Here is a 57,671-nt window from a genome sequence, read left to right as displayed (position 1 = left end):
ATTGCACGAAGCTCACCAGCCTGTTACCTTCGACCGACTGCTGGCACTAGCCACCCACGAGCGACAACAGAAGTTGCTCATCGACCTCGACGAGTCGGCAAACGAAAAGCAGGAAAGCGACCACGACGAACGACTCCGTGATTTGGTGGATCATTATCGCCATCAGAATGAACAAATAGTGCGACGAGCCGAAATCGCTCACCTTCGCGAAGGTAAGCTCGACGCAAACCAAGAGGAGGAGTTACTTAGCAAACTCTTCGAAAACTTGAAACGCCGGCAATCAGGGTCTCTCTCCACGGATGGATAGAGTGGTTCGCCGGCCCGGTGACCCTCGGCGGCGGCCCATGAGCTGCCAGGGACGCCAAACGTCACTTCCCCCCCAGTGTGTACAGGATGTACACAAGGAGTTCGACGATGACCCCGCATCTCGATCAAGATCTGCAAGCTCTGCTTGGTGTTGCCAAAGAGCAAGGCTTTCTCACTTACGAACAAGTCGGTACCTATCTGCCCGACGAAACCTACGGCACCGAGCCAGTCGATCAATTGCTGTCGGCTTTGGACTCGATGGGCATCGAAATCGTCGACGATCCCAACGTCCGCAAGTTCTCCGACGTCGTTGCCGCGGCCACCCAGAGCGAAGGCAAACAACTGCCCGACGCTGGCCCGCACTACTCGAGCGACCCGATTCGCATGTACCTTTCGCAAATGGCAGAGATCCCGCTGCTGACGCGTGAGGAAGAAATTGCGATGGCCAAGAAGATTGAGCTGACTCGCAAGCGTTTCCGTCGCAACCTGCTGCGTTCGTTCCACGCGTTGGAAGCTACCGTGAAAACGCTGGAACGCGTGCAATCGGGCGAGCTGCCTTTCGATCGTACGATTAAGGTGTCGCTCACCGAGCACCTGACCAAAGAGCAAGTGCAGGGTCGCATGCCCGGCAACCTGGCGACGCTCCGCTCGCTGATGGAAGCCCAGAAGGCCGACTTCGAGCAACTGACTCGCCGGACGCTGTCGAGCGAAGATCGTCGCGTAGTGCGTCGCCGCTTCCTGCGTCGTCGCGAGAAGATGCTGATCCTGGTCGAGGAGCTGAGCCTGCGTACTCGCCGGGTGCAGCCGTTGATCAAGGAACTCGAACAGTACAGCCAGCGGATCGACCTGGTACGCGACCAGCTTCGCGAACTGAAGGCCGACGATGCTCCCAGCGACAAGATTGATTCGGTCAAGGCGGAGCTGAAAGCCTTGCTAATGAACGTGTGCGAAAGCCCTGCTTCGCTGCGTCGCCGAGTCGCGCTGCTCAAAGAGCAGTACCGGGCTTTCGAAGGGGTGAAGCGCGACCTGTCGAGCGGTAACCTGCGTCTGGTGGTGTCGATCGCCAAGAAGTATCGCAATCGCGGTTTGTCGTTCCTCGATCTCATCCAGGAAGGCAACACCGGCCTGATGCGTGCGGTCGACAAGTACGAATATCGTCGCGGTTTCAAGTTCAGTACCTACGCGACTTGGTGGATTCGCCAGGCGATTACCCGAGCGATCGCCGACCAGGCCCGCACCATTCGCATTCCGGTGCACATGATCGACGTGCTGACCAAGCTGCGTAACACCTCGAAGATGCTGCAACAGAAACTCGGCCGCGAGCCTTCGATCGAAGAGATTGCGACCGCAGCGGAAGTACCGCTGGACGAAACCGAACGCGTGCTCGACATAGGTCGTCACCCCGTGAGCCTCGATCGCCCGATCGGCGACGGCGAAGACTGCAGCTTCGGCGAGTTCGTCGAAGATCAGCACACCGAGAGCCCTCACAAACTCGCAAACAACGGCTTGCTGCGGGATCAGATCGAAGAGCTGCTGAAGACCCTGACGTTCCGCGAACGAGAAATCATTCGCCTGCGTTACGGCCTACACGACGGCTACAGCTACACGCTCGAAGAAGTCGGACGCATCTTCAAGGTCACCCGCGAACGCGTGCGTCAGATCGAAGCCAAGGCGGTTGCCAAGCTGCAACACCCGGTCCGTAGCCAGATGCTAGCGAGCTTTGTGCCGCAACTGCCAGTGGCCGCCTAAGCCGCCATTCGAGAAATCGCAGAACCATCGACGGCCGCAGGAGTTTAACTCCTGCGGCCGTTTTTTTTATGGTTTGGTCGCACGACTGGTTGACGCTGGCTGGTCGCCATGGTGAGTTAAGGGAGGACTCGCATGAAGTAAGTAGCAACGAAGTTAGGAACCAGGCATGCGGACGCTAGCAGTTGGCGACATCCATGGATGTTACCAAGCGCTGACGACTCTCGAGTCGTTTGCGCAATTTGAAACGACCGATCGCATCGTGACGCTCGGCGACTACATCGATCGCGGACCCGACTCTCGGTTGGTGATCGACTGGCTGATCGAATACGATCAGCGCGGGCAGTTGGTGCCGCTGCGGGGCAATCACGAACTCATTCTGTTCGCAGCCCGCACTTCGCCGGTGCACTTCCGCGATTGGCTCGTGTGCGGCGGCGACACCGTGCTCACGTCGTATGGCATCGAGACCCTCGACGACCTGCCGGAGGAGCATTGGCAGTTCCTCAGCACCCGCTTGCGGGCGTACTACGAATTGCCTACTCACTTTTTTGTGCACGCGACCGCGTACCACGATCGCCCGCTCGCCGAGCAGCCCGATTACATGTTGTACTGGGAGCGGTTCGACGCGCCGGAGCCGCACCAGTCGGGGCGGACCATGGTGTGCGGGCACACCGCACAGCGTTCCGGCGTGCCGCTCGACGTGGGGCACGCGGTTTGTATCGACACCTGCGCGTACGGCGGCGGCTGGCTCACCTGCTTGGATATCGCCAGCGGTTGGTGTTGGCAGGCGAACGAGGCCGGCAAAACACGCAGTTTCTGGCTTGCCGACGGCCCCCATTAAGCCGGCACGCTGGCTGCGTACCGCGGTACACAGTCGCCTGGTAAGGCCTCAGGGGCTTGGCAATTCGCCGCGATCGCGGGATAAAGGTAGGATACGACTTATTTAATTCACTCACCGAAGTTGCTCAGGTTATGGCCGCTACTGCCGCTACGCTTCGCACCCTGCATCGTATTCACGTTCAACTTGCCGAACTTCGCGACCGCTTGGATCGCGGGCCACGGCAAATCGCGTTACGCCAGCAGAACGTCGCCGCTCGCGAGGCCGACCTGCAGGCCGCCCACGAAGCGGTAAAGCAAGTCAAGCTGCGAGTCGACGGGCAGCAACTCGACCTGAAGGCCTCGGAGCAGCGAATCGTCGACTGGAACGCGAAGCTCAACGCGTGCAGCAGCAATAAAGAGTTCCAGACCCTCAAGGAGCAGATCGCTGCGGCCGAAATGGCCACCAGCGTGCTCTCGGATGAGATTCTCGAAAACCTCGAGCGCATCGACAATCTCGGTGAGAAGGTCGTCAAAGCCGAGTCGGATCTGAAAGCCACCGAGGAAGAGCTGGCCAAGATCACGGAGAAGGTCGAAGCCTCGGCCGAAGTGATTCGCGGCGACATCGAGCGGCTCGAGGTCGATCTGGCCGAAGCCGAAAAAGGCATTCCCGCCGACTTCCGCACCGAGTACGACCGGGTGATCAACCACAAAGGGGCCGAAGGCATGAGCGAAGTCGAAGACGGCGTCTGCAACGGCTGTGGGCAGAAGATCACCCCCAACATGCACAACGCCCTGTTGATGTCGCGCCCCACGTTCTGCGGCTCCTGCGGACGGTTGCTGTACATTCCGGAGTAGCCGTCGACCCTCCCTCGCAGGCAGCTCGCATGTCGGACCGTTTGCCGAATCCCTACCAGTCGCCAGAAGCGGCAAGTAGCGACGCTGCTGAGTCTGACGAGTCGCGTCGGCCAGCAAGGCTATGGCTGATCTACCTCAACCCGCTCGGCTTAATACTGACCGCCGGATGGGGCTTTAGCGTCCTGTGGTTGCTTGGCCAGTACCAGACCATGAGCTGGATACCACTGCTCCCAACCATCGCTTGGTATGCGTTCGGGTGGGTGGCTGCCTGCTATCAGCTCATCTGGGCGGTGGCCCTTTTGTTTGATCGGCCGAAGGAGCCCTGGCCGCACCATCTGCTCTCGGTGCTCCTCGCCTGTGGATGCTACGTCGCGATGCTCGTGCTCGGCCTGGTTGCGCTCACGCCCGTGGGCTGAAACCCGCGGGCGCTGGTGGGGTGATTGCCGGGGAATCTTCGCGTTTCGTTCCCCCACCGAGACCTAAACGGGGTTTACATGCCATCGTCCCCCCGTAAAATAATGGAATCTTCACAAAAGACGGGTACCCGCCTGGGTGCCCGTCTTTATTTTGAATTTGGTGCGTCGGTGAGTAAGTGGGTAGGTAGTCGATACCTGCTCACTTACGCACTTACTCACCAAAGAAGCCAGAGCCAAGCCCGCCCCGCGTTGGCGGTACAAATCCATTTCGTATTGTGTCAGGAGTTGAACGATGAGTGCCCGTGTTCCGATGACCCGCAGTGGTTACGAAAAGATCAAAGCCGAGCTCGACCACATGGAAAACGAGTTGATGCCTGAGATCGAAAAGCGGATCGCAGAAGCCCGGGCCGAAGGCGACTTGAAGGAAAACGCCGAGTACCACGGCGCTCGCGAGTCGCAAGGCATGCTGCAGGCCAAGATCAACTTGCTGAAGAGCAAACTGCAGCGGGCCGACATCGTCGACACATCGAAGCTTCCCAAGGACGAAGTCGTATTCGGCTGCACAGTCAAGGTGAAGGACCTCGACTTCGGTGACTCCGAAGAGTTCACCCTGGTCGGCGAAGGGGACGAAGACTTCGACGAAGGCAAAATCAACGTCGCCAGCCCGCTGGGGCAGGGGCTCGTTGGCAAGAAGGTCGGCGAAGTGGCCGAAGTCGAAGTGCCGGCTGGCATCAATCGTTTCGAGATCCAGGAAATCCGCTTCGAGGAAGAGTAGCCCCCCATTGCGGTGGAGCCGACGCTCAGCGGATCGGGGTTCACGATCCGGTTCGTGAAAAATGACGACCCATCGTAAGAACGCCCGCTCCCCATTTCAAGCGAAAACACCCCGCTCGGTAGAAAGTAAATAAAAAATATAAAACTTGGTAACCGCCGGCATTCCGTAGGTATAAATGAGTACTGGCTGGTGCTTGGCGGAACCAGATTTATGTTTGCAACGTGCTTTCTTTAGAGGTGTGATCCAATGAGTTGGAGTTTCCGTCCTGTGCTGGCGCTTGTCGCTGGCCTGCTGGCCCTGGCGGCCGTTCCTGCGAGTGCTTTCGAGCTAACGCAGTCTTACACTATCTCCCCACAAACCCTGGCGGGCCCTTCCGACACCGCGCTGAATGGGGTGCCGTTCAGTCTGAGTGTTGATGTCGATCAGTTTGATCCCGCGCTTGGTGCGCTGACGAGCGTCGTGGTCGACTTCGACATGGACTACCTGCTCGAAGGCACTACCACCACCGGCGGGAGCCTCTCCGGCAGCGTCGGCGGCACCCTGTACTGGGACTCGCAAGCCTTCGGCGGCGGCGGCAATGGTATCGGCGGCGGCGGGGGACCTGGCCCACTCTTGCTACCCTTCGAAGTAGCCGGCGTTGCTGGCGGTCCTTCGTTCAACACCGCTTGGGCAATCGGCACTGGCACCTCGTTGCTCGAATACACCGGTACAGCTAATGTGACTCCTACCGGATTCGAAGGCAACACGCTCGGCCTGGCAGCCGGCACGTTCGAAGTCACCTACACCTACGTTCCCGAGCCAAGCACGGTGCTGCTGCTGGTCGGCGGATTGGGTGCGGTTGCCTTTGCCGCGCGTCGTCGCTAACGAGGGTCCCCGCGCACTCGTTGCTTAAAACCATCCACAAGCCCCGCTAGTCGCGACGACTAGCGGGGCTTTTTCTATGGGTTTGGTGAAGGAGCCTACACAACTCGGCGACTTGTCGCTCTCGGCCGCCGCGCGATTGTTGCCTGGGGTTTCGCAGCCGCGTAGACTGAGGAGACCCCAACGGAGGACTATCGTCGTGAAGAGTTGTTATCCCAAAGCGGTGACTAAAACCTTGGCATTCGCTTGCGTGTTGCTCGCCAGCTGCGCGGCTCGCGCGCAGCAGAATCCAAACGGGCAGTTGCCAGTTACGTCGTTTCCGCACCCTTATCTGTTTCTGATTCGCGATCCGCTGGTGCTCGACGAGTTGAAGCTCACCAGCAGTCAGCAACAAGCACTCGCCGAATTGAACGACGGGTTCGACGCCGGGTTGTGGTCGATGCGCAACAAGTCGGCTGAGCACATCGCCCAGACCATCGAGCAGTCGACCACCAAAGCCAAAGAGACGCTCGCAAAGCTGCTCTCCGCAGAGCAGTTGCAGCGGATCGCGGAAATCGAGCGGTGGACCCTCGGCACCCGAGCCTTCTTAGGCGACGATCTGCCAGCGGAGCTCGATCTGAACGACGGCCAGCTCAAGAGGATTCGCCAGGCGATGGAAGAGTCCGAGCAGAAACTAAGCGATTTGCGGGCGGAGTCGACCTCGCCCGAAGCCCAGACGAGCTTCGACAAGAAAGCCCGGGCGCTGAAGACCGACGAGCAAAAGAAGATTCTGGCGGTCATCTCCCCCGAGCAGCGAGCCAAGTGGGTGGAGTTGCTCGGCAAGCGAATCGACGTCGCGAAGCTCGGGCGGGTGAAGTTCAAAGCCCCTCCGCTTTACGGTGAAGGAGACTGGATCAATGCGTCGCCGATGGCCGCCGAGCAGCTCGAAGGCAAAGTGATCGCGCTGCACTTCTACGCGTTTCAATGTATCAACTGCAAACGCAACCAGCCGGCTTACCGGGAATGGCATCAGGCGTTCGCCGATCAGGGGCTAGTGGTGCTCGGGGTGCATACGCCGGAGCTGTCGTCGGAGCGCGAGGTGGACCGCGTTCGCCAAAACGCCCGCGACGCCGACCTGCAGTTCCCGATCGTTACCGATAACCAGAAGCAAAACTGGGACGCGTGGGGCAACTCGATGTGGCCGAGCGTCTATCTGATCGACAAGCAAGGCTACGTTCGCTATTGGTGGTACGGTGAGTTAAACTGGCAGGGGGCCGAAGGCGATAAGTTGATGCGGGCCCGCATTGCCGAACTGCTCGACGAGTAATCCCGATCGACGTTTCCCCCAGGGGCGATGGTAAACCCTGGTCGATCGACTTGGCTCGCGGTGGCCGACGATCGAAAGGAAGCCGACGATGTCGCGATACCACGATAACAACACGTTTGCGAGCGATCCGCTCGAACTGAAACTCGATCGCACGCGATTGCAGCGGATGCATCCCGAGGGTTTGCTGAGCCGCTTGCTGGGGCGACGCCGGCAGTTCATCGAGATCATCGACGAGCATCTTTCGTTTGGCGACTCGCGGGCGGCGGTCGTGCTGTCGCGGGTTCCCTTGCGGGTGAGTGCCTACAGCGACGAGCTCGATTGCTCGGTGGTGCTCGAGTTCGACAAGACCGCGGCCAAGGTGATTCTCGACCGTTTTCCAGAGCTCCGCGTGGGCGATCGCCTGATCACGGTCAACACCTACGCCCGCGGCGATCAGCCGGTCCGCGATCTGTGGAACGGTCCCGCCAGCTACCACCGCTACGGAAACTTCTTTCCGGTGATCGCGAATTTCTACGCGGTCGATCTGGCACCTGTCGCCAAGCGGACCGCCGCGATCGAAGACGCGGAGTTTCGCCGGTGCGAAAAGTGCGCGGAAGAGTACCTGCTGATCAACGACGACCGCGCGCGGAACGGCTCGCCGTTTCTTAGCAGTATTCCGCTGTAACACAATTCCATCAAAGCTGCTGGTGTGGCCAATCTGGCTGATCATGTAAACTGGGAACCCAAGAAGCAACCAAAAGGCCAGCACGCTAGCCTTATTCTCGCGGCGGTGGATGATGCTGCCGAAGGTGAAAGCCCCAACGAATATCAGTGGAAAGTGGCCGCGACATCATCTGTTCCCGAAGTACTTAGGAGGTGCGGTCGACCAAACGCTAAAGCAAATACCACGTAAGCTACACGAAAAGTGTCATTCTGCACTCGATAAGTGGAAAGGCGGTAAGTATGCCCGCTCAAAGGGTGCAGGCCACTTCAGAGATGTTGACAAGAAGAATCATGACAGACCCGCAGGACTTCTTTAATAATGACGAAGGCGGCAAGTTCAGTAAGTACCTATCTGATTTCGAGCAGGCCGTCCGTGAGTCTGGTTATTAATAGTAGAGGTGAAAACTATGCCTAAGAACAGACCAGCAAGCGTGGTGCTGCTTACTGCTAAGTCATCCCGTGGTAGTGTGGTCGAAGAACAGCAAATCAATTACGATATGTACTTCGGAGACGGAGTAAAGTTGATTGACTCGGCAGAGTACAGAGCGGCACGAGGTATCGCTAGAGTTCATGGTGAAATCTACGATTCTGCCGGATCGCTACAGCAAACCTTCGATAACGTTTACGACAACATGGGAAAGTACTCTGGCGGGAAAACAGTTCACGATGATGGAACAGTCATCGAGGACTAATGGTGTGTTTCCTCGCCGAACCGATGAGGCCGTGAGGTTGGTACCCACCAAAATCACAGCCTATTCTCTGCCGATGAGGGAGAACATCGTGTCGTTATCTAGATGCCAAGCTCGATAGCGATGCTGTCCCCCAAAAAAAGGTGTGCTGAATTCCATCGGGGTGTCCACTACCGGGCCTCGCCGCCGACTTCGCTTGCGGCGAATTCTTGCCCGATTCTCTGTCCATTTTTTGCTAGGAAATGGCCACCTGACTTGCTACAACAACTAGTGCGCATGTGTTCGCATGTATAGTTAGTGTTGTCGCAAGAAAGGACCCAACCATGGGACGAGTACGAGTGCTGGATGAGACCAAAAAACGGGAAATTTGCACGTTGCTGACCGCCGGGATGAGCTACCAGCGGATTGCCAGCTACGTGGGGTGTAGCCGCAAAACGATTGTGAACGAGCGCCGGGCCGACGAGGGGTTCGACCAGCGGTTGCGGCAAGCGCGGGTAGCACATGAGTTGAACCCGCTGCATGCGATGCGCAAGTTCGCTGCGACTCACTGGCGGGCGGCCGCCTGGATGCTGGAACGCGAGGAACGCCTGGAGCGGGCGCGGCGCGAGGAGCGGCGTCAGCAGCGGTTGCAGCCGAGCGATATCGAGCAACTTGCCCAACGAGCGCACGATCTGGTGAAGCATGCGGATATCATCCAACTCACCGGGCAGCCGATCGCCGAGCAGGTGGCCCAGTTGATCCGCGATGCGGCCGGCCAGCAGGAGTCGGCTTGCCGTGCGGATGTAGACGATTGGGAGCTAGATGACTGGGGAGATGGCGAATGGGACGCTAGCGAGTTGGACAACGAGGAGTTGGACGAGGGCGAAGTGGACTGCGACGAGCCCGATTCCGAAGAGCCCGCTTCGAACAATCTGGAGCCCGAGGAGACTGTGGAGCCCGAGGAGACTGAGCCTGAACGCGAACCGTTGGAGGTCGCCGACGAAGCTCCCGAAGAGCCAGCCGAAGCCTGCGATGCGTCGTCGCCGGCGGTGGAGGAGGCTGAGAATAGTTTCCCACGTGGGAATCTATCGACGGAGGATTCTCCCTCGTGTGCGACTGAAAACCGCGTAAATCCCGAGGAAAACGTCGCTTCGGAGCTGTGCGAAATAGATTCCCACTCGATCGAGTTGGCCGAAGTGGGAAACAATCGCCCGGATAGTCATTCGCCGGTCGGGGTGGTGAGCGGTTTAGCAGTCGTTCCAGACCAGCGACTTGCCTTGCCGCAGGGCGTTCAGGGCGAGTAGCCCGCACAACACGAGTCCTATCGCCAGTACGGTACCAGTGCCTTCCCACACGGTAAGTTGCATCCGCTGAAGGTCCGTCTTGTCCATGCCGTAGAGCACGCGCCAGACAATCGCAGTGAGCGGCAGCACAACGATCATGCATTGCATCCACGCGGGGAACTTATACGAGAAGTAGTACGCACACGGAATCACCAGCAGCGTGAGAATGGTCGCGAACATCAGCCCGAACACGATCGCTCCGGTCAATGGTTGCCAGAACTCTGCGCCGCCGGAGATGTTGAGCATCAGCGGCAACAACCCGCCGCACGTAGTGACGGTAGTCAGCAGCACCGGACGCAATCGATTGACACCTGCTTCGACCAGCGACTGGCGAACCGAAAGCCCGCGCTTGCGAGCCTGGTTGGCGAAGTCGACCAGCACGATGGCGTCGTTCACGACGATGCCGGTTAGGCTCACGAGCCCGATGAACGTGGCCAAACTAAACGGCGAGTCGGTAGCCCACATACCGAGGATCACCCCGATGAAGCTGAGCGGAACCGTGCACATGACGACCACTGCCTGGCGGAAGCTGTTGAACTGCATCACCAGAATCGCAGCGATCAGAATCACGGCAATGATCATGCTGTTCAGCAGGTATCCGAAGTTTTTGTCGCGTTCGTCGTTCTCGCCGGCGAACTCGGCTTGCACTCCTTCGGCATCGCTCGCGGCTTTGCCGATGAACTGCTTGGCGTACCCCTCCACGGTTTTCTCGGCTCCCTCGACCGGGCGAAAACCCATGGCCGGCAGCACTTCGGTGGCGAGCACGCCGAACACCTCGGCTGGTTGCTTTGAGTCGTCGACATCGCAGTTGGTGATCACCGCGCGATTGCGTTCGTATCGATTCACGCTAAACAGGTCGACATCGCGATTGAGTTTCGCAAGTGAACCGATCGACGCTTCGCGACCATCCGGGCCGGTGAGCAGCAAGCGTTTGAGATCTTCCGGGTGCTTCTGGTACTCGGGAGCGAGTTGCAAGCGGAGGTTGATATCTTCGTCGTCGAGGGTGATTTGCACCGCGGTGTCGCCGGCGATGGCGGTTTGCACCGCGCGGGCGATTTGCATTTCGGTAAGCCCTGCGAGTCCCACGACTTCGGGCTTGGGTTCGATGATCAGCACGGGAGCATCGTCGCGGTAGTCGGTTTTTACGTCGAGGGTGCCGGGGATTTGTTTCAAGCTGTCGCGCGTGGTCTTAGCAATATCGCCGAGTTGTGCGACGTCCTTGCCGGTGAAACGCACGGAGACTTTCGCCCCGCCGGGCGGGCCGTCCTGCACTTCGGCAATGGTCATTTTCATGCCGGGCAGCAGTTCGACGTTCCGGCGCAGGTAGTTCATCACTTCGCGGGAGTGCACCGTGCGATCCATCGGCGGAACGAGTTCCACTTGCACCTGGCCGAACTCGGGTCCGGTCGCGGGATCGTCGTCGACGCGCGTCGCCATGGCCGACGCAGAACCTACGGAAGTCACGTAATTTACGAGAATGCCAGTTTCTTTCCAATCATCCAGTCGATCGGTAATCACCTTGGAAGCAGCGAGGGTTTCTTCGATGCTGTACCCGAGCGGCAATTCGTACTTGACGATGAACTGTCCGCGATCGCTCGCAGGAAAGAAATTGAAACCGAGATGCGTCATGAGCTTACCAGCCCCGAACACACCGATCGCACACCAGATGATGATGAACAGCGGAGTAATGCCTTGCAGCGATTCACGCAGCACCCACGCGTACATGCGGGTGAAGAACCCGATGTTCGGGCGGACGCGGGCCGCTTCGTGCGATTCGTCGGCTTCGCTGGTTGCAGTGAGCTTCGCGAACGCGCCGGCTTCGTTGGCTTTCGGCTCGCGCCGGCTATACCAACGGGCAGCAAGCGTGGGAATGATGAAGTGGTCGACCAGGATCGAGCCGACCAGCGCGACGCTCACCACCTTAGGCATGACGCCCATGAAGTCGCCCATGATGCCGGGCACGAGTAGCATCGGCAAGTACGCAGCAATGGTGGTCATGTCGGCTGCGATGACCGGCAGCCCGACTTCTTCGATGCCGACCTTCGCGGCGTGCACTGGTTCTTCGCCACGTTCGATGTGCCGGTGGATGTTCTCGGCCACGATAATCGCGCCGTCGACGACCATGCCGAGCACGAGGATAAAGCTGAAGACCACCATGTTCGAGATGGGAATGCCGGTGGCGTACAGGAACACCAACCCTACAGCGGTACTGAACGGAATCGCGAGCAGCACGAGCAGCGAGATCCGCAGGCCCATCGTCCAACCGAGGATGATGAGCACCAGCATCGCTCCGAACACGGCGCTCGAGCCGAGCACGCGGAACATCACCCAAATTTCGTCCGACGCACTCCGGGAGGTATAGAATTTGAGATCAGGATATTGATCGCGGAGGTCTTCGACCTTTTGCTTCACCCCGTCGGCGGCGCCGAGCGTGTTGATGTCGGCTTCCTTGTTCACGACGATCGTCGCGGAACGCTGCCCGTTGAGCTGAGCCAGGTTGAGCACCTTGCGGTGGGTATCGACCACCTTGGCAACGTCGCGAACGCGAATCACGCGCCCTTCGGCGCTGGTGACAATCGCTTCGCGAATGTCGTCGACGCTGCGGAGTTTCGACTCGTTGCGAATCTGACGATCGAACTCGCCGGTGGTGAACGCCCCTGCGGGAACCTCGGCATGAAAATCCGACAAAGCCTGGCGAAGCTGACCGAGCGACACATCGTACTGCACCATGCGATCAGGATAGACGTCTACATGGATTTCACGCTCCTTGCCGCCGAACAGCTGCGTGTTTGCAACCCCTTCGACGGTTTCGAGCTGCTCCTGTACGTCTTCGGCGATCTCCTTGAGCGTGCGATCGTCGACTGCGTCGGGCGCGGTGATGCTCACCAACATCAGCGGCATGTTCTCGAAGTCGATATCGGTGATCACCGGTTGCACTTCGCGACCCGCGGGAAGCTCGTTGCGAATTCGATCGACCAGGTCCTTCACTTCGCGGCGGGCGTCGTCGGGATCGACATCGTCGAGAAAAATGATCTGCGTGACCGACGAGCCGCGCATGTTGGTCGAAGCCAGGTAGTCGACGCTCTGCAGTTCGCTGAGGGCGTCTTCGACTTTGCGGGCGATTTCGTTTTCGGCTTCGCTCGGCTGCGAGTCGGGGTAGGGGATCGCGACCAGGATCACCGCTTTGCTGATCGCGGGAGCACGCTGCACCGGAGTCAGCAGGCAAGCGAACACCGCCAGCAGCATGACAAGCAGTGTCAGCACGGTAACGATCCGTGGTCGGTCGATGGCGTAGTTGCTGATCTTCATCTGGGCGAGCTACCGCTGGGTTTGAGCCATCGAGTCGTCGGACGATTCATCGGTCGGCCCCGCGGTGCTGGTCGCCGACTCGGTGTCGGTGATTCGCACGTGCTGACCATCCGACAAACGTTGATGCCCGCGAACAACAACCTGCTGCAAGTCGACCGTGGTCGAAGGAACGAGCAACGTATCGCCTTGGTCGATCCACTGCTCGAGCAACACCTTGTGAGCGGTCGGCAGCAGCACCTGGTCGAAGGTCCAGAACATCACCTGCAGAGGTTCGTCCTGCTCCTCGAGAGCAAACACGTAGGTTTCGTCGCCACGGAACAGCACGGCCGATTCCGGAACCCGGTACGCGCTCAGGCGGTCGATCACCAGTTCGGCGGTCGCGACCATGCCAGGACGGAGCAGCCGGTCGGGATTGGGCACTTTGATTTCGACTTCGAACAACCCGGTTCGCGTATCTGCCAGCTCGGCGATGCGATACACCTGGGCGCTGATCATCGGCAGTCGGCCGCCGAAGCGGTCGCGAGATTCCAACTGCACGCGGGCGCGGAACAGGCGGGCTTCTTCGTCGTCGGTGTTGGTCGCCTGGGCTTCGCGCACTGCGAGGGCGCGTTGCTGAAGCTCGGTGATTTGCGACTCCGGCACATCGATCACCAGCAGCACGTCTTGGTTCTGGACCAGCTCGAACACGGTCTCGCGGCTGTTGACCGACTCGCCTGGCTCGGCCAACCGGCGGGCGATCGTCGCATCGACCGGCGAGTAGAGCACCGCGTCTTGCAGGTTTTTGTTTGCGACCTCCACCGCGGCTTTGGCCAGGGCTTCGTTGGTCAGGGCTTCCTGGAACTCCGACTCGGTGATGCCGCCGAACCCGCCGGCACGGACTTCCCGGGCGCGGGTCAGGTCGCTCGAGGCTTGCTCCAGGTTGGCCGCGGCTTCGGCCGCCTGGGCACGCAGCACGCGATCGTCGATTCTGGCGAGCATCTGCCCTGCAGTCACTCGGCTACCATCGTCGAGCGGCTGGCCGTTTTCGTCCTTGCCGAGCTCAACGATCTTGCCCGCTTGCTCGAAGCTCAGCGAGTAGGTCTCCCAAGGGCGGATCTTGCCGCTGAACTTGGTGGTCACTTCGCACAGGGTCGCCTCGACTGGGGCGACCGCCACCAGCGGTTTCTGCTGAGCGACCACCGGCAGCGGGGCGGTAAGTTGTTCGCGGGCGCGCTGAGCAGCGGAATCGTCGCGCATGCTGACCCAAACCATGATTCCCAGCGCAAAGACGGTAATCACCGTGAGCGTGACGTAGCGGACCAGGTAGTGCGTCCAGTTGGACATCGAAGGAGACTCGCAGAAAAATACGGCTTACAGGGCAAGCTCTTTATATTAGTCGCCAGTTTCGATACCGACAACGGCGCTACGCGTCGCCGAGTATCTGTTTCACGCGATCCTGGATGGCTTCGACCCCGACTCCCGAGACCAGGAACACTTTTTCCGACGAAGTGGCCCCTCGCACGAGATCCAGCTGCGACTTGCTGCAGCCGAGTAATTTGGCCAGCACTGCTGCAATCGCCTTGTTGGCTTTGCCTTTTTCGGCGACCTGGGTCACCGACACCAGCAGGGCCCCCTGGCGGACGCCGGTCGCTCCGTTCACACGCCCGCCGGCCCGGGCTTTCACCGGCAGCAGCACCGCGTCGCCTTGGATTTCGAGATCGAGCATGGCAAGCGTCGCCGCAGGCCTCAGGATTTGAGCAGCATCAACACCATGGTGCCGATCGAGATGCTGTTGATCAGCATGTGAGCGACAATGCACGGCACGATGCGGTGGGTGCGTTGGTACAAATAGCCCTGAAACAGAGCGAACACAAACAGCGGAATCGGACTCGGACCCGAGCCAAGGTGAGCCAGGCCGAAAAAGAACGACGAAGCCAGAATCGGCCCCCAGCCAATCCCCAGCCCGGGCAAGGCTCCCTGCCCGCTTGGTGGTTCGGGGGGGAGGACTGTCAGATCGGGTTCCAGTTCTTCCCACACTTCGCTCCCTCGCCCGATAGTCGGCGTCGGCGGCGGTTCGGCCGGGGCGGCGTCGGCCGCGGCAGTATCCACCGGAGATGGAGCCGGAATCGGTTCCTCGCTCAACTCCTCGGCGAGCGTGGGCTCCACCAATGCTGGCGGGGGATTCAGCGCGCGATGCTCAATGTGTTCGAGTCCCCCCTGCATCAGCAGGCGGAACATGATCTCTTCCAGAATAGGAGCCGCAATCACCGCGGAAAAGCCGGCCGCGATGAACACCCGCATGTCGGGGTTCTCCATCATGCGGTCGAGCAACGGATGTCCCGGGGGGATGCCGAGCACCATCACGCTGAGCACCTGGATCACGTAGACCGGCACCAAGCAGGTGAACCCCGACCACAGTCCGAGTCCTATATCCTCGAAGAACTGAGTCACCGAGCGAGGCATACCGAAGTCGCGACCTCTGGCGCCGCAGGTGATCACCAGCAGCACGATCACGCCGAGCAACAAGGCGAATTGGAACACGATGAACGACACCTGCGAGTCGAGAAAACTCGTGGCATCGAACTCGGCGACTTCCTCCACCGGCGGTTGCAGCCGCTTGGTGATGGTCGACAGCACCGCAGCACTGGTCAGCAACATCGCTGGCAGCGCGGCTCCCCAGCCCCACGGAACCGGGCGTCGTGGTTGATGGCCAAGTACGTAGCCTTTAGAAGTCCACCGCGCGATCCAGATCGCACAACTCGCGAGACTCGCCAGCAGCACGAACGACAACACCATCGCCGCGAAGGGCGAAACTTCCAGGTTGGCTTGGTCCATGGTGCGGCTGCAGGGTGGTTAGTCGCTGGGGCGGCAAACTCTTTTGCCGTTCAGCTAAGCGTTGGTCGAATTGGCCGAGTCGGTCGTATTGTCGGCAGGGCGGAGCATCACGATGGCGAGCTTCACGTACCCCCATCCACTATAGACCGTGGAGATGATGGCAACGAGCACCATCAGGATCAATATGTTGTCGAGCACCAGCGACGGGGGCTGCCAGGCGGCTGCCCGACCGAGCCGCCACAGGCTCAAGATGACCACCGCGCACTGGGCCACCATTTTCCATTTACCCGCCCATTTGGCCGAGAAATCCATGCTGCGACCCTCAATCAAGCTCCGCAGCGCGGTGACCAGCAGCTCGCGAGCGGTGATGAGCACCGCCACCCAGGCGGGCACCAACGAACCTTCGACCGCCCCTAGCAAAATGAACGTACCGCAGATGATGACCTTATCGGCAAACGGATCGAGAATGCGCCCGAGCTGCGTAATCTGGTTGTACTTGCGGGCCCAGTATCCATCGAGCCAGTCGGTCGCCGAGGCAATCACAAACAGCACCAGGCTCAGCAGGTACCATTCCAGGCAGATCGTCACGAAGCAGAGAATCGCCAGGACGATCCGTGCTGCCGAGAGTCGATTCGGGACATTCCAGACGATTCCATCGGCCGAAGCAGGCATTGCAAAGTTAGGAGCTGAAGTAGATTACAGGGGTAAACAGGCTAGGCGGCAGGCGGGCCAACTAAGTGAGGGCGACTCCTACCAAATCGTAATCGCTGCGGGCGACGATCTCGCAGGTCACCATCTGTCCGGCCGAAAGTTGCTCGCCGGTCACGTACACCACGCAGTCCACGTCGGGAGCGTCGGCAATCGTGCGGCCGATCCAGGCAGTTGGTTCATCCGGCACCGGCGAGTCGATCAGCACCGGCTGTTGGGTACCAACTTGCTCGTCGGCAAAATCGAAGGCCACCTGCTGCTGCAGGGCCATCAACGTGTCGCGGCGCCGGTTCTTGGTCTCTTCGTCCAAGTGATCCGGCAAGCGGGCCGCTGGCGTATCGGGTTCGAGCGAGTAGGTGAACACTCCCAGGCGTTCGAAACGCTCGGTCGCCAGGTATTCGGCCAGCTCGTTGAACTCTTCCTCGGTCTCCCCAGGAAAGCCGGTGATCATGGTGGTCCGCAGAATGAGATCGGGCACCCGCTCGCGAAGCTTGCTGACCAGTTCTTCGGTCTGCTCGCGAGTCACCCGGCGCTGCATTCGCTTGAGCATCCGGTTGTTGATGTGCTGCAGCGGCATATCCAGGTACGGCAATATCTTGTCCGACGCGGCTATCGTATCGATCAACTCGTCGTTGAAGTACATCGGGTACAAGTACATCAAGCGGATCCAGTCGATGCCTTCGACGGCCTCGAGTTGCCGCAGCAGTTCGGCCAGGCGCGGCTCGCCATACAGGTCGATGCCATAGTAGGTGGTGTCCTGGGCGACGATCACCAGTTCCTTCACGCCGTCGGCGGCCAACTCGCGGGCTTCGGCCAGTACGTCTTCCATCGGCTTGGTCGCGTGCTTGCCCCGCATCTTGGGAATCGCACAGAACGTGCACAGCCGGTCGCACCCTTCGGAGATCTTGAGATACGCGAAGTGCCTGGGGGTGACTCGCATCCGCTGCGTGTCGGCCAGCGCTCGTACGGGAGCCGGTTTGAAGACCAGCCGCTGCTCGTCGAGTCCGCCAATCAAGCGGTCGGCCACCTTGGTCACTTCTTCGCGGCCAAACACGCCAACCAAATGATCGATGTCGGGCCGGTCTTCCAGCAGTTGCTCTTGCTGGCGTTCGGCCAGGCAACCGCTCACAATGACCCCCCGCAGCAGCCCCTGACGCTTACGCTCGAGCATCTCGTCGATCGCAGCAAACGATTCGTCGCGGGCCGACTCGATGAAGCCGCACGTGTTGACGATCGCAAAGTCGGCGTCGTCGGGCGAGGGGACCAGTTCGTAGCCGTCGAGCTGCAGCAGACCGAGCATCCGCTCGCTGTCGACCAGGTTCTTGGGACAACCCAAACTGATAAAGGCATAACGCCCCTTATTGCCCGGGGTAGCGGGTTGGGGAGTCGCGGGACGGTTCGAGGCAATGGGGAGTTCTTGCATTCCACTAGATTAGGCGAAGCGGGCAATTCTGGCGAGGTCCCGCTACCGAATAATTGGCCAGTTTACCGGGGTTTTAGCCGCTGGCGGAGGAACTCGGCCAGATTCTCCGCCTCGTCGGTTCCGACCCGCAATTGCTGGTTGCCAAGCTGCAGTTCCACGCAGTCGAACCCCCACAGGTTGTACGTGGTCCCCCGCCCAGGCATCCAATGGATGCCCCACCCATCGATCCACGACGACCGGGCGACGCACACGTCGGTGATCTCGTGGTACTCCACGGTCTTGCGGAAGAGCGGCAGGGGGCCGAACTCGATCGCCAGCCGCGATCCCTCGTCGCGAACCGTTAGTCGCCCGAAGCTAAAACCAAGCACCCCGGTGATTAGCCCGCTGCCCAGCAGCACCGCGACCACCGCCGGCGATTCGGTCGCCCACGCGGCCGACAGCAGCATCGCCCCGGCCGGCACCAGGAGCAACCAATGAAGGGGACTATGTTGCGTATGTTCGTAATCCATCGAGGGGACCTCCTGCACGGCGATTCCACGAGCCCTGTCGAGCCAGTCGTTCCGCAACCAGTAATTCGGCAGCCGACTTGTCATCTTGGTGACTATCCGTGGCTTTACGGATCAGGCAAGCTGCGAAGTTTTTCCGGATTATTGCTTGTATCGCGAGGAGATGTTGGTATAGTGAACATGCGAACACAAATCCTCCTCCAGCCCGGTGTGTGCCATGTTTGCCGATATTCCCTACGAAGACTGGTCTGCTGCCCTCGATTCGACCGTGGACGAACTATTGTGGGAGTCTGGCGTCTGCGAGCCAGCGGTCGATGCGTTCCTGGTCGCCATTCGGCTTGGACTCGTCGTGACCGAAGACCTGCTGCAATCGTCGCGGGCGCGGCTGGTAAGGTTCTCCGCGCAGCACCAGCCGCCAGCTACCGACCACACAGCGACCACCATCGTGCTGGGCGAAGAGCAGCGATTCGAACGCCGGCAGTTTGCCGTGGCCCACGAACTGGGCGAGTTTGCCGCCGAGCGAGTGTTTGCCCGCTTAACGATCGACCCGCGAACGGCTCCCTTTGGTGGTCGCGAGCAGGTGGCCAATCTACTGGCCGCCAGGCTGTTGCTGCCCGCCCGCTGGTTTCGCAAGACCGCGCTCGCGTGCGACTGGGACCTGCTGGAAATTAAGCGAGTATTCTGGACCGCCAGCCATGAACTGATCGCCCGGCGGATGCTCGATATGTCGCCCCCGGTAGTGATCAGCGTGTTCGACCAAGGGCACCTGTCCTGGCGAAACAGCAACTCAGGAGTCCGCCCGCAAGCGTTGCTCGACACCGAGTACGATTGCTGGCAGCGGGCGCACCATCTCGGCGAGCCGGCTCGTGCCGAGCCGCATGACAGTGAGCTTACGTCGTGTACGTCGGTGCGGTGCTGGCCGATCCATGAACCCGACTGGCGGAGAGAGATCATGCGCAGCGAAGTCGAAGCCTGGCACTAACCATCGAGGTTCGTGCCAGGCACCGCAGCGTTGGCCGCTATTTGAACAGCCCGAAGAATCCACGTTTGCTGTACTTACCGTGCTCTTCGTCGTGTTCCTTGGTAATCGGGTACGTCGGTACCCGCTGACCCTTTTTGCGATAGATGTCGTTGCTGGTCATCCGGATGGTGGTTGCACGAAGACCTTGGGTCGTCGATCACCCACGGGGTGCTCCAGTTCTTTCCGTTGTCCCAGTTCGCCACGTTGAAGAAGAAGTTCTGCATGCACAAGCACTTATAGCTATACGGATAGCTCGAACCCAGGTAGTCTTCCTCCGTGAGGTCGTCGACGCCAGGACTGGCGTAGTAGTGGATTTGCCCGTCGGCCGAGAACTCATGCCCATGGTCCACCAGCCAGGCTCTTCGATGTTCAGGCTACGCATGTCCTGACCTTTGCTATTGGAGCGAATCGAGATCTGGGCATGGTCGTGATCGATGTTGCGCGAGGTTTCGCTGCGGAACAACAAGAACATACCAGGCCAGAACGCGTCGGTTTCGCCCTTCGGCGTGGTGCCACGGCAATCGGCCCGCATACCGAAGGAGGCTCCCGTACGATTTTCCCACTTATCGGCAACGCGTGCAGCTTGGTTGCCAGGTGACAGGAATCGAACGTCCCAGTTTGTGATCGAACTTCATCAGCAGGTCGTCCTGCATTTGCTCGTTGGTGACCCGACCCGGCATACCGGAGTCTTTGGTTTGGAACAGCAGCGCACCCTGGCTACCAGCGATCCCGCCCGGCGGCGTCGCCACCCGGCGAACGATGTCGGGCGTGCCGCGCTTCGCCCCTTCGTGCCACAGGCGGTTGTTCGAGATGCCGCCAGGCGCGCGTTGGTTGTCGTCTTGTTCGTAGCTGCTCTTCGGCAACCGCAACGAGTAGCTCCAACTGGTATCTTCGAAGTCGTCGCTGCAACCTTCGAGGAACACGCCGGTGCCGGGCACGAACGCGGATCGCGGAGCAGCAGGACGATTGGGATTGTGATTTTCGGTGCTTGGCTTGCTTGGTGAGCGACTCGGTTGCGTGCGAAACGACTGGCTCCTGCTGTACTTCTACCATCCTCTTCGTCGTAGTCGTCGATCTCCGGAGTGATGTCGGAGTCATTAAACGTCAGCGGATCAGGACCAATCGAAGGGAACGCCCGAATCTCATCGGCCGACACACCACGAGTAACAGAGAGCGAGAGACAGAGCGCACCGGCGATCACCAGAGAGCGACGCATGACAGCATTCCTTTGCCGTTTGGGCGTTGGGCGTAGATTGAAGAATTCAATCGATACAAATACTTCTTTCGTATCGGTCAGAAACCGCATGCAGTTAAGAAGCATCCGCCGAGTCACGCGTTTGCTAGCGAAGCTGGCACTGGGCTGCATCGTCGCAAAGATCGGCACGTTGGGCCAGTTTGCGTATGGTGGGCAAGGCAGGTCGTGATGCGCTCGGAAATCACGTCGCATATCAGCGAATGCAGTCCCAGCGGAGCAGTCACCAGGTGCGAAACGCCCGGGTGCTCGGCGGCCGCCGCCGCGGCGAGCCGAGGAATGTCCTGCGACCAGTGCCGACCGGGCGAAAGAAAATAAGGGAAAACCACAACGGTCTTTGCGCCTTGTTCCACACACGCAGCAAACGCCTGGGCGACAGTCGGATCGGCCAGCTCCATGTGGGCGTGCTCCACGATGTCGACACCGCTTTGTTGCTGGAACAACCGCCGGACCGGCGATCAGCAGCTCGTTGCTTTCGTCGCGTCGCGAACCATGGTCCACCAGCACCACTCCGACCGGTTGGGCCGAGTCGGCGGCCAGCGATTTCAGGTTGTCGGCCAGGTTGCTCATTTATCGGAAGGCAAAGTTTTGCGGTCGGTCTGCGGGAATCTGCATAGTTTGACTCCCCGATTTTTGCTACATCACCGGCCAAGTCATACCAGTCCCCGCTTTTCCATGCTAGGAGTCGACATGTTGCTCGCCCAATTCCTTTCGTTTGGCAGAACTTCGGCCGCGACAGCCCAAGAGTTCGGGTACAAGGTCAAACAGTTCGAACTCGAGCGACTCGGGAGTGTGGAATACGCCCAATGGCAGCACCCCCAGGAAACTCAAAAGTCGATTACCCAGCCGATTGTCGATGCGGTCAAACAGTTTGTCCGCGAAGGGGACCTGGTGATTGATATCGGTGCTCATACCGGGGACACCACTGTGCCGATGGCCCTGGCCGCGGGAGCCTCGGGGCTGTGCCTGGCGTTCGAGCCGAATCCGTTCGTGTTCAAGATCCTCAGCGCCAACGCGGGACTGAATCCCGAGAAAACCAACATCAGGCCACACAACTTTGCCGCGACCGAAAAGCCCGGCGAGTTTGTGTTCCACTACACCGACGGCAACTACTGCAACGGTGGATTCAAGTCGCAGCAGAAGTGGCCACTGTTCCGCCGCCGGCATCCGCTCACTGTGGCAGGGGCGCAATCTCTACGACCTGCTGAAGACCGAGTACCCAGAGTGGCTTAGCCGATTCAGCTACCTGAAAGTCGACGCCGAAGGGTATGACTTGAAGATTCTGCGAACCTTGCAGCCGGTGCTGGCCCAACGCCGGCCAGTGATCCGTTGCGAAGTGTTCCGCAAGCTGGTCGCCAGCGAGCGTTACGCCTTGCACGATTTCTTCGTGAAGCTCGGTTACGAGGTCGTGCGTTACATGGGCATCGAGCATGGCCCTGGCGGACCGGTAAGCCGCAAGGAAATGACCGAGACCAAGCACTTCGACGTGATGGCAGTGCCGCGGGCGATGAAGCTTCGCCGGGCGGCTTAACCGAGAGCAAACACACACACCACGCACAGAAGGCGGGCCTGCTCAAGGGAGGGGCGGGCTCGCCAGTGTTTACCTAATTACAACCGACTAAAGGGGCAATTCTCGCAGCGCAAGCCTTGCGCATACGATCAGCGGGTTTGCGCGTTGATCTATGACGCGTTCTAAAATGCTCGGGTATCATAGTGGAAAGCACATATCGGACGGCCAGAACCAGCCCAATCCGACCGACGCCACACCTATCCTGATGCACTGCACCCGAGCCCATGCGCGTTGTTGTTCCGATCAAGCGAGTCCCTGATACCGATCAGCGGATCGAGGTAAGCGCCGACGGCGCGAGCCTGCTCACGGACGATGTTCCGTGGATGATGAATCCGTTCGACGCCATTGCTTTGGAGCAGGCGATCACCCTGGCCGAAGAGCAAACGGACGTCGAAGTAGTCGCGGTGAGCATCGGACCCGCGGAGTGCGAGGAGCAGCTTCGCTCGGCACTGGCCATGGGGGCCGACCGCGCGGTCTGGATGGAGTGCAGCACTTCGCTCGACCCGTGGGGCGTCGCTAGTCTGCTCAAGCAGTTTGTCGCCAGCGAGCAGCCCGATCTGGTACTGATGGGCAAGCAGGCGGTCGACGACGACGCGAACCAAACTGGGCAGATGCTGGCCGCGATGCTCGATTGGCCGCAAGCCACGTTCGTGTCGAAGCTCGAAATCAACGCGGGCCACTTTCGCGCGTCGCGCGAGACCGACACTGGCCTGCAGGTGGTCGCGGGAACGCTTCCGGCGGTGGTCACTGCCGACCTGCGACTCAACGAGCCGCGGTACGCTTCGCTGGCCGGCATCATGAAGGCCAAGAAGAAACCGATTGAACATCGCCCGGGCGACGAGCTACTCGCCGGCTACCAGCCGCGCGTGCGGGTGGTGTCGCATCGCTCCGAGGCAAACGACCGCCAGTGCGCCATGTTGAACTCAGTGGAGGAGTTGGCGGACGTACTGCGTGCGGTCACAAAAGCATAGCACGACGTATCGGACATCGGAGAGGAGACTTCATGAAGGTGCTAGTGATTGCGGAATCGAACGAAGCGGGACTTCGTCCAGCAAGCTTGCGGGCGATGGCCTGCGGCAAGCTAATGGCCGCTGAGTCAGGTGGCGATGTACATTGGCTTGTCGCGGGGCATCAGCTCGATCGGCTTGCGGGCGAGGCTTCTCGCTATGCTCCAGTGCTGCTGGTCGACCGTCCGGAGTTGGCCGATCCGCTGGCCGCACCCTGGTCGGCTGCCATCGCGGCAACCGTCGCGCAGGAAGGCATCGACCTGGTGCTGGCTGCTTCGTCGTCGTTCGCGAAAGACGTGCTCCCCGCGGTGGCGGTAAAGGTCGACGGGGCGATGATCGCCGACGTAACCAGTTTGAAACGCTGCGACCAAGAGCTGGAAGCGGAGGTTCCACGCTTCGCGGGCAGTGTGGTCACCACGCTGCGACTAAGCTGCTGGCCAGCGGTGGTCACGGTGCGACCTTCCGTGTTCGCCGCGGCAGAACCACTTGCGTCGCCGGCCGAGATCCAACCGCTCGAGCTTCAGGGGGTGGCAAGCGATCCGCGAGTGACCATTGAGCAGCACGCCAGCCGCAACGCATCGCGCCCCGACGTGACCGAAGCCAGCGTCGTGATCTCGGGGGGGCGGGCCGTGGAGTCGTCGGAGGACTTCGAACGCCTGGTTGGCGGACTCGCCGACGCGCTCGGCGGGGCTACCGGCAGTTCGCGAGCGCTGGTCGATTCGGGCATTGCTCCTAACGACATGCAGGTCGGCCAAACCGGCAAGCAGGTCGCCCCGCACTGGTACATCGCGCTGGGCATTTCCGGAGCGGTGCAGCACCTGGCTGGCATGAAGAGTTCGCGAAAGATTATTGCCATCAACACCGACCGCAATGCACCCATCTTTGATGTGGCCGACTATGGATTGACGGCCGACGTCTACCAGGCGGTGCCAGAGCTTATTGAGTCTCTCAAGAAGAACAGCCATGCTGCCACTGCTCGCTACTGAAGGCCAAACGCTGCTCACACGCGAAGTGTTCGGTAACATTCCGTCGGCAGACCGTTTCGTGTTCTACGGACTGGCTGTGCTGGCGATGGCAACCTTCGCCGCTGGAGTCTATCGCCGAGTGCGAAGATGGCGACAAGGCCAGCCGACCGTTATCCCAAGCGGGCCGCAACTCGTCGGGCGGTTCTGTCGAAACGTGCTGGCGCTCGCCCGACTACGCGGGCGCCCCCTCGCCTCGCTCGCCCATCGAATGCTGTTTTATGGTTTTATCGTGCTGTTTGTGGGGACTTGCTTAATCGCGATCGAACATATCCTCGCCGACCTGTTGGGACGCGAACCGGGGAATCCCGTGTTTCATAAGGGATGGTATTACGCGGTGTACGAGGTGGTGCTCGACGCGGCCGGCGTGGTGTTCCTCACCGGAGTTGCGGTGTTCCTCTGGCGACGATCGGTGAGCGATGAGAGCTTCGCCCGCCGACCGGCGGATCGCCTGGTGCTGTTGCTCCTGCTCGCGATAGGAGTGACTGGCTATCTGGTCGAGGCGTTGCGATTGCTGGACAATCCCACTCGCCTGCCTGGTGTTTCGCCAGTAGGCTGGCTCGGCGCCCTGGGGCTGGAGTCGCTTGGCATGCCAGCAACCTCGGCCAAACTCGCGCATTACCTCTTGTGGTGGGGGCATGGCATCATGGCCCTCGGCTTCGTCGCGGCGATTCCCTACACCAGCTTGATGCATGCGGTCGCGGGCGCGTGGAACCTGATGCTCGCCGACGAGAAGCTTGGCGTGTTGCAGCCAGTGGACCTGGAGCAGGTGGAAGAGACCGGTACGCTCGGCGTCGGAGTGCTGAACGACTTCACTCAGCAGCAACTCTTGTCGCTCGATGCGTGTGTCGCCTGCGGGCGGTGCGAAGATGATTGCCCCGCGCACGAGGCCGGCAAACCACTGTCGCCGAAGCGATTGGTCCAAGACTTGGCTCGCAGTATGGCGACCGGTGAGTCCCAATCGTTGCATGGCGAGGTGGTATCGGCCGAGACGCTCTGGAGCTGCACGACATGTAACGCATGTACGTCGGCTTGCCCGCTTGGGGTGAGCCCCGCGGGGCTGATTACCGATCTGCGCAGGCATCTCATTGTCGAAGGCGACCTGCGCGGAGCACCTGCTACTAGCTTGCAGAAGACTCAACGATCGGGCAATCCGTGGGGCCTGCCTGCTGGGGAGCGGATGAAGTGGGCTGCGGGACTCGAGGTACCAACCGTCGATGAGTGTCCCGACTTCGAGATGCTTTACTGGGTAGGGTGCGCAGGGTCGTTCGATTGCCGATCGCAGCAAATCGCCCGCAGTGTCGTGCAGTTGCTTCACAAGGCAGGAGTACGTTTCGCGGTGCTCGGCAAGCAGGAACGCTGCACCGGCGAAGCCGCCCGGCGGATGGGCGACGAGCTGCTGTTCCAGGAGCTAGCCACGCAAAACATCGCGACGTTCTCTAAATATCAGGTGAAAAAAATCGTTACGCACTGCCCGCACTGCTTGAACAGTTTGCGAAACGACTATCCGCAGTTCGGCGGTGAGTACCAGGTGGTACACCACAGCGAGTTGCTCGCCGAGTTGCTGTCGGAGGGGCGGTTGTCGGTAGAGCAGGGGGGGCTCGAGTCGGTCACCTATCACGACCCCTGCTACCTGGCGCGGACACAAGGAGTCACCGAACCACCTCGCGAGATCTTGCGCGCGGCCATTGGGGGGACGCTACCAGTGGTCGAACCGAAACGTTGTGGAGAATCCACTGCTTGCTGCGGTGGTGGGGGAGGGCGGATGTGGTTCGACGACGCGCCCGACGCCCGCATTGGCAACTCGCGAGTCGACGAGCTCATCGAGACCGGCAGTCACACAATCGCGGCCGCCTGCCCGTTCTGCATCACCATGCTCTCCGACGGCATGGCGAATCGCAAAGCACCTGTCAACGTCAAAGACATTGCGGAAGTGCTGTGCGAAGCAACGCTTCCTCAGCCCAACGATGGTATTGAAACGAAGGAATAGAGAAATGGCACAGACAACTTGTGACGTGGTGGTAATCGGCGGTGGTGTTGCCGGTTTGAGTACAGCCATGCAACTAGCGAGGCGAAACGCCAAGGTGGTCGTTGTAGAACGTGGTCCACTGGGCAATGGATCGACTGGGCGTGCGGCCGGTTTGTTGGGGCAACTCCGCGGCAACGCCGAGCATACTCGCATGCTCATCGATGGAGTCGGCATCGTCAACGAGTTAGAAGCGCGCTCCGGTCTTGAGATCTTCGTGCGGACTGGAAGTTTACGCGTTGCGGAGACTCCCGAACGAGCCGCCGAGATTCGCGACTTGGTGCAAATGGGCAAATCGATCGACTTCGACATCGACCATCTGCCGATCGACGAGGTGCAACAGCGGCTTCCTTACATGCGTACCGACGACCTTGTGGACGCTTGCTACTGCCCCACTGACGGCCACCTGCAGCCAGCGGAGTTGGTAAGTGCGTACGTGAAAGTTGGTCGCGAGTTGGGCGTGACTTACAAAACGAACGAGCGAGTCTGCGAGATTCTCACCGCCGGCGATCGCGTGCAGGGCGTACGGACCTCGACCGGCGACGAGTACCACGCCCCGGTGGTAGTGAACGCGGGTGGCCCCTGGAGCTACCTGAATGCTGAACTGATCGATACGGTACTGCCGACTGCTGCGATTGGCCACTACTATCTGACCACCCGGCCGATTCCTGAAGTGCTGGTGCCGAAGGATAGCCCTGCGATTCGCGATCGGCATCTGCGTATCTACTCGCGTCCCGAAGCGGGAGGGCTGATCGTCGGGTGCTACGAAGCCGAGCCCGACCTGCACGAGATGGCGAAGTTGCCGAGAGATTTCGACATGTCGACCATGAAGCCAGCCCGAGATTCGCTGCATGTTGCGATTTTGCTCGACGCGGCCAGCCAGCGTTTCCCCTGGATCTCGCCGAAGACCCCCATGACACTCACGGTCGGCATCATGACCTTCACTCCCGATGGGCGGCCGTTCTGTGGTGAACTGCCCAATCTACGGGGAATGTACCACTGCGCGGGGTTCTCGGGGCATGGCATCGTCCAAAGCCCGGCGATTGGTGTCATTATGGCCGAGTTAATTCTTGAAGGAAAAACGCGTTACGATATCGAATCGATCGAAGCGGATCGCTATTATGAGATGGACGGATACCAGCAACGCGACGAGATTGAGCAGCGTTGTCTCACCATGGCGGGCAACTACTACGGAAAAGTGGAGCGTCCCGCGGGAACCAGTGCCAGTTGAACCTTCAGGCAAAGCAGGTTAGCAACAAGCCCCGATGGCGAATGAGATCGAACAGCCTGCGACGAAAGAGCGCTCCGCCGGCGAAGCGGAGTTGCGAGTGAAGCATGCCGAGGCGGAAAAGCCACTTCGGCACGTTACTTTGCTCGTGGAGTCGTCGACCACCTGGGGCAGCGACATCGTTCAAGGCATTGCCGACTACGCGAACGATCATGCCAACTGGGTGATTTACTACGAGCCGCGTGGCAAATATGAAGTGCTGCACCTGCCCGACGACTGGCGCGGCGATGGCGTAATCGCCCGGGTGACGACCGAGTCGCTTGGCGATCAGATCGTCGCGGCCAAGGTGCCTGCGGTTAACGTTTCGTGGCATGCCTACCACGGCGGTTTGATTCCTCGCTGCACGACCAGCGAGCGGCTGTCGGCCGAGATGATCGCCCAGCATTTTCTTGATCGCGGTTTTCGCCGATTTGCCTACTTCGGCGATTGCCGGCGGGCGAAGCACGCCGATTTGTTTGGCAGTGCGTTTATCGAGATCATTGAGCAATCAGGATTCGTGTGCCACAAGCATCCTTGCGTCACGCGTAACGTGAAAGAGGGAGCACCGACCCGGCAGGAGCAACTGGAGTTGATGGAGTGGGTACAGCAATTGCCCAAGCCGATCGCTCTGTTGGCGTTCAACGATGTCCGCGGCCGGCAGGTGGTTGAGGCGTGTCGCCAGTCGGGGATCGCTGTGCCCGACGACATCGCTGTGATGGGTGGCGAGCATGACAAACTCGCGTCGCAGATGTCGCGGCCTCGTTTGTCGAGCATCGACCTGTCGTCGCACCGCGTGGGATTCGAAGCAGCCAAATTGCTCGACCGCATGATGGCCGGCAAGCAGCCGCCGACCGATCCGATACTGATCCCCCCCGCCCGCATTCTGGTACATGCGTCGACCGACACGCTGGCGGTGGAAGACGAACTGGTGAGCCAGGCGTTGCATTTCATCGCTGCGCAACTGCATCGGCCGATCAACGTTAAGCATATTCTGGAGCACGTGCCGACATCGCGGAGAGTGCTCGAACAACGGTTTCGCGATCTGTTGGGCAGGGCGCCTGCCGAAGAAATCCGCCGCGCGCGGATCGAGCGGACCAAGCGGCTGTTGGCCGAGACCGATAAATCGCTGCGGCAAATCGCCCGCGATTGCGGCTTCTTGCATGCCGAAGTGCTGTCGAGAGTTTTTCGCCGGACCGAGGGAATTACTCCCTCCGAGTATCGCAAGCGGGTACGCACCGCCGATTGATCGCCGAGAGCAATTGATCGATCAGTTGCTCTGTTGAGTAGCTTTTAGGATGGCTCGACGGTGAGAGCCATAGCTTACTAGTTTAGTCGTGATAAAACGAAGCGAACTGGCTCGCCGGTGATGTGGAGGTCTCCCTACTTCCGCCGGAATTCGGTAAACTCGCTAAGTCGCCACGCGTTTACTCTGTTTTGGAGCGCGAGTGCGCATGGCGTGAGAGAGAATCACGAGTCACCGCCGATTGTAACAAGTCGGTTAGGAATAGCAGGAAATATGTCCAAAGAACCCATGGAAACTTCGTCGTCGGATGCCGGTGAGAACGGCACTTCTGCCCCACGTCATGAACAGGTGGGAATGAACCTGGTGGAGCTTGCCCAGCGAATCAAACAGCTTCGGATGGAGAAGCGTTTGACCATCGAACAATTGGCAACTCGTACGGGGCTCACGCGAAGCTGGCTTTCGAAGGTCGAGAACTTCCGCGTGACTCCGTCGCTGCCTGCGCTGTTCAAGATTGCCGCGGATCTCGAAGTTCGCCTGTCGGAGTTGGTCGAAGGGTTGGACCAATGCCCAGAGTTGTGCCTGGTGCGCCGCGACGAGGGGAAGGTCATCGACCGCGATCCCTCGCCGGAGAACAACACCAAATACGAGTCGATGGCCCATCCACGCCAAACACGAGCGATGGATCCATTTCTATTGACCATTCCCGCTCATGGCGGGCGGCAGCAATCGCTTACACACGAAGGGGAAGAGTACCTGATGGTGCTCGAGGGAAAGGCTCGCTTCTACTACGGCGACGAAACCTACGAACTCGATTCGGGCGATAGTCTCTATTTCGACGGATCGACCCCCCATCGGGTGGAGAATCCTTTCGACGAAACCGCCAAGGTGCTCTGCGTGTTCTGCGTCTCGGGCCGGTAGCCGCTGCGAGCCGACACCGAATCTCCAAGTCTCCCACCCGCTGCGCGTCTTTCGCTCCCAGTTACACGGTTCGCCCAAGTAATTGGTTAGGTGTGGGCGAGAGGAAGTAGGCACGGAATAGCCATTTTTCTGCGGTTTGGAGTCTTTTCAGAAAAACTCAAAATCTTGGCGGGTCTCTCCGCTTGTTGTTGATCTCCCTGTTGTCGCTGGTACTCACCTACCAGCAAACAACAACCATTGCGGGCGAATGCTCATAAAAAAGGGAGATAGAACATGCGTAAGGTAGTGAGTTGTGGTGTGGTTTTGGTGGCAGCCTGCTGCTCTTCGTCGCAAGCGGCCGACCCTTACAATCCGGTTCCTGTGTTTGGACCTCCGCTGACAGGCCCTGGCGTGATACCGGCCATTGAGGTCTATGGCAAAGAGTTCTCTCACGACCTCGATTACTCCGCCATGGGGGGAGCAGATCCCCAGCAGGTGATCAACTGGGATGGGCACGGTGGCACCATGGATGGCATCGACTACTCGAATACCCGACCCAATTGGGAACTCGACCAGCAAGTCGACGCAATTGCGAATCAACGCGACGCACTATTCCGTCAGCTGATTCGCGACGACGCTCATCTGGTTTACTCGCACGACGACGAAGTCACCGTGTACCCGGGAGGACCGATGACCCCCTACAAGCCGATTGTGCTGGCTCCTACCGACCCAGTGGTGTTGGCCAGCGGGCAGAAGATCGGAGGCCCCGCTGAACTGAGCGTCGAACTATCAGGTGTCCATACGGGAGCCAACATCCATGACTATTGGGTGCCCGCTCCAGGCATCGATCGGTCGGTGGAGCTGCGGGATGTGGATGGAGTGGAGCTTTGGGGGCCGGAACCCACCAAGGAAGGGCAAGAAGAAGGCGTGTTCGTTGGTGATGCCGACAAGTATTCGCTCGAACTCGACTTTGAAAGTGGGGCTTCGATCTGGAATGCCTCAGGCACTCCCTATCTGTCGCACTCCATGATTGTATCGGCTGTCGAATCGCTGCTGGGACCGATTCCCGGACATGCTCTTTTGCCACATCAGAATCAAGAGAGTCGGAACGCGATCGATATCGACGCTCTGATGGTATACGACACCGCAGGTGATGTGAACATCTTCAACGACGAGCCGGTTCCCCCTTCCAGTGACGAAGCAAGAGACCAGATCGGTCGGTTCATTGGCGACCAAGAACCTCGCGACACCGTGATCTTCAGCATTCGCCAGATCGTCGACGAGCTGAGCCCCGATGGGTACTACGCCACCGGTAGCGAGCTGTTCGTACTCGATAGCCTGTCCGGCGTGCACTTCCTGGAACACGGTGGGCATGTGTGGGACAAAGGTTACTCGATGTCGGAACTCCGCATGATGTCCGATGATCAAGAAGAGGGATTTGGGGTAATCGACCTCAATGCTCTCGAAGCGATCGGCGAAGCCCAAGAGATTCCCGTCGGACCATGTCCTGGCGACTTCAACGGCGATGGTCTGGTCGACCTCGGCGACTACACCATCTGGCGTGACAATCTGGGTAGCACCGACGAGTCGAAGATCTCCTCGAATGGTTATTTGAACGGGGTGATCGACTCAGCCGACTACGACCTCTGGAAGAATAACTTCGGCCACGTGTGCATGTCGCCGCTGATGGCCAGCAGCCCAACGTCGGTGCCTGAGCCTTCCACGCTGTGGATGGTCGCGGCGGCCGCAGGGCTGGGACTCCTATATCATCGAAACGCTTAGGGGAGGAAGCTGTTCGCCACTTGATAGTGGTGGTGCTTTCGGGTCGCCTCGCCCCTGCCATGGGGGCGGGGCGGCCTTTGTTTCTAGACGGACCAAGGCAACATCGGCCATAATGCGGGGAATCCAAGCCATGCTTCTCTTTCAACCGCCCGCGATGAACGATCCGAACGATATCTCAGTCACTCAGTGGATTGCCGATTTACGAGTCGGTGAGGAAACCAAAGCCCAGCAAGAGCTGTGGGGGCGGTACTTTAACCGCTTGCTCGCCTTGGCAAAACACAAGCTGGGAGACACGCCTCGAGCGGTGGAAGACGAAGAGGACGTCGCAGTAAGCGCGTTGGGCAGCTTTTTTGTCCGAGTCCGTGAGGGGCAGTTTCCCGACTTAACCGACCGCAATGGCTTATGGCCGCTGCTGGCCAAAATTACCGCGAATAAAGCGGTAAACTTGCACAAGCGGCAGGTCGCTGCAAAGCGTGGAGGAGGGCGACAGCCGGAGTCGGCCGATCGTGCAAGCGACGACAGTCAATGCGCACCGCTTGAGTTAGTAGACGATCAAGTAACGCCGGCCGAGTTGGCCGAACTGAGCGAGCAATGTCAGTTGCTAATGAACGAACTGCCTGACAAAGCGATGCGTGAGATCGCCGAACTGAAACTGGCGGGATTTACCACGCAAGAAATCTCGCAGCAGCTCGATCTCTCTCCACGCACGATCGAGCGTAAAACGGGGCTTATTCGCAGTTACTGGAATGCCTGGCTCGAGAAGAACTGCTAAGGTTCCAGGCGAGTGTCGTAAAGCCAGCCAGCATCGCGAACGTGCTGGGCTCAGGCACTTGCGACACATTGAGCGAAGCGAGCGCGCCGGTACTCGTCGCATCGAGATTGTCGCGCCAGATCGTGTAGTCGGCTAGACTGACGATGCCATCCCCGTTGCCGTCGGCATCGTAGCTGTTGGTGCCGAAGTCTTTCTTCCAAACCGCGTAGTCGAGCTCATCCACTGCACCATCGGCGTTGTAGTCGCCAGGACCGGCGAGCAGCAGCGTGACGTCGCTATCGTCGTTAGCGAGGGTGAGCTTGCGATCGTACTCGGCATCGTAATCGAAAGGGGCAAATCCTTCGGTATCGATCCCAAACTGAACCTCGATGGTCCCTGAGCCGAGGAGCGCATCGCTGGCATCGACTCCGTTGATGCCGTTGCGACCGATTTGCATCCAGAATTCGACACTTCCCGTATCGCTCGTGGGAGTCACCGCAAACGAAGCGAATAGCCAGGCGGGGCTGCCAGAGTCGGTGGTGCCGCAATAAGAATCCGAGGCATCACAAGTCACACCGAAGCCTTGAGCGTAGTTGGCCGGCATCGAAAAGCCTTGCAGGTCGAGCAGTCCTTTGCTGAATCCGATGGGTAAGTCGTCGTAACTGCCGAGCGCCGAGCCATCCGATTCGGTCAGTCCGGTACTCGAGTCTCCCACGTTGCTGAAACGATCCTCGCCGGAAGCATACGTCGGGTTGTAAACGACAATCGAATCAGGATCGATGTCAAATGTGGACTCCGGCGAGACGATGTCGAGCGAGACGTTTTGGAATTTTAGGAAGGGATTGGTACTCGCGTTCCAGTCGCCCGAGGTCAAAGTGTTTGGTTGAGCCCAGATGTGTAACGTGCGGGGAATCCCGACCGCGGAGGTGAACTCTGGCACTCCCGGCGTGCCTGGCAAAGTTGCATCGGTCGAGAACCAAAACGCCGCGGGAGCTGCAGTGCACGAGCGGAGCCAGACGTGGTTCAGCGCAGTCGCCGATAGCAGCAAAAGGGCCCAGTAAAGTGGTCGATTATGCATAACGTTCAAATGTGCCAACTAGCCAAGGCGGCAACCAACCAAGTTGCGATTTTCCCCGAGTTTACGCGTAGATTTTAAGAAAGTACAGGAAAAATGGCGGGATGCCTACCGATTTCTTGATAACCTCTTCGAGGCCGTTACCATCAGGGTAGTTGGCTTGATGGGTGGGCAGAAGTTTATGCTGCCATATTGGTTTATCTGACTTTCTCGAAGATGTATCGATCCATGAACTCGCAGGCACCATTCGCTTACACTTGGAATCCGCGAAGCCTGGCATGCGCGTTAGGAATCGGGATGCTTGCGTTCGCAGCCGCCAATTCCGCTTTCGGGCAGCGAGTGTTCAACTACGACTCGCTCGATCTCACGCCCGAGAGCACCTTTCAGGTTCGCATCGGGGGGACAATCCCAGGCACTCTGCACGATGTGCATATCGTGCAGGATGGGGCAACGCTCGAAGGTCGGTTAAACCTTCCCTTTATCAATGGCTATCAACCCATCCCAGGCGATGTGATTGAGTTCTTGCAGGCGGGGGCGATCGAGCAGCAGTTTCGCTCGCACTTCTTTCCTACAGGTTTGCCGAATGATGTAGCAGTGCGTTTTGAGCAGTCGTCGCAAATCGCGAGAGCCGTGTTTGTTGCCCCGCAAGTTGGCAATCAGTTTGTCGCCGACGAGTCGTTTAGCTTCTGGAATAATCCCCAAAGCTGGAGCCAAGGCGAGGTGCCCGACTCCACGGCCAGCCTGCAGCTCGCCTCGATCACGCCTGATGCCCAGCAGCGGGTCGTGGTGCAAGCCGGGCCGGTGCAGGGGGCACCCCCCGCGGCCGTGCACGACCTTGCGGTGCTCGGCAACAACGGACCGATGGTGCTTGAGGTCTCAAACGGGGCCCACTTCAGCGCATCGTCGCAGACTGTGATTGAAGCGAATGGTCGCATCGAATTGCTAAACGGCAGCTTGGCCACCAATAAGCTCGTGGTCACCCCGGATGGACAGCTAGCGATGAATCAGGGGACGGTGGAAACAGGGCAGGGACAAATGGAAGTTGCTGGGCAGCTTTATGGCAATGGCGAGATCATCGGCGGCCTGCAAATTGTTGGCAACGGTCGGCTGGAAGTCGACGCCGGATCGTCGCAGCCTGGCGGGCAGCTATTGATCTCAGGTAACTTTGCGCAATCCCCGACCGGTAGAATCGTCGTGGATGTCGATTCCGCCAACGCGGGGGAGTTTGAGCGCGTAGTGGTTTCGGGCGAAGCGGTACTCGATGGGATGCTGCAAGTTGACCTGTCGAACTTCGATAGCTTCGACGTGGGAACCTCCATCGAGGTGGTTACGGCCGAACGATTGCTGGCGGGTACGCATTTCCGGACGATCGTTGGTCAAGGCATCCCACTCGGCAAAGGTGTCTACGCTGGCGTGCAATACACCAGTTACAGTGCTGCAATCGTTGGGCACTCGGTGGGAGACATGGATGGCGACTTTGACTACGACGAGGACGATGTCGATTTGTTCGCACTCGCCCTCCGAGATCGCGAAGCGTATGAGTTGACCGAGCTTTCAGGAGGCGGCATCATCGGTGTATCGGCCGACATCACTGGCGACACCGACTACGATAGCGATCTCGATTTCGATGACATCGACGACATGATCAGTTTGCTTTCCCCTCCGGTGGCCGCCTACGCGCAGCAAGTGCTGCTCGGCATCACTGTGCCTGAACCAGCGGCGATATGGCTATTGGTACTTGGTGGGCTAGGGCTAGCCTGGAAATGGAAGCGATGAATTCCCCACGTCGCGGATTCACTTTGGTCGAACTACTGGTGGTCATTACGATCATTTCAATCTTGATCGGCCTGTTGCTACCTGCGGTGCAAGCCGCCCGTGAGGCTGCCAGGCGTTCTAGTTGCCAAAACAATCTCAAGCAAATCGGATTGGCTCTGCAGTCCTATCACTCGGAACAAGGCACTTTTCCACCGGGTGCGATGCTCCACGCGCAGCAGGTTCGACCCAGTGCTTCGTGGCGGGCGTTGCTGCTGCCGCTGATGGAACAGCAAGCATTGTTCGATGAGATTGGTGTGGTTCAGGATAAGAGCGACCGCAACTACGGCGGTGTCGAGAATCGCAAGCCCGGCACCTACGAGATGCCAATGTACCTGTGTCCCAGTGCAGCACGCCCTGAAGGTCAGTTCAAGGAGTCGCATTATGCCGGCGTGGCCGGCGGCGAAGGTGCTGTGGACTCATGGGACCTGGAGGATACCATTTGTGGCGACTTGCGGCGAAACGGAGTGCTTTTCCCGGGAAGTCGGGTACGAATGGCTCGCATCGTCGATGGCACGTCGCATACGTTGATGGTGGGAGAACGGAACTACGTGTTCCGTGACTGGCTCGTGGGGGCCGACTGGCGCGGGGCCACGGGGGCGTACACCAAGGTCTGTTCGGGAGCGGCAAAGAGCATCATCTACCCACTGAATGCCGATCACGACGAGTTCGGCTATTCCGTGGAAGATACCACCGCGCCCGAAGGTGCCATGCGATCGATGCTACTTAACGATCTGGAGTTCGCCAGCGACCACCCGGGAGGAGTTCAGTTCGCGTTTGCGGATGGTTCGGTGCAATGGATCGACGAAGAAATCACCCTGCCTGCGTTGTACGCTTTAGCGTCGCGCGACGGGGGAGAGGTCGCCGAGTACTAAAGGCTTGCTCAACGAAGCGGTTGCCTGGGGAGGAGCGAATCGCGGAGTTCGATTAGCGTACCTGCTTCTTCTGGCCAGTCGTGTTGCAATGCAGTTCCGACTTCGCCAGCCTGTAGAAATTGGGCTGCTTTCTTCGTCGTGTCGTTCTCAAGCTGGTATTGCAATTGGAGTAACTCTAGCTGAGCAATTGACTGCGGGGAGTTTAGTAGGTTTGATACTTCGGCAAGCGTGGCCTCGGCTTCGTCGCGATTTTGGGTGGCTTGCTGCATGGCAGCGAGCTTGATGCCAGCTTCCAAATGGGCAATGCTCCCCTTGGTCGATTCTGCCATCGCATACCTATCGAAAGCCTCGCGGTAGTGGTGCGCGGCTTGCTGCTTGCGATCGACACTTGCCAGCAGATCGGCCAGGGCGTGATGTTCACTGGCTGTATTGCTGGGGGTGGTTGATTCTTCGAGTTGGCTGGCAAACTCCGTGTATCGCTGATCAAGAAGCGAATTGATAAGGTCCTTTCGCCAGTCTGGGACGATTGTTTCAGGAATCGCTGCGCCGGTGATGCTCTCCAGTCGCTCCTTGAGCGAAGCGACCTCTTGTTGAAGCTCGATACGCTCCGAGTTGCGCTGGTTGACCAGCTCGGTCCGTTCGTCGAGTCGGAGCGCAATCGCCTGGCGTTGTGCATGGAATACCACCGCGGCGATTGGCCCGGCAATTGCCAGGATGGTACCCAGTACGATCGCCGCCGAGCGGGCCGGGTGGCGTTTCATCCATCGCCAGGCACGCGCAATCGCCGGTATCGGCCGCGCCAGCACCGGTTTGCCTTCGAGATACCGCCGCAGTTCGTCCCCGACTTCGGTCGCTTTCTGGTAACGCCGATTGGGATCGAGCTCCATGCACTTCAGGCAAATGGTCTCCAGGTCGCGGGGCACACTTGGATCGAGCGAGCGCAGTTTTGGCGGATCGGTCGTCAAACGCGCCTGAATCTGCTTTGCCGGCGATCCGCGGAAGGGGAGTTCGTTGGTCAGCAAGTGAAACAGCATGACACCCAGCGAATAGATATCGGTTCGCTGATCGGTCCAATGTCCTTCGCCGCGTGCTTGTTCGGGCGACATGTACGCAGGCGTGCCGACCACAAAGCCTTCGAGAGTCATGGTGACTTCGCCGATGTCGCGCTTCGCGAGCCCGAAGTCCATCAGGCGAGGTTTGCGGGATAAGTCGAGCATGATGTTCGACGGTTTCAAGTCACGGTGAACGATGCCAGCTGCGTGAGCTTCGGCCAGGGCATCGGTCACGCTAGCGCAGATGCTGGCGATCTCTGTCGCCGGCTGCCGACGGGCTTTCATCCAGTCGGCCATCGAAATGCCCTGCACAAATTCGCTGACGATAAAAACCGTATTATCCTCGCGGCCGACCTCGAACACTGGGACGATATTCGGATGCCGCAGTTGGGCCGCGGCACGTGCTTCGCGCAGGAATTGTTCGACCTCGAAGGCATTGAGATTACCTTTGCGAGGGATCTTGACCGCCACCACGCGGTCGAGTTCGGTGTCGTGGGCCTTCCATACGGTACCGAATCCGCCGACGCCTAATCTCGAAAGAAGCTCGAAACGTCCCAGCGTTTTTAACGATTGTCGCGTAGGGTCCTTGCCTGCCGAGTCGTCCACCAAGCTGAAATGGCTGCCGCAGCTATGGCAGGCCACGTCGTCGACGGCCGCGTTGGAAAGCAGCTCAACAGGATTGCTGCAGTGGGGGCAACGAATATGCAGCCCGCCCTCTTCGACGGCAGAGATCGTTCTATTGCTTGATTTATCAAAGTCCGCTTCAGGGCGGATCATCGTGGAGGGATCGAGCATCATCGGCGCCAGGGAAGGATGACGCTCGGCCAGTGCGGCGGCCGCTTTCGCACCGCTGTGCAATTCCGGATCGTAATGACACTCGATCGCCCACAACTCACCCGCCAGACGTGGATGCAGCGATTCGCTCGCTTCGGTAAGAAACGCTTCCAGCGCGGGGCGTTCTCCCTGTTTCCAGGCGTGCTCAAATCGGTCGCAGATGTCGTCGATCGTCTGGTCGCGGCGAATCGTCGATTTGGAAGTCGGATCGTTCATCGTGCAGAAGATAAGAAGTCATCAGGTGATCGGTAGGCAAGGCAGCTCAATACACAGCACACGCGTGCGACCTTTTTACCATGAATAGGAGCGGACGTTCCAAAAAGTCAGCTTTGGTGAAGCTCTGGCAATTGTCAGCATCGCCGCATCTCGCTCGTAGGACGGAAGAAAATACCTGAAAAATATCAGCTTCCCCTGTGCTGTAAAGTGTTGCTGTGAAAGAGGATACGAGCTGTTGACTGCAAAATATTAAAATAGTTGCGTTCGGCCCGATACCAATTTACTGCCAGTGTTTACGTTAGTAGGTGAGCAAGAAGCAGGCGCTACTTCCTTCAATCGATTCCCTTCATGCACCGTCTTACGAGTTTGGCAAACGAATCACCGCGCCCTGCTCCCGATCGCCCGGCTGGACAAATTGCAGCGTTTAATCGTCTGCTTGCTGGCTGCGAATCGGATCTGATGACGTTGGTCTATGCGCTGCTTCCCCATTGGCCGGATGCGGAAGACGTAGTCCAGCGTACTCGCGTTGTACTTTGGCAGAAGTTCGATTCGTTTGAACCGGGATCCAATTTTCGCTCATGGGCCATGCAGGTTGCGCGGTTTGAAGTAAAGAACTTTCGGCGTCGGCAGCAAAGTGATCGGTTGATGTTTAGCGATGACTTGGTCGATACGCTTGCGGAAGTGAATTCCACCTTGACCGAAGACCTCGAATGGCGTCGCGAGCGGCTGCAGGAATGCATAAAGCAGCTACGGGAATCGGATCGACGAATATTGCAGCATTGCTACGGACCTACAGCTACCACCATTCGAAATGCCGCGGAGTTGTTATCGCGGCCAGTCAATACATTGTACAAAGCACTCAATCGAATTCGGCGGACTCTTCAAGAGTGTGTTTCTTCCAACGGACTTGCAGGTTAGGAGGGTATCGTGAAACCATTAACTCACGAGGAGCACCAGCGCCTGCTACAACTGTTGGACGAGTTGTGCGACGCTGGTCTAAGTAGCGAAGAGCAGCGAGAGCTTGAGACCGTGCTCACGGAGAATCAAGCCGCTCAACAGGTTTATGTTCGTTATATGGATCTGCAGGCAGGCATTCGAGGCTTCGCCCTGGCGACGGATGGTCAGCAGGAAGGGCTGCTCGAGTCGAGTGACGCATCGGAGGACTCGGATGTCCCTCCTGGAGAACATCAGATCGCTCAGCGAAACCAATCTAAAGTCTCTGGTCGTCGCATTCGCAGTGCGATCTTTGCTGCGATGGCTAGCGTTGCTGCGGTGATTGCAGTCGCTGTATGGGGAGGGGCGCACTCTTGGTGGCCCCCGTCGGATTCTTCGGGGGGTACCTTTGCTAGTTCTGGTGAAGCACAAACGCTTAATCCTTTGATTGAGGCGAAGCTTTACGGAGCGGTCGGTGCCAGGTGGGGCGGGAGTAGTCCCGTCATTATTGAGAATAGTTACTTCCTCCGCGGCACCCAGCTGGAACTTCAAGAGGGATTGGCTGAGATCATGTTCGCATGCGGAGCGCGAATTGTTGTGCAAGGCCCCGCCGCCATCGGAATCGTCGATGGCCAGACCGTGAGTCTCTCGCAAGGACGCTTGGCCGCTTATGTTCCCAATGACTACGGTCCTTTCTTTGTAGATACGAAGCAAGCCAAACTTACTGCCAGCAGTGGTGAGTTTGGAGCCGACATCGATGCCGATGGTTCTGTCGAAATGCGTGTGTACTACGGCGACGTCTCGATCAAGGCTCCGGGGGAATTCGGTCGACAAAACCAACTTCGCCTTACTGGCAGCGAGGGAGCTCGCTTCGATGCGAAGAACAGCCAGCTCTTTAGCATGCTTCGCCCGAATCACCTGCACTTTGTCCGTTACCTTTCTCAGGCGGAAACCACGGTAAATCTGGCGGATTTGGTAGGGGGAATCCCCATGCCCAACGAAGTCGTGCACAGCGGTATCAGTTTGCACGACGGTAGCCGCGTGCAGACTTACGTGGATACCGTGGAAGGCTCCAAAGGTTTCACGGCGACTCCCACCATTCGTGGTGTAGATGGCGTGTTCATTCCCGATGGAACGAACGGAGGAACCCAAGTCGATTCGATTGGCCGAAGCTTTGCTCATTTTCCTCCTACGACCGGAAAGACCTGGAGCGGAGCCATCATGGCCCGTCGCCCCTCGTTGGAACAAGGCTTGTCGCCGATGCGGTTGGAGTTTCAGGATGGAATCTATGGCTACATCAACTGGCTGCACGTGGCCACCAAGCCCGAAGAGCTGTGCCCTGAAAATCGAGGCCTCATCGGCATCCATGCGAACGGAGGAATTACCTTCGACCTGCATGCGATTCGACGGCAATATCCCAATCACGAGATGCTCTGTTTCCGAGCATTGGTTGGCAACCTGGAAGCCAAGCCCGAACGTTTCGAAGCGGAAGCGTGGGTACTGGTAGATGGTGAGCAACGGTACCACCGCAGCGGCTTTAGTCGCGAGGATGGTCCGGATGTTATCGAGATTCCCCTGCACTCCAAAGATCGGTTCCTGGTTCTGGCAGCAACCGACAGTGATGGGGATACCGCGTTCGACTGGGTCACGTTCGGCGATGCTGTCGTCGAGATGCAGTTGGACGATCGTCAACAGATGTTTTAGTTCCAGTCGCTGCACTTCAATAGTGTAGTTGTCTAGCAATATGCGCGGGCGGCGCAACCAAACAGGCAAGTGGGGCCCAGGCTGCGCCTTCATCCCGGTGGGAAGTGCGCGTTGGGTTTTCGCTGACGAGTGTTGCGGATTGAGTGTCATTCATTATCACCTTGTTTGTTACTTCCTTGTAGGTCTCTTTGAAAAGGTATTGTCTCATGAGAATCCTGAGTATTACATCCATTGCACTCCTTGCGTTGGCAGTAGCTAACGTTGAGTGCCAAGCGGGCACGATCGACTTTAGCGGAGCCACCTGGACCACCGAGGATACAGGGGCCAGTTACACGACTCCCACAACCGAATCCGGCGTCATCACTGGCAATCCAGGCATGGATGCTGGTATGTCGACAGAACTGGCTCTGGAGGTCGGCGATGTCGTAAGCTTCGAGGTTGGCATTGATAGCGGCACGTTGGGTGGTTCTTGGGATATCTCGATGTACTTCAAGTCCGACGACAACATCGGTACTTGCTGCGGTGGCACCGCCGCGACGGATCGCGTGCTCTATCGGGATCCCTCGGCCGGGCTCTACTTTCAGTCGTACGCGAACAATGGTGAGTACGACAGCACCACTGCCAGTACGCCCTACGATGGCGTGCTCTTCAGCTACGAGTTCACTTCGGCGACCAGCGCTGAGTTGACCGTAAGCAATCGAACTTCGCCTGGCGTGTTTACCGAAGCCTACTCGACCACTATCGGAGTCTATGACATCGCTGCGATCGATTCGTTACGGGTTGGTTCGTGGGATAACTCCCAGGCAGTGACCATTTCGAATTTCAGTGTGACTTCCGTTCCTGAGCCTTCCTCGATGTTGATCGTCGGAGCTTTGGTAGCGATTGCGGGTGGCATTCGTGGCAGCCGAATGCTGCGTGCGTAAGGAGCAACTCCTGCGTTCGTATCCCGTGTATGGGCTTTTCTGTGGGGATCAGGCGTGAGCGAGATGCTCATCCCCACCGAAAAGCTCCCGTGTTGAGTAGCAAACCGAGTGATTTGATGAACCATCGTGTGTGTGCAATCCGAAAGTATGTGTCGCTGTTAGTGGAAGCGTTGCCAGTTGCCTGTTTGGCCATCGGGTACTGCTTGTGCTTGTCGGTTTCACATGCCGCTGAAGTGACCAACTACGTGAAAGTCAACTTCAATGGCAACGTGAGCGGCTCGCAATACACGCTGGCTGCAGGAGAGCGTGATCTAACGAACTCTTTTCGCGTGTCGGGTACTCCTTCGGTGACAAGTGGTATCGCAACCGTGAATGGTTCGGCCAACGATAGTAGTGGGTTCTACTTCAATGCCGACTCGTTTGGCTCGCTGCCCAATGTCGATTGGCTTGCCGAGGTGGTGTATCAACCAACGGTTCCGGCATCGCAACAGCCGGGCACGTTTAATCATCTGGTGGACGTCGAAGGCGATTTGTTCTTGCGTTACAGCGCGTACAACCAATCGAACAAGCTTTTTGAATATGGCTTCTACGATGGAGCCGAACATCAGCAGCAGCTGTCCGCTCCCTCGCTCGATTCCTTTGAGCACTGGGCGCTGGCCTGGGATTCCTCGGCCGATCGACTGAGTGTGTATCGCGATGGTTCCCTCCTTGGATCGCAATCCGGTAGCAACTTCGCGACTCCAAGTCCCAACGTGGGATTCGGTTTCTTCGCCCGGACTGGCTTCTTCGATCGCTCGGTCGAGGGCCTGCTCGACGCGGTGTCGTTCTCCACTTACAGCGGTGATCTTGTTCCATGGGAAGACTTTCAGTTGTTAGGCGATCCGTCCGAGTCTTCAGCGATCGAACTAGTCGCCGACACGACCACTGGCCAACTGCGAATGGTGAACGTGTCGGAGGAAGTGGTGCAGTTAAATGGGTATGAAGTCACCAGCGAGAGCGGTGCTCTGATGCCTTCGCGATGGACGACCCTCGAGTCGCAAGCGATCGGAGTCGACAACAATAGCTCCGCAGGTTGGCAGGCGGGTGGGTACGCGGACGAAAACACGTTGCTCGAAGGTGTGTTGCTCGGCAATACCAGCTTGCAACCTGGCGATTCGCTGTGGTTGGGGTATGCACTCAACACCGAAGGGCTGGCCGACCTGGAACTTCGCTATCGCATCGCTGGTGTGAGCGGTTTGCAAGCCGGAAAGGTGACCTACGATAGCACGCTGACGTTTGTTGCCGGCGACTACAACAACGACGGGCTGGTCGATCTGGCCGACTACACCGTGTGGCGCGATCAGCTTGGTTCGGCCTACTCGATTCCTAACGATAACACGCCCGATTCTGTCTCTTTCGACGACTACCAGACGTGGAAAGCAAACTTCAGCAGCCAGGCAAGTGCGAGTGCGTTGGACTCCGTGTCGGTACCGGAACCACATTCGACATGGCTGTGGACGCTCAGCCTGATTGGATTGGCGACCGTATCTACCCAGCGGACCTGGCGCGGGTTGCTCCTCTTTGGTGTCGCGCTGCTGGCATTTGGTTCGGCGAATGCCCAGGACCCTCCCACCCCCTACGGGGCAACTCCCACTGCGCGTCAACTCGCCTGGCACGAGCAGGAGTATTACGCCTTCCTCCATTTCGGTCCCAACACCTTTACCGATGAGGAGTGGGGCTGGAGTCAAAGCACGCCCGACGTGTTCAATCCCACGTCGCTCGATACCGATCAGTGGGCGCGTTCGCTCAAGCAGGCGGGCATGACCGCGATGATACTCACTGCCAAGCATCACGATGGCATGGCACTTTGGGATACCACCACCACCGAGTACCGCATCGGCAATAGCACCTGGGCGACCACCCGAACAAACGCGGGCTTGGAGACTGACGTCGTGCGGATGGCTGCCGAGTCGGCAAAGGCTTATGGACTGAAGTTCGGTGTTTATCTCTCGCCTTGGGACATGCATCGCGACCCATCGGTTTCGAAGGCCAACCTTGTGGGAACCCCCTACGACGAACCACAGAATTTCGGCGATGCGAATGGAAGCGACTACAACGATTACTACGCAGCTCAGTTGACGGAACTGGTTACTATGACCTTGAGCGACGGTTCGCCAATCGAGTTGTCGGAAGTCTGGTTGGATGGAGCGAGCGGCAGCACTACGGTTCAGACGTTCGACTGGTCGCGCTACCGAGATATCATCCGCCAGCATCAGCCAAACGCGGTAATGTGGGGCCATCAAGGCGTCGACGCCCGCTGGGTTGGCAACGAGGAGGGCTACTCTCCGACGACCAACTGGCACACGATCGATCGCACGCAGGATGGTGCCCGCTACAGCGGTTCCCAGTTGGAGACCGGCATCCGCAATGGTGATTACTGGACACCAGCCGAGGCCGACGCCCGTTTGCGGGATGGGTGGTTTTACCACGAGGACGAGTCTCCTAAGTCGACCGCCGCGTTGATGGAGATGTATCTGAACACGGTCGGCAGATCGGTGAACTTGTTGCTGGATGTTCCGCCGGGGCCAGACGGAAAACTGGCCGATAGTGACATCAGCCGACTGCTGGAGTTCCAAGAAACGCGAGAAGCATTGCTCGATCGAAACTTGATCGACAACAACACCTCGGTAACTGCGAGCCATGTACGAGGAGAGTCTGCTGCCAGCTTTGGCGGAGAACTCGCCATCGATGGCGATACCAGTACCTACTGGGCGATGGATGATGGGCAAACCACCGGCTCGCTCGAAATCGATCTCGGCAGCCCGCGCCTGGTCGACGGCTTTGTCGCCAAGGAGTTCATCGCGTTGGGGCAACGGATCGGCGGCTACACGATCGAAGCCCAGGTGAATGGTACCTACCAAACCGTGGTTGCTGGAACTTCGCTCGGCTATCAGCGGATTCATATGCTGGATCAACCTCTGGAGACCTCGCGGATTCGGCTGATGATCACGCAGGCCGACGCGACTCCGCTGCTCTCGGAGTTTGAGATTCTCGGAGAATCGCTCGTCGGATTCACCGGCGACGTGAACTACGACGGAGTGCTCAACTACGACGACTGGCTGATTTACATCCAATGGGCGGGGGCCGATCTCACCGAGTACACGGCCGCCGAGGCGTTTGCTCGCGGTGACTTCAACGGTGATTTTCATAACGATCTCGCTGATTTCGATTTGTTTGTCACTGCCTACGACCAATGGCATGGTACAGGTGCCTTTGAAGCCATGTTGTCGCTGGCGGTGCCTGAATCCTCTTCTATCTACCCACTAATTGCCGGCGTTCTATTAGGGATGGCGGTATCACCTGGTATTCGCTTCGGAGGAAGTAACCATGACTGATCCCCATTTTACGAAGAGTGCGTGTGTACGCGTCATCCAGAAGCGTCGTCCAGGATTCACACTGGTCGAGTTGTTGGTGGTGATTGCCATCATCGGTATTCTGGTCGCCCTGTTGCTTCCCGCGGTGCAATCCGCTCGCGAGGCAGCGCGTCGTACCCAGTGCGTCAACCAGTTGAAGCAAGTTGGCATTGCTTTCCACAATCATCACGATACGCACGGCTTCTTCCCATCGGGTGGTTGGGGATGGTTCTGGGTCGGCTTCCCGGAGCAAGGGTATGGCAAGAGTCAGTCGGGTGGATGGCTCTATAGTTTGCTGCCGTACATTGAGCAGAGTACCCTGCACGACCTCGGCAGCGGTGCACCCGCTACCGATATTCGTTCGTACGCCAAGCAGCGGGTCCAGTTGCCGTTTGATGGAATGGTCTGCCCGTCGCGACGGACGACCAACGTCTACGACTTCCAGTCGTCGAGTGCTTCGTATCGGTTCTGCAGTCGGCCGATCGAACGCGCCAGCAAGACCGACTACGCCTGCAATGGTGGAAACATTCGCACTACCGAACTCTCGGATGCAATTGGCGGCGGACCTAACGAAAACGGTGGCGGCCTGCTGGCTACCGAAGCAAAAGATACCCCCAGCTATCGCATTACCTCCGAAGGAGATCGCAAGGAAAACTGGAATGGCATCTGCTTCTATCGCTCCGAAGTCAAAATGCGGCAGATTACCGACGGCACCTCCAATACCTACATGGTGGGTGAAAAGTGGATGTACGTTGAGAACTACGAGAACGGACTTGACGATGGCGATAACGAACCTGCCTTTGTTGGAAACAACAACGATACGATTCGCATGACCTACTACGACGCGAACGATCCGGTTCGGTACCGATTGCAGTCTGATACCGAGGATCCCAAAGCAAGCAATGGGCAGTCGCACGGGCGGCGGAAGTTCGGTGGTCCCCATTCGGGAGGATTCAACATGACCATGTGCGACGGATCGGTCACCTTCATTCAACTCGACGTCGACCCTCAGATCCACGCGGGAAGCGGATCCCGTAACGGCGGCGAAGTGAACTAGCTTCCGGCAGATAACAGAACATTCCATCAGGCTCTTCATTTCAACTCACTTCAATCATTGGCGATTCGCAATTCGAAGAAGGGTAAAACGGTCATCGATATGAGTAATTTTCATCAGCGTAATGTTCTAAGTGGTACGTTCCTAACCATGGTGATGGTGGTGTCGTGTTCCATCGCCAACGCACAAACGTTCGACAGCATGGGTTACACCTGGACCTCCACAGCAGGGGCTGGGTTCTATGAATGGGACGATAGCTCGTTCACCTTGTACGGTGCGGAAGCGGCCGACCAGGTAGTAACGGTTCCCGTTGCAGTCACCCCCGGTGATACCCTCAGTTACGACTACTTTCTGAGCGGTGTCGGTCCCGACGAAGCGGGCCTGGGGATGGACGCTTCGGTGAACTTTCGCGAAGGACTCAGCGACGCCCCTTGGCCCGATAGTCTGGCCGCTCCGCGTCTGATTTTTGACGGCAAGGTCGACACGATGGATTTGCAGGATACGTCGAACAACGACTACCATGGGGTTCCATCGCTTACTCCGAATACTACAGGTATACATGTCGAACTCTACTTCGATGGAGAGCTAACTTCTCAGTTGCGTATCTGGAACGAAATGGGAACTCCTACTGGCGATCCCATTTTCGACTCGGTTGCTTCACTCATTCCATTTGATCTTGACAATCCAATCGCCAGTATGCGGGTGGGGCTGTGGAACTCGCCTGGGCAGTACCTTACGTTTTCGAACTTTACCCATACCGAAGGGGAACTCCCCGAAGGTCTAGCGGGCGACTTCAACGGCGACGGCACCGTCAATCTGGCTGACTACACGGTGTGGCGCGACAACCTTGGCTCCACCGAAGACGGCACCATTCTCGGCGGCAACGGCGACGGACTTGGGGTGGTCGATGCCGACGACTACACGCTGTGGAAGACTAACTTCGGTTCCTCGACCGGCGTTCCGGGCAGCTTCGAAAGTGTCGCTGTGCCTGAACCGGCGACGCTTTGTTTGCTGGCTTCGACCATCGTTCTCTGGGGGATCCGCTCCACGAGAAACCGTTGCTGCTAGCAGCCATGGCTGAGCGATAAGGCAATGCCAACGAATAGTGAATCAGGGCGAGACAGCGTCAGGCTGTCTCGCCTTTTTCGTTTACACACAGCTTTGCGAATAGATTCCCAATTTTCCCACTCATGGGAAAATTGAATCGGCGCCCACTCTACAAAACCAGTGGTTTTCGACCTCGAATAGATTCCCATTTCCGAAAACGCATCGAGTGGGAATCTATTTTCGCGGCGGGAATCTATCGCAAGGTGTTGGTATTTCATGAGTTACAGCAAGACCTTTGCGATAGTTGCCCAAAATAGATTCCCATAGGTGGGAAACTATTCTGGGGAGGATTTAGGAGTGAGGGTTCAGGGAACAGGGGAAGATGGAGAGTCTCGCCTGCAGCTTAAAGCTTTGAGCCTACAGCTTTACCATCCGCGCAGCAGCGAACAGCCACGCAAGCAACCATTCGCCTGCGCGTCGCTGCAGTCATTCAATGGAGCTCTCAATCGGCTACCCTTTTCCACCCTCCATCAACGGACAACTGACGATGGCCTTGTTGAACAATTAGTCACAAACCTCCGTAAAAACTAACGTGGAATGGAACCACGTACCTTTTTTACGGAGATCGAACATGGCTACGAAAGAAAAACGAACCTACAAAGTCACGAACTGGAAGGAGTATAACAAGTCGCTCATCGAGCGTGGAAACATCACTATTTGGTTTAGCGACGAGGCGTTGGAGAACTGGGAACATCCTAACGACCAGACAAAAGTCGGTCGCCCTTTTGTCTTCAGCGATACGGCGATCGAGTGCTTGCTGACGATTCGCGAACTGCTGAAACTTCCCTATCGGCAGACTGAGGGATTCGGCCGCTCGCTGGTGGCGATGTTGGGCGTCGAGGCAGCGATTCCCAATTATTCTTCGCTCGCCAAGCGAGCCAGCAAGCTGAATGTTTCGCTCGATATCGCTAACAAGAGGGGCGACATCGATATCGTGGTGGATAGCACCGGCATGAAAGTGTTTGGCGAGGGCGAATGGAAGATGCGGACGCATGGCAAGTCGAAGCGGCGGACATGGCGGAAGCTGCATTTGTCGGTGAATCCTGACACCCGCGAGATTGTGGCGGAGATTTTGACCGAGAACAGTTGCCACGATGCCGATGCGGTTCCCGAAATGCTGGAGCAGGTGGAGCAGCCCGTAAAAAAGTTTCACGGCGACGGTAGTTACGACAAGTGGAAGGTTTATGAAGGGCTGGAATCCGAAGGCATTGAGCCGGTGATTCCGCCGCAGCACAACGCCAAGATCAAACAACATGGCAACTCTGCGGAGGAGCCTTTGCCCCGGGACGAGGCAATTCGTCAGATTCGACGCAAGGGGCGTAGGAGTTGGAAAGAGGAAGTGGGCTATCATCGTAGAAGCTTGGCGGAAACGACCATGTACCGAGTGAAACAAAGCTTTGGGAGCCATCTCAAAAACCGAGTATTCGAAAACCAACAAACGGAAGCCCGCTTGCGCTGTAAAATCATCAATCAATTCACCCAACTCGGGCTTCCACAGTTCGAGTGGAGTTAGTCAACAAGGCCACTGACGATTAACAACGGACGATACATACTGTGTTCATTAGAACACTATTGGTGGCCATTTGCCAGTAAAAAAGTTCGAAGTTTCAATCCTCACGCTAGCGTGGCGGGAAGCGATCGACGCCTGGCTCACTGGCCATGGCCGAAGCTTGGCAGCCAAATAGGGCAGCCCTTGGGGGTGATAATTCTTGCCGATTGTCTGGATTGCTCCTGGAGCGTGTCGGTAACCGCTGCAGTTAATCCCTGTTTTTGCGAGTGACCGCAGGACCGGCTCAACCGATCCTTTTAGCAGCATCCGCTTAACACGCGCAGGGAGGCGCACATGGCTGTATGGAATAATCGTTACTCGCAGGCACGCAACAGCGAACCGACTCGAATGGTCCGTTTCGCCCATTGGATGGTGCTGATCGGCGTGCTGGTCACGACGTCGGGCTGCATGACTGGGGTCCGCGAGTACTTTCGCAACGGCTTTAAGGTCGGCCCGAATTACTGCAAGCCAGCCGCGCCGACGAGCCCCGACTGGATCGATAGCAGCGACGAGCGGCTTTCGAGCGAGCCTGCCGATCTTCAGGCGTGGTGGACCGTGTTCGACGATCCCTGCCTGAACGAATGCGTACGGCTTGCCTATTCCGAAAATCTTACCGTCCGCGAAGCCGGGTTCCGAGTGATGGAAGCCAGGGCGTTGCGACGCGTCGCTGCTGGCGATATGTTCCCGCAATCGCAACTTGGCACTGGCAGCTTTACTCGTACGCAACTGAGCGACGAGTCGGGATTCGGTGGTCTCGGCGGCGGCGGTGGTCAGATCAATGTCTGGCAAATGGGTGGTCAACTCGCCTGGGAACTCGACTTCTGGGGTCGGTTCCGCCGGGCGATCGAGGCTGCCGATGCCAATCTCGATGCGACGGTCGAGTCGTACGACGACGTGTTGGTGATTTTGATTGCCGACGTTGCTTCGACTTACGTAGAGATTCGCACGCTGCAGAAACGCATTGAGTACGCACAGCACAATGTTGAGTCGCTGTCGGGGTCGTTGCGAATCGCGACCGACCTGTTCGAAGGAGGCTCTACGAGCAAGCTCGACGTTGCGCAAGCACAAACCAATTTGTCGCAAACCGAAGCATTGGTGCCGCAGTTGCAAACGCAGCTTCGTCAGGCCGAAAACCGGTTGTGCGTGCTGATGGGACGCCCACCCGCGGATCTCAGCACACTGCTTAGTATGTCGGCAGCCGAGATTCCGAGTTCTTCACCGGAAGTGGTGGTCGGTATCCCCGCAGAGTTGATTCGCCGACGCCCCGACATTCGTCAGGCGGAACGATTGGTGGCGCAGCAAAGTGCCCTGATCGGCGTCGCCGAGTCGGATCTGTATCCAGCGTTCTCCATCACGGGCAACCTTGGCTACCAGGCACCCACTTTCTCGCGACTGTTTAAGACGTCGGCCTTTACCGATTCGGTGGCTCCAGGCTTCAACTGGAATCTCTTGAACTACGGCCGCATTCGCAACAACGTGATTGCCGAGCAGGCGTTGTTCCAGCAACGCGTTGCCCAGTACCAAAACACGGTACTCGAAGCGCAGCGAGAGGCGGAAGATGCCATCGTGGCCTTCTTGAGGTCACAAGAACAAGCGATTGCCTTGCGACAGAGCGTCGACTCGGCAGTCGAGTCGCGGGATCTTGTGCAGGAGCAATACCGTGCGGGGCGTACCGATTTCGGCCGCGTGTTTGTTGCGGAGTCGTCGTTGGTTACACAGCAGGACTCGCTCGCAGTCGCCGAAGGGCAGATTGCCAGCAACCTGGTCGAGATCTATCGCGCACTCGGCGGTGGCTGGGAGATTCGTTTGAATCCCACGATGAACATGGCTACCGCTCCGATCGTGGTGCCTGGCCCCGTGGAGAATGTTCCGGTCGAGATCGAGATAGAGAACGAACCGACTCCGGCAATGCCTCCTGAGGCAAGCGACGAATCGTTGCTTAAGTTCCCGACGCTCGCCATCCAATAAACACGCCAACCGTTAGAGACGAATCATGCAAAGTCTGATAGCGAAGTGTCGAACGGTCGTGGCAGTCGTGGCCCTGGCCTCGTGGGGAGCGACCGCCGCCCTGGCATCGGACTCGAACCTCTGGAGCAAGTGGTTTGGTGCCGAGTGTGATTGCCCCACCAAGCAATGCTGCGACGACTACTGCCGAAAACCGCTGCCTTGTGCTCCATGTACGACCTGCCCGCGAGGGTGCGACGACTATTGCCGCAAGCCGATGCCATGCACGCCGTGTTGTGTGCGCGGAACGCTGTGCGACGATTACTGCAGTAAGCCGATGCCATGCATCCGCTGCCGGTCGACGGTGTACGACGTATGCGTGCCGTACCGTGTGAGTTACTGCCTGAGTTACTGCCAGCACTTCCACGGGAAAGTGATGGACTCTCCGTTGATGCCATCACGGTAACTCCGATCTGGCAGACGAATCGCTAACGATGTTATCGTCGGCTGCTTAGTTTGCGCTGCGGAAGCGTGAAACTTGCCACCTTGGCCAGCGAGTCCACCTCTCCAGTATTCGAAAGCTTGTTGTCGCCCGACTCGTGCGCCCCGAGTCGCTTTGATAGGGTCGAGAACGCATCGTCGACCGCGTGAAGCGTCGCAGGCTGGGGACGATAGAGGAGGTCGAAGTTCCGCGAAGCCTGCAGGGCAGGGGAGGTGGAGCTACCAGCGACCAAGCGGTGCACCTGGTCGGTCTCGGTTGGTTTGCTTCGCTTGCTGTAGAGTGAAACATCCCAAGCGGGAGTCGACTTGCTTGGTAGGCTCTCGGCGAGGGGAGTTGCCTGCTCGTCCGCAAACGCCTGGTCATACGCGGCAGCCACGTTCTTGGCGGTTGGATCGGCGGCTTGATCGGTTTCGGCAGTCGTTGTCACCGAAGCTTCAGGCATTGCACTTGCGACGATCGCCTGAGGAGTCGCAGGCGTTGCCTCTTCCGCGTCTTCGCTGGCAGCCTCCGTCGAACTGGCCAACGCACCAGGCTGGGTGATTGCCCCGAGGTTGTCGCGCCAGATGGTGTAATCGGCGAGGCTCACTTGGCCATCGTTGTTGCCGTCGGCACGCAGGTCGTCGGTCGACCCGATCGTTGATTTCCAGATCAGGTAATCGGCGTGAGTTACCATCGAATCGCCGTTGTAATCGCCAGCGAGATCGGAGCCCTCGCCCATGCCGGGCGTGCCACCGTCGATGGAGGAGGCCATCCAGTTGGAACCAAGGTTGTAATCGCCATGGGCATCGACGACTACCAGCGAAGGACCACCACCATCAGGCGAGGAAGGCCATAGTTCTTCGCCTGGCTCGTTGCCGTCGTAATACTCAAAATCGAGAATGGTCGAGTTGTTCGCATCGTCGAGCTTAATGGTCTCTCCACCATTGGAAAGATTGCCGCTGTACTGGCCGGCGACTCGGACGTTGGTGCCATACCGATACTCGAACGCTTGCGGGTCGTTCACCACCACGAGGCGCTCGCCGGGCGCCAGATAGATTGGCGCGTAGGCTTGTGTGGCGACCGTGAGATTATCGAACCAGAACTCCGCGTCTTCGTCCGACAGTGTCGACTTGTTGTTGTAGCCGCCGAGGGAAATCTGGTGCGTGCCGGGGGTGAGAAGCAACTCGAACACGCCAGTTTGCCAGCCACTGTCGACGGGATCGGTCACTGGATTCTGACCATCTCCCGCTACGTGCAGCAGCGACCCGCTAACGTCGCTGCCAAGACGCTCGCCATCAACTTCGACGAGCAATTCACCGAACTCATCGGCTTCGAAGCCATGGCCCAAGACCATGCGATAATCAAGGGTGATTACCACGGTCGTGGCTTCGGTTAACGTGAACTCGGAAGTCCAACCGCCGGAAGCAGCACCTCGATCGGCCGCTGTGGTGGGCGAGTTCAGGTACACCCGCAATGCCCCGTCGCCCTGGGCACCGCCGGTGGCTTCGTAGGTGCCAACGGCGTAGTCAGGGTTATTGGTGTCGTAGAACAGGTCATCCTGATAGCCAAAACCATCGACGCCCGAGTTGAAGTCGGCCGCCAGGACGTTGGTGGTCGACTCTTCTCCGAACGTGAACTCAATGCCGTCGGTAAAGGAGAGTCCCGCCAGGTCGATCGTTTCGGTGGGGCTCGTGTTGGCGATCTCGACAAACTCGAACTGGGTATGGCTGGTGAATCCGGCCTGTTGTTCAGCGGTTGTCGGATCGCTGGGGTGATAATGGAGTTCCGTGATGCGAATGTATTCCTGCGCCTCGGAGGGATCGCCTTCGTACGTCAGTTCGTCGACCACGGTGGTATCGGTTGCCACCAACTGAATGGTTTCGCCCAGGCTCGATAGATGCCCGGAGTTCCACTCTTGGACAAAGAGACTTTGGCCGCCTGTGGGGCCAGTCTCTCGTAGGCGGAAGTCGGCAACGCTCGCAGTCACATACAGGGTGCTGCCGGGGGCAATCACCGTGCCCGCCTGGAAGGTGTGAGAGATTCCACCGGTAAGGGTCCAGCCCGAGATGTCGACCGCGGTGCTATTGTTGTTGATCAGGGCGATGTACTCCTGATCTTGGTTTCCACCGATCGGATTGAAGTCGATCTCTCCAAACTCGATGGTGGGAGTGCCGGTTTGTTCGCCTGGGATGACGACGGAGTAGCCTGGGATGTTCGCCGTGTAGACGTTGTACAATTCGTCGCGACGGTCCTCGATGGAAGCGAGTAAGCTGTTCTTACCGCTAGTGGCTGACGATCCGAGGTGAGGATCGATATCGGGGAATAACGTGTTGACGTACTCCGCAAACCAGGTAACACCACCGGTGGCCCCGCCGTAGAATTGATCCATCAGGGTGCGAACCCGTCGCAGATACATTTCTTGCACCTCGACGGTCTCGAACAGCACGTCGAACAGCACGTTCCACTGATCGTTACCATCGGCCGTGGGGAAGTCCTCGGTGCCGAAGAACGGGTGTTCGGTCCGTTCAGAATCTTGATTGTCGTGTCCACCGACGATGTTGAAGGTCCAGTCGAGATCCCAAGGGAAGATGCGCCAGAGATTGTCCCCTTGCGTATCCAGGTAGAAGTACATGTTTTTGCGGATATCATCGGCCTGATGCTGCAGTGTGCGAACCGCCATGTAGTTCAGGAACTGAGGGATATCGATGTAGTCACGCAAAAAGGCTTGTCGCTCGGCCTCGGTGCGCAAGGCCAAGCCATCGACGAGGTCTTGGAAGGAGGAGAAGTCGTTGGTGTCGCCGGTTTTCTTTTCAAGTCCGGTGGTCGAGTCGCTAACCGCCGGATTCAAGTTGGAGCGCTGCACCAGTTTGTACAAGTCGCCATCTTCGTCATAGCCTTGACGCTCGAGGAAGTCCTCGTCAACCTGTTCGATCCACACCCCGACCCGGTCGAAGGAACCGTTGAGCGAAACGTACGTAAGGAACGAAGCCGACGCGGCACCACCTGACTCGGTGTGGGCGTCGAAGCCCATGGTTTGCCGCAGATACGAACTATCGTATCCGTTGCCGTTCATGTTGATCTCGCCAACGTAGCCGAGTTCGTCGTTGACAAAGAGATTGTATCCTTTGTTGAAGTCGAACTTCTGTGAGATCGCCGAGTTGGTGTATCCACCACGCTGGCGAACGAAGATGTTGTCGTAGAACAGTCCGTTGTAATAGACCGAGGCCCGCGTGCCTGCTCGGCTGTGCGAGGCTGCCTCGTCCTGAGTAAACCACTGAAACACCGGAAGAACCGTGTTGATCGACGGATCGAAGACCACGGTGCCGTAGTACTCGGGATCCTGGCTATTGCCATCGGTATCGACGATGTTCGGCGCCCTCGAGAGTGTGCCCGAGTTGTCTTCGGCGGTGACGTACCAGCGAACCATGTCGCCCGCGTTGTAGGCACTGCTGCTGATCACCCCGGTATAGATGCCATCGCCAGCCACGAGGTCGCTGCCCAGGCCGTTGTCGAAGACCTCGAATGCGACTTCCTGGCCGAAGTCGATACGGTAATGCAGATGCACACTCGCTATACCATTGCCCGCGTTGTTCGAAACCGCAGTTTCGATCACCAGATCCTCACCACTAATGAGGGCTGGTGGATTTTCGGTTACCGAGGTGATAAGCGGGCCGGTACCTACATTTGGATCACCCGGCGTGGGGTAAATGAGATAAGCGTTCGAGCTACCGCTGGCCACTTCGAAAGCAAGCAACTTGGTCTCAAGCAGCATGTCGGAACTGGTGGCTTGGTTGAGCGCCTGCACCGCGAGCACGTTGGTTCCGGCGATTAGCAGGTCGGTGTAGTTGCTTAGGTCGAAACCAACGAACTCCACCGCCTCCGCGTCGTCGTGATTGGCGGTGGCAATACTGTTGTAGGCCAAGGTAGCAGTGGCATTGCTCGAAGCGACGAGCGTGCCATTCAGATACGCGGCAAACCCATCGTCGTAGCGCAGGCGGAGCCTTAATTGATCGATCGTTGACGGATCGGTAACGTCGAACGTTTGCCGCATGTAGAACGTATCGGTATCGAGCGGTACGGTCGACTCAATGATCGCGTCGTAGTCCGCGGGGCTATTTTCGTAGCCGATGCCGGTTAGGCCGCTGCTCCACGCACTGTCGTCGAAGCCAATCCCATACCAATTGGCAATAGGGCCGGTAGGCACGATATAGGTGGCAGTGCTTCCCTCGTCAATCAGCAGAGTCTCCGACTGCGACTGGCCCAACCCATACGAGATATCGGTGGTTTGTACCGGGAAGGTAGGCGCGAACTCGTAGGCAATCGTGCTGCCATCGGGTTCAACGAGTCCCAGGTACTCCCCTGCGGCACTCAAACTGAAGTTGGTATGCAGCTCGGTGCCATCGGCGTCCGCCCGATCCTTGCCCGACGCAAACACCACCAGGTAATCACCCGCACCGAGCGTGACGGCGGGAAAGCTCCATTGCGTCAGGTCGCCGGCGTCATCGGTCAGATACCAGCCATTCAAATCGAGCGGCATATCGCCCGCGTTGTATAGCTCGATCCAGTCGGAGCTATCGCCATCCTCGTCGTCCAGTACATCGCTGTTCGAAGCGAGAAACTCAGTGATGATTGGCTGAGCCGCGAGCATGCATCGCGTTTCGAGCGATTCGTGTCGCAATCGACGGCCGGAGTTGGCTTTCGCCTTTTTGGTCGATCGAAGAAAACTCCAAGCCCGCTTTCCCAACTGTTTTCTCAAGGTCTCGATCCTATCCGATTCAGGCCCGAGCACGTTGATGTGCTCAGAACGATACTTGAAGCGTGTGGTCGCACGGCCGATCCGGGCTGTGCAACTCGCGTCCGAATGCCTTTGGTAATTCCACATTATACTAATAACCGCAACAATTTGGACACAATTTGGCGGTTATTAGGGGGCGATAAGTGCCAAAAAGCCCCGATTCCGAGGGGAAACAGGGCAATTGTTGGTTGAGGTGTCCCCAGGCCGGCTGACGCCGGTCGACGTCGGCTATGGCATTCGTGTCATGGCTGACCGATAGCCAACTGCTGTAGATGTCGCCGTGCTACTTTGCATTGATTCTAATCGGAGCAGACTGCAACGAAGGCGGCCGAGTGTCCTCGCGATAACTTCGGATTCTCAGAACGTGATGAATCGACCAATATGAATCGACCGACGCGCAAGGGGTAGGATAGGTTGGTCAGAGCCGAAGGAAGGCGCAACGCGAGTTTCCATCGGTGTCGTAATGCTGCACTTAGAAGGGGAGCGAGACTCGGGCGGCGACGCGAAAAGCCATCGACTCAAAGTGAGAAACGCCGAATACGCCGTCGCCAGATGCGGCAACGATTCCCCGTCGGGCAGTGCCCAAAAGAAAACGCCCAAACCCCAGCAATAAAGGATTCGGGCGATGCGTTACGTCCCGTAGAACGCAAGTAGCGGAGGAGGGATTCGAAGTGGTTATAGATTTTCGGGGAAAGACGTATATTCTCCGGCTTGCTGGGGATTCACGGGGGATAAATCCGGCGAGACGTTTGTGACAGTGTCGTGCCAATGCTCGTGCATAGGTCCTTGAAACAGTCCTCCCCCCACATGACCGCTAAACTCCGTCCGATTGATACCGTATGCGTGGTCAAGAAAGCAGAAAGCTTCGCATGCTCTCCCCGGGGGACCTAGTACGTCTTTCCTGAAATCCATTCCGCTGCTATATGCTGCGGAATGAAAAAGCACATTGTTTGCCTGGACCACCAGGCCCGTGGAGGTTTGGAGCAGCTAGCACGCTCAGGCGCCCGCGCGGCGCAAGTGGTGCGTCGCTGCCAGATATTATTGAAATCGGACTCGGGATGCACCGACGAAGAGATCGCCGAGCATGTGGGCTGCACGACGCGCAACGTCCGAGCCGTCCGAAAGCGGTTCTGCGAAGAGGGCGTCCAGCGGGCGGTGTACGATGCGCCTCGCTCGGGCCGCCCCCCAGAGTTCACCAAGCGGCAGCAGCAACAGGTAATCGCCCTGGCGTGCAGCGAGCCGCCCGAGGGACGGGCTCGCTGGACGCTGGAATTGTTGTGCGAGCACGCGGTGAAGGAAGGCTTCGTCGATTCGCTCAGCGTGACGGAGGTCTCGCTGTGGCTCAAGGAACACGACCTGAAGCCGTGGCGAAAAAAACTTGGTGCGTGCCCAAGCTGAACGACGAGTTCTGTGAGCGGATGGAGGACGTCCTCGAGCAGTACGAGAAGCCGCTCGACCCGAACGAGCCGGTCGTCTGCCTCGACGAGCAGCCCTATCAGAGGGTCGACGACGCGCGGCCGCCCGAGCCCG

The 57,671-nt window shown here is 58.5% G+C and carries 48 protein-coding genes (2 of these 48 running past the window's edge); 35 read left to right on the top strand and 13 right to left on the bottom strand.

Annotated features, from left to right (window positions below; all coding sequences use genetic code 11):
* From dnaG to Pan181_RS15665, 11 genes are all read left to right on the top strand, one after another.
* Positions 1-307 carry the final stretch of a DNA primase gene (gene dnaG, locus Pan181_RS15715; protein ID WP_145247983.1) on the top strand. The gene continues 1,562 nt to the left of window position 1, outside the view, so 307 of the gene's 1,869 nt are visible here — the last part of the coding sequence; its start codon lies off the left edge, out of view; the stop codon is at positions 305-307.
* A gap of 107 nt (positions 308-414) precedes the next feature.
* Positions 415-2,055, top strand: coding sequence for a sigma-70 family RNA polymerase sigma factor (locus Pan181_RS15710; protein WP_145247981.1), 1,641 nt, complete (start codon positions 415-417; stop codon positions 2,053-2,055).
* A gap of 166 nt (positions 2,056-2,221) precedes the next feature.
* Positions 2,222-2,893, top strand: coding sequence for a metallophosphoesterase family protein (locus Pan181_RS15705; RefSeq protein WP_145247979.1), 672 nt, complete (start codon positions 2,222-2,224; stop codon positions 2,891-2,893).
* 131 nt (positions 2,894-3,024) lie between these two features.
* Complete coding sequence (locus tag Pan181_RS15700) at positions 3,025-3,726, top strand: zinc ribbon domain-containing protein (protein ID WP_145247977.1); 702 nt, start codon at positions 3,025-3,027, stop codon at positions 3,724-3,726.
* A 29-nt stretch (positions 3,727-3,755) separates the two neighbouring features.
* Positions 3,756-4,142 (top strand): hypothetical protein, encoded by a 387-nt coding sequence (locus tag Pan181_RS15695; protein WP_145247975.1) that lies wholly within the window; start codon positions 3,756-3,758, stop codon positions 4,140-4,142.
* 292 nt (positions 4,143-4,434) lie between these two features.
* Complete coding sequence (gene greA / locus Pan181_RS15690; RefSeq protein ID WP_145247973.1) at positions 4,435-4,917, top strand: transcription elongation factor GreA; 483 nt, start codon at positions 4,435-4,437, stop codon at positions 4,915-4,917.
* 246 nt (positions 4,918-5,163) lie between these two features.
* Positions 5,164-5,781 (top strand): PEP-CTERM sorting domain-containing protein, encoded by a 618-nt coding sequence (locus Pan181_RS15685; RefSeq protein ID WP_145247971.1) that lies wholly within the window; start codon positions 5,164-5,166, stop codon positions 5,779-5,781.
* Positions 5,782-5,977: 196 nt separating this feature from the next.
* Complete coding sequence (locus Pan181_RS15680) at positions 5,978-7,084, top strand: redoxin domain-containing protein (RefSeq protein ID WP_197528405.1); 1,107 nt, start codon at positions 5,978-5,980, stop codon at positions 7,082-7,084.
* Positions 7,085-7,172: 88 nt separating this feature from the next.
* Positions 7,173-7,748 (top strand): hypothetical protein, encoded by a 576-nt coding sequence (locus Pan181_RS15675; RefSeq protein WP_145247968.1) that lies wholly within the window; start codon positions 7,173-7,175, stop codon positions 7,746-7,748.
* Between the two features lie 445 nt (positions 7,749-8,193).
* Complete coding sequence (locus Pan181_RS15670; RefSeq protein WP_145247966.1) at positions 8,194-8,478, top strand: hypothetical protein; 285 nt, start codon at positions 8,194-8,196, stop codon at positions 8,476-8,478.
* A gap of 320 nt (positions 8,479-8,798) precedes the next feature.
* On the top strand, positions 8,799-9,758 hold the full coding sequence (locus tag Pan181_RS15665) for a helix-turn-helix domain-containing protein (RefSeq protein ID WP_145247964.1): 960 nt from the start codon (positions 8,799-8,801) through the stop codon (positions 9,756-9,758).
* On the opposite strand, the gene Pan181_RS15660 is transcribed toward Pan181_RS15665, so the two are convergent.
* From Pan181_RS15660 to Pan181_RS15630, 7 genes are all read right to left on the bottom strand, one after another.
* Positions 9,702-13,106 carry an efflux RND transporter permease subunit gene (locus tag Pan181_RS15660; protein WP_145247962.1) on the bottom strand — a complete coding sequence of 1,135 codons (3,405 nt, stop codon included), beginning with the start codon at positions 13,104-13,106 and terminating at the stop codon, positions 9,702-9,704. The two genes, Pan181_RS15665 and Pan181_RS15660, sit on opposite strands and share 57 nt — an antisense overlap.
* Positions 13,107-13,115: 9 nt before the next feature.
* Positions 13,116-14,429, bottom strand: coding sequence for an efflux RND transporter periplasmic adaptor subunit (locus tag Pan181_RS15655; protein WP_145247960.1), 1,314 nt, complete (start codon positions 14,427-14,429; stop codon positions 13,116-13,118).
* Positions 14,430-14,508: 79 nt separating this feature from the next.
* Positions 14,509-14,811, bottom strand: a complete 303-nt coding sequence (locus Pan181_RS15650) for a DUF167 domain-containing protein (protein WP_145247958.1) — start codon at positions 14,809-14,811, stop codon at positions 14,509-14,511.
* A gap of 20 nt (positions 14,812-14,831) precedes the next feature.
* Complete coding sequence (locus tag Pan181_RS15645) at positions 14,832-15,920, bottom strand: CPBP family intramembrane glutamic endopeptidase (protein ID WP_145247956.1); 1,089 nt, start codon at positions 15,918-15,920, stop codon at positions 14,832-14,834.
* 54 nt (positions 15,921-15,974) lie between these two features.
* A complete protein-coding gene (gene pgsA / locus Pan181_RS15640) occupies positions 15,975-16,592 on the bottom strand; it encodes a CDP-diacylglycerol--glycerol-3-phosphate 3-phosphatidyltransferase (protein ID WP_145247954.1) in 618 nt (205 codons plus the stop codon).
* Positions 16,593-16,653: 61 nt separating this feature from the next.
* Positions 16,654-18,051, bottom strand: a complete 1,398-nt coding sequence (gene rimO, locus Pan181_RS15635; RefSeq protein WP_145247952.1) for a 30S ribosomal protein S12 methylthiotransferase RimO — start codon at positions 18,049-18,051, stop codon at positions 16,654-16,656.
* Positions 18,052-18,113: 62 nt separating this feature from the next.
* Positions 18,114-18,644, bottom strand: coding sequence for a hypothetical protein (locus Pan181_RS15630; protein WP_197528404.1), 531 nt, complete (start codon positions 18,642-18,644; stop codon positions 18,114-18,116).
* Positions 18,645-18,774: 130 nt separating this feature from the next.
* On the opposite strand from Pan181_RS15630, the gene Pan181_RS15625 reads away from it, so the two are divergent.
* On the top strand, positions 18,775-19,539 hold the full coding sequence (locus Pan181_RS15625; RefSeq protein ID WP_145247948.1) for an ImmA/IrrE family metallo-endopeptidase: 765 nt from the start codon (positions 18,775-18,777) through the stop codon (positions 19,537-19,539).
* 74 nt (positions 19,540-19,613) lie between these two features.
* On the opposite strand, the gene Pan181_RS15620 is transcribed toward Pan181_RS15625, so the two are convergent.
* From Pan181_RS15620 to Pan181_RS15610, 3 genes are all read right to left on the bottom strand, one after another.
* Complete coding sequence (locus Pan181_RS15620) at positions 19,614-19,928, bottom strand: hypothetical protein (protein ID WP_145247946.1); 315 nt, start codon at positions 19,926-19,928, stop codon at positions 19,614-19,616.
* Between the two features lie 213 nt (positions 19,929-20,141).
* Positions 20,142-20,516 (bottom strand): hypothetical protein, encoded by a 375-nt coding sequence (locus tag Pan181_RS15615; RefSeq protein ID WP_145247944.1) that lies wholly within the window; start codon positions 20,514-20,516, stop codon positions 20,142-20,144.
* Positions 20,517-20,907: 391 nt separating this feature from the next.
* Positions 20,908-21,273 carry a CbiX/SirB N-terminal domain-containing protein gene (locus tag Pan181_RS15610; protein WP_197528403.1) on the bottom strand — a complete coding sequence of 122 codons (366 nt, stop codon included), beginning with the start codon at positions 21,271-21,273 and terminating at the stop codon, positions 20,908-20,910.
* A 247-nt stretch (positions 21,274-21,520) separates the two neighbouring features.
* Between Pan181_RS15610 and Pan181_RS26180 the strand changes: the two genes are divergently transcribed.
* From Pan181_RS26180 to Pan181_RS15560, 10 genes are all read left to right on the top strand, one after another.
* Positions 21,521-22,063 carry an FkbM family methyltransferase gene (locus tag Pan181_RS26180; protein WP_197528402.1) on the top strand — a complete coding sequence of 181 codons (543 nt, stop codon included), beginning with the start codon at positions 21,521-21,523 and terminating at the stop codon, positions 22,061-22,063.
* A 40-nt stretch (positions 22,064-22,103) separates the two neighbouring features.
* A complete protein-coding gene (locus Pan181_RS15600; RefSeq protein ID WP_145247938.1) occupies positions 22,104-22,361 on the top strand; it encodes a hypothetical protein in 258 nt (85 codons plus the stop codon).
* A 263-nt stretch (positions 22,362-22,624) separates the two neighbouring features.
* The gene (locus tag Pan181_RS15595) at positions 22,625-23,371 is read left to right on the top strand and encodes an electron transfer flavoprotein subunit beta/FixA family protein (RefSeq protein ID WP_145247935.1); all 747 of its coding nucleotides are present in this window, start codon (positions 22,625-22,627) and stop codon (positions 23,369-23,371) included.
* Positions 23,372-23,403: 32 nt separating this feature from the next.
* Positions 23,404-24,393, top strand: a complete 990-nt coding sequence (locus Pan181_RS15590) for an electron transfer flavoprotein subunit alpha/FixB family protein (RefSeq protein ID WP_145247933.1) — start codon at positions 23,404-23,406, stop codon at positions 24,391-24,393.
* On the top strand, positions 24,371-26,419 hold the full coding sequence (locus Pan181_RS15585) for a (Fe-S)-binding protein (protein ID WP_145247930.1): 2,049 nt from the start codon (positions 24,371-24,373) through the stop codon (positions 26,417-26,419). The genes Pan181_RS15590 and Pan181_RS15585 overlap by 23 nt, the downstream gene beginning before the upstream one ends.
* 4 nt (positions 26,420-26,423) lie before the next feature.
* Entirely contained in the window at positions 26,424-27,686 is a 1,263-nt protein-coding gene (locus Pan181_RS15580; RefSeq protein ID WP_197528401.1) for an NAD(P)/FAD-dependent oxidoreductase, read from the top strand.
* A gap of 34 nt (positions 27,687-27,720) precedes the next feature.
* Positions 27,721-28,968: an AraC family transcriptional regulator gene (locus tag Pan181_RS15575; RefSeq protein WP_145247926.1), complete on the top strand. Its 1,248-nt coding sequence runs from the start codon at positions 27,721-27,723 to the stop codon at positions 28,966-28,968.
* Positions 28,969-29,238: 270 nt separating this feature from the next.
* Positions 29,239-29,883, top strand: a complete 645-nt coding sequence (locus tag Pan181_RS15570; RefSeq protein ID WP_231943610.1) for a helix-turn-helix domain-containing protein — start codon at positions 29,239-29,241, stop codon at positions 29,881-29,883.
* Positions 29,884-30,156: 273 nt separating this feature from the next.
* Positions 30,157-31,644: a hypothetical protein gene (locus tag Pan181_RS15565; RefSeq protein WP_145247924.1), complete on the top strand. Its 1,488-nt coding sequence runs from the start codon at positions 30,157-30,159 to the stop codon at positions 31,642-31,644.
* Between the two features lie 130 nt (positions 31,645-31,774).
* The gene (locus Pan181_RS15560; RefSeq protein WP_197528400.1) at positions 31,775-32,416 is read left to right on the top strand and encodes an ECF-type sigma factor; all 642 of its coding nucleotides are present in this window, start codon (positions 31,775-31,777) and stop codon (positions 32,414-32,416) included.
* Here Pan181_RS15560 and Pan181_RS15555 read toward each other — a convergent pair.
* The gene (locus tag Pan181_RS15555; RefSeq protein ID WP_145247920.1) at positions 32,373-33,473 is read right to left on the bottom strand and encodes a hypothetical protein; all 1,101 of its coding nucleotides are present in this window, start codon (positions 33,471-33,473) and stop codon (positions 32,373-32,375) included. The two genes, Pan181_RS15560 and Pan181_RS15555, sit on opposite strands and share 44 nt — an antisense overlap.
* Positions 33,474-33,767: 294 nt before the next feature.
* Between Pan181_RS15555 and Pan181_RS15550 the strand changes: the two genes are divergently transcribed.
* A complete protein-coding gene (locus Pan181_RS15550; RefSeq protein WP_145247918.1) occupies positions 33,768-35,246 on the top strand; it encodes a PEP-CTERM sorting domain-containing protein in 1,479 nt (492 codons plus the stop codon).
* Positions 35,243-36,157 (top strand): DUF1559 domain-containing protein, encoded by a 915-nt coding sequence (locus Pan181_RS15545; protein ID WP_197528399.1) that lies wholly within the window; start codon positions 35,243-35,245, stop codon positions 36,155-36,157. Before Pan181_RS15550 ends, Pan181_RS15545 begins: the two co-directional genes overlap by 4 nt.
* 8 nt (positions 36,158-36,165) lie before the next feature.
* Here Pan181_RS15545 and Pan181_RS15540 read toward each other — a convergent pair whose 3' ends face one another.
* Positions 36,166-38,259 (bottom strand): serine/threonine-protein kinase, encoded by a 2,094-nt coding sequence (locus Pan181_RS15540; protein ID WP_145247914.1) that lies wholly within the window; start codon positions 38,257-38,259, stop codon positions 36,166-36,168.
* Positions 38,260-38,607: 348 nt separating this feature from the next.
* Here Pan181_RS15540 and Pan181_RS27060 point away from each other — a divergent pair, with 348 nt between their 5' ends.
* From Pan181_RS27060 to Pan181_RS15495, 9 genes are all read left to right on the top strand, one after another.
* Positions 38,608-39,177, top strand: a complete 570-nt coding sequence (locus tag Pan181_RS27060) for a sigma-70 family RNA polymerase sigma factor (RefSeq protein WP_145247912.1) — start codon at positions 38,608-38,610, stop codon at positions 39,175-39,177.
* 9 nt (positions 39,178-39,186) lie between these two features.
* Entirely contained in the window at positions 39,187-40,896 is a 1,710-nt protein-coding gene (locus tag Pan181_RS15530; RefSeq protein WP_145247910.1) for an NPCBM/NEW2 domain-containing protein, read from the top strand.
* Positions 40,897-41,102: 206 nt separating this feature from the next.
* Entirely contained in the window at positions 41,103-41,819 is a 717-nt protein-coding gene (locus Pan181_RS15525) for a hypothetical protein (protein ID WP_145247909.1), read from the top strand.
* 116 nt (positions 41,820-41,935) lie between these two features.
* A complete protein-coding gene (locus tag Pan181_RS15520) occupies positions 41,936-45,193 on the top strand; it encodes an alpha-L-fucosidase (protein WP_197528397.1) in 3,258 nt (1,085 codons plus the stop codon).
* Positions 45,186-46,268 carry a DUF1559 domain-containing protein gene (locus Pan181_RS15515; protein WP_145247905.1) on the top strand — a complete coding sequence of 361 codons (1,083 nt, stop codon included), beginning with the start codon at positions 45,186-45,188 and terminating at the stop codon, positions 46,266-46,268. The genes Pan181_RS15520 and Pan181_RS15515 overlap by 8 nt, the downstream gene beginning before the upstream one ends.
* A gap of 99 nt (positions 46,269-46,367) precedes the next feature.
* Entirely contained in the window at positions 46,368-47,333 is a 966-nt protein-coding gene (locus Pan181_RS15510; RefSeq protein WP_145247903.1) for a hypothetical protein, read from the top strand.
* Positions 47,334-47,943: 610 nt separating this feature from the next.
* On the top strand, positions 47,944-48,885 hold the full coding sequence (locus Pan181_RS15505) for an IS5 family transposase (protein WP_145244898.1): 942 nt from the start codon (positions 47,944-47,946) through the stop codon (positions 48,883-48,885).
* A 330-nt stretch (positions 48,886-49,215) separates the two neighbouring features.
* The gene (locus Pan181_RS15500) at positions 49,216-50,889 is read left to right on the top strand and encodes an efflux transporter outer membrane subunit (RefSeq protein WP_145247900.1); all 1,674 of its coding nucleotides are present in this window, start codon (positions 49,216-49,218) and stop codon (positions 50,887-50,889) included.
* 25 nt (positions 50,890-50,914) lie between these two features.
* Positions 50,915-51,331: a hypothetical protein gene (locus tag Pan181_RS15495; RefSeq protein WP_145247898.1), complete on the top strand. Its 417-nt coding sequence runs from the start codon at positions 50,915-50,917 to the stop codon at positions 51,329-51,331.
* 31 nt (positions 51,332-51,362) lie between these two features.
* Here the strand turns inward: Pan181_RS15495 and Pan181_RS15490 are convergent, their stop codons facing one another.
* Positions 51,363-56,102, bottom strand: a complete 4,740-nt coding sequence (locus Pan181_RS15490; RefSeq protein ID WP_197528396.1) for a lamin tail domain-containing protein — start codon at positions 56,100-56,102, stop codon at positions 51,363-51,365.
* Positions 56,103-57,074: 972 nt separating this feature from the next.
* Between Pan181_RS15490 and Pan181_RS15485 the strand changes: the two genes are divergently transcribed.
* Positions 57,075-57,539 carry a helix-turn-helix domain-containing protein gene (locus Pan181_RS15485; protein WP_145244956.1) on the top strand — a complete coding sequence of 155 codons (465 nt, stop codon included), beginning with the start codon at positions 57,075-57,077 and terminating at the stop codon, positions 57,537-57,539.
* Positions 57,527-57,671, top strand: the 5' end (the start) of a protein-coding gene (locus Pan181_RS15480; protein ID WP_145244957.1) for an IS630 family transposase. The gene runs 503 nt beyond the window's last position; only the first 145 of its 648 coding nucleotides appear in the window; its start codon is at positions 57,527-57,529; the stop codon falls past the right edge of the window. Before Pan181_RS15485 ends, Pan181_RS15480 begins: the two co-directional genes overlap by 13 nt.

This window comes from Aeoliella mucimassa, assembly GCF_007748035.1.
Lineage (GTDB): Bacteria > Planctomycetota > Planctomycetia > Pirellulales > Lacipirellulaceae > Aeoliella > Aeoliella mucimassa.
This window is presented reverse-complemented; position numbering and strand designations above follow the sequence as displayed.

Coding starts and splice junctions, on each gene's coding strand:
- Pan181_RS15590 (WP_145247933.1), top strand. CDS start 23,404: ATGAAGGTGCTAGTGATTGCGGAATCGAACGAAGCGGGACTTCGTCCA.
- Pan181_RS15545 (WP_197528399.1), top strand. CDS start 35,243: ATGAATTCCCCACGTCGCGGATTCACTTTGGTCGAACTACTGGTGGTC.
- Pan181_RS15520 (WP_197528397.1), top strand. CDS start 41,936: ATGAACCATCGTGTGTGTGCAATCCGAAAGTATGTGTCGCTGTTAGTG.
- Pan181_RS15550 (WP_145247918.1), top strand. CDS start 33,768: ATGCTTGCGTTCGCAGCCGCCAATTCCGCTTTCGGGCAGCGAGTGTTC.
- Pan181_RS15570 (WP_231943610.1), top strand. CDS start 29,239: ATGTCCAAAGAACCCATGGAAACTTCGTCGTCGGATGCCGGTGAGAAC.
- rimO (WP_145247952.1), bottom strand. CDS start 18,051: ATGCAAGAACTCCCCATTGCCTCGAACCGTCCCGCGACTCCCCAACCC.
- Pan181_RS15675 (WP_145247968.1), top strand. CDS start 7,173: ATGTCGCGATACCACGATAACAACACGTTTGCGAGCGATCCGCTCGAA.
- greA (WP_145247973.1), top strand. CDS start 4,435: ATGAGTGCCCGTGTTCCGATGACCCGCAGTGGTTACGAAAAGATCAAA.
- Pan181_RS15695 (WP_145247975.1), top strand. CDS start 3,756: ATGTCGGACCGTTTGCCGAATCCCTACCAGTCGCCAGAAGCGGCAAGT.
- Pan181_RS15575 (WP_145247926.1), top strand. CDS start 27,721: ATGGCGAATGAGATCGAACAGCCTGCGACGAAAGAGCGCTCCGCCGGC.
- Pan181_RS15485 (WP_145244956.1), top strand. CDS start 57,075: ATGAAAAAGCACATTGTTTGCCTGGACCACCAGGCCCGTGGAGGTTTG.
- Pan181_RS15505 (WP_145244898.1), top strand. CDS start 47,944: ATGGCTACGAAAGAAAAACGAACCTACAAAGTCACGAACTGGAAGGAG.
- Pan181_RS15540 (WP_145247914.1), bottom strand. CDS start 38,259: ATGAACGATCCGACTTCCAAATCGACGATTCGCCGCGACCAGACGATC.
- Pan181_RS15495 (WP_145247898.1), top strand. CDS start 50,915: ATGCAAAGTCTGATAGCGAAGTGTCGAACGGTCGTGGCAGTCGTGGCC.
- Pan181_RS15655 (WP_145247960.1), bottom strand. CDS start 14,429: ATGTCCAACTGGACGCACTACCTGGTCCGCTACGTCACGCTCACGGTG.
- Pan181_RS15560 (WP_197528400.1), top strand. CDS start 31,775: ATGCTTCTCTTTCAACCGCCCGCGATGAACGATCCGAACGATATCTCA.
- Pan181_RS15500 (WP_145247900.1), top strand. CDS start 49,216: ATGGCTGTATGGAATAATCGTTACTCGCAGGCACGCAACAGCGAACCG.
- Pan181_RS15650 (WP_145247958.1), bottom strand. CDS start 14,811: ATGCTCGATCTCGAAATCCAAGGCGACGCGGTGCTGCTGCCGGTGAAA.
- pgsA (WP_145247954.1), bottom strand. CDS start 16,592: ATGCCTGCTTCGGCCGATGGAATCGTCTGGAATGTCCCGAATCGACTC.
- Pan181_RS15515 (WP_145247905.1), top strand. CDS start 45,186: ATGACTGATCCCCATTTTACGAAGAGTGCGTGTGTACGCGTCATCCAG.
- Pan181_RS15705 (WP_145247979.1), top strand. CDS start 2,222: ATGCGGACGCTAGCAGTTGGCGACATCCATGGATGTTACCAAGCGCTG.
- Pan181_RS15580 (WP_197528401.1), top strand. CDS start 26,424: ATGGCACAGACAACTTGTGACGTGGTGGTAATCGGCGGTGGTGTTGCC.
- Pan181_RS15665 (WP_145247964.1), top strand. CDS start 8,799: ATGGGACGAGTACGAGTGCTGGATGAGACCAAAAAACGGGAAATTTGC.
- Pan181_RS15645 (WP_145247956.1), bottom strand. CDS start 15,920: ATGGACCAAGCCAACCTGGAAGTTTCGCCCTTCGCGGCGATGGTGTTG.
- Pan181_RS15595 (WP_145247935.1), top strand. CDS start 22,625: ATGCGCGTTGTTGTTCCGATCAAGCGAGTCCCTGATACCGATCAGCGG.
- Pan181_RS15710 (WP_145247981.1), top strand. CDS start 415: ATGACCCCGCATCTCGATCAAGATCTGCAAGCTCTGCTTGGTGTTGCC.
- Pan181_RS15525 (WP_145247909.1), top strand. CDS start 41,103: ATGAGAATCCTGAGTATTACATCCATTGCACTCCTTGCGTTGGCAGTA.
- Pan181_RS15685 (WP_145247971.1), top strand. CDS start 5,164: ATGAGTTGGAGTTTCCGTCCTGTGCTGGCGCTTGTCGCTGGCCTGCTG.
- Pan181_RS15585 (WP_145247930.1), top strand. CDS start 24,371: ATGCTGCCACTGCTCGCTACTGAAGGCCAAACGCTGCTCACACGCGAA.
- Pan181_RS15700 (WP_145247977.1), top strand. CDS start 3,025: ATGGCCGCTACTGCCGCTACGCTTCGCACCCTGCATCGTATTCACGTT.
- Pan181_RS15630 (WP_197528404.1), bottom strand. CDS start 18,644: ATGACAAGTCGGCTGCCGAATTACTGGTTGCGGAACGACTGGCTCGAC.
- Pan181_RS27060 (WP_145247912.1), top strand. CDS start 38,608: ATGCACCGTCTTACGAGTTTGGCAAACGAATCACCGCGCCCTGCTCCC.
- Pan181_RS15625 (WP_145247948.1), top strand. CDS start 18,775: ATGTTTGCCGATATTCCCTACGAAGACTGGTCTGCTGCCCTCGATTCG.
- Pan181_RS15510 (WP_145247903.1), top strand. CDS start 46,368: ATGAGTAATTTTCATCAGCGTAATGTTCTAAGTGGTACGTTCCTAACC.
- Pan181_RS15565 (WP_145247924.1), top strand. CDS start 30,157: ATGCGTAAGGTAGTGAGTTGTGGTGTGGTTTTGGTGGCAGCCTGCTGC.
- Pan181_RS26180 (WP_197528402.1), top strand. CDS start 21,521: ATGTTGCTCGCCCAATTCCTTTCGTTTGGCAGAACTTCGGCCGCGACA.
- Pan181_RS15670 (WP_145247966.1), top strand. CDS start 8,194: ATGCCTAAGAACAGACCAGCAAGCGTGGTGCTGCTTACTGCTAAGTCA.
- Pan181_RS15660 (WP_145247962.1), bottom strand. CDS start 13,106: ATGAAGATCAGCAACTACGCCATCGACCGACCACGGATCGTTACCGTG.
- Pan181_RS15555 (WP_145247920.1), bottom strand. CDS start 33,473: ATGCATAATCGACCACTTTACTGGGCCCTTTTGCTGCTATCGGCGACT.